The sequence below is a fragment of the Paraburkholderia ginsengisoli NBRC 100965 genome (genome assembly GCF_000739735.1).
In the GTDB taxonomy this organism is placed as follows: Bacteria; Pseudomonadota; Gammaproteobacteria; order Burkholderiales; family Burkholderiaceae; genus Paraburkholderia; species Paraburkholderia ginsengisoli.
Map to the genome: position 1 here is coordinate 1 of NZ_BBJF01000014.1, position 56,027 is coordinate 56,027.

A 56,027-nucleotide genomic window follows, 5' to 3' on the forward strand; every position below is an offset into this window, starting at 1 on the left:
GCACGGTTGAGATCAGTGTTGTGCCAGATACAGCACAACCCGCCTCTGGTGAGCCTCACCAGAAACTACTTCTTCCCGATTGGCTGTGGCGCACATCCTTGCGACGCAGCAACCCCTTATGCCTGATGACCATAGCGAGTCGGTACCACCCCTTCCCATCCCGAACAGGACCGTGAAACGACTCCACGCCGATGATAGTGCGGATTGCCCGTGTGAAAGTAGGTAATCGTCAGGCTCCCCTGCAGCAACCAGAAACCCCACCCCGAAAAGGTGGGGTTTCTGCGTTTACACGCGCAGGAATGCGGCCACGAGCCGCGGACGCTGATACCCAACGCTCTCCGCATCGGCACTTCAGCGCCTGCCGGTCCGCAACGCGTCCGCGTAACCCGTCAGCTCCAGATAACCCCGTCCCACCTCAGCCCCTTCGCGATTCACCCGCACCGCACCTTCCCAGTACACCGCCCCCGTTGACTACCGCGAATCCCACTCGCGCAGCACCCGGCGATGAACATTTCTACTCTCAGCCAGCGCCGCCGCATCAAACACAGCCGACGGCGCTCATCATCAATCCAAATCAGCGCGTGGCAATATCCCCGCCGCCGCTTCCACCAACCGGCACCTCAGCGTCATCATCGGCGGTACCCGCTCGTGCGACTTCAGCGAGCAACGCCTCATCGCGTGCAATCACCTTCGGCAGATGCGTGCGCAGAAACTCGACCCAGGTCCGCGTCTTGGCATCGATGAACTTGCGCGATGGATACAGCGCATAAACGTTCGTCTTCTGTAGCGTATATTCCGGCAATACGCGCACTAACGTGCCGTCTCGCAACCCGGAAATGGCCGCGTAAAGCGGCACCATGCCGATGCCCATTCCTTCGCGAATCGCCACGATCAACGATTCCGCGATGTTCACGTGCACAGGGCCGTTCACTTCCATCGTCTCACTGCCATTCGGGCCGTCGAGCACCCATTCGTGCGGCGGAAAAGCCGGCGTATGCAGGATCAGACATTCGTGATGCGCCAGATCGGCTGGCTTTTGAGGCGCGCTATGCGTGCGCACATAGGCGGGCGACGCACACAGGATGCTGAAAGTCGTCCCCAGCGGCAGCGATACGAGATCTGAATTTGGCAGAGTCGACGCGCTGATCACGGCGACATCGGCGCTACCTTCGAAGAGATCCGGCATGCGTTGCGACAAGTTCAGCTCGACAGTCACTTCCGGATAAAGCGCGCGATAACGCGAAATAGCCGGCAAAACATAGTGCTGACCGATGCTAGCAAAGCTATGCATCCGCAAAGCGCCGGTCGGGCATTCATGAGCGCAACTGGCTTCTTCTTCCGCAGTGTCGATATCGGCAAGTATTTGTTGCGAACGCTTCAGATAGCGCTCACCGGCGGTGGTCAGCGCAAGCCGTCTCGTCGAGCGATTCAGCAGGCGCGTGCGCAGGTGCGCTTCGAGTTCGGAGACGGCGCGGGACATGGCGCCCGTCGTCGAATTGAGCGACTGCGCGGCGCCGGTAAAGCTACCGGCTTCAACCACGCGCACGAACACCCGCATATTTTGTAACGTATCCATCGATCCTTCTATTTCACGGCAGAAGCCGTATTGTCCGCCTGTCGCGAACCTGCATTGTTGTTCGTTCTGGAAGGGACGTTCCGTGCCGCTCCCCTTAATGCACCCATAGCATGCTCCTAAAATCGGCGCCTTGCCTGCCGGTGCACACAGCACAGTCTTCGCCGGCGCTTTTTTCAGCGACCAACGTTGCGCATTGCCTCCAGATGAAACGCCAACATGCGATCAAACCGGCGACGGACTCCTTCCGCTCGTTGAGCATCATGTGGCAAGCGCTCAGCCGGCAGACTAGTCGGCATACGAGCCAACCGACCCTCAGCGCCGCCGTACGCGACTGGGCTAACAGTGGCGGCCTGATCTGGCTGCATCTGTTGAAAACCGTGATAGCGGGTCTGCTGACGCTGGGCATTGCGATGCTGCTCGATCTGCCGCAGCCGCGCATCGCGATGACCACGGTGTTCGTGCTGATGCAACCGTTCAGCGGGATGGTGCTCGCCAAAAGCTTCTACCGGATACTCGGGACGGCGGTGGGCACGGTCGCCGCCATCGTGCTCGGCGCGTTGTTCGTCCAGCAGCCCGAGTTGTACATGCTCGGTATGATCGTCTGGGTGAGCGCGTGCATTGCCGCTGCAGTCCGGTATCGACATTTCAGATGGTACGGGTTCGTGCTGGCCGGTTACACCGCCGCGCTGATCGGCATCCCGAACGTCACCGCGCCAGACGGTCTGTTTCTCGCGGCGCTCACGCGCGCGGCGGAAGTCGCGGTTGGCATTGTCTGCTCGAGCGCGGTGAGTGCGCTGATCATGCCGCAACGCGCGAGCCTCGCACTGCGGCACGCATTGCAGATTCGGTATGCGAATTTTACTGCCTTCGCTGCGCAGGTGTTAGGCCGCGGCATCGAACGAGGTCAGTTTGAGCGGCGCTTCGCGGACCTCGTCGACGAAATCGTGGGCTTCGAAGCGACGCGCACGTTCGCCGCCTTCGAAGATCCCGCGATGCGTTCGCGCAGTCAGCATCTCGGCCGTCTGAACGGCGAATTCATGGATGCGTGCGCGCGTCTGCACGCGTTGCATCAACTGCTCAAACGCCTGCGTGCAAATGGATCGGTGTCGACGCTCGCCGCTATCAAGCCATACCTCGACGAGCTGGCCGCGCTATTGACGTCGCAACCTGAAGCGGTGCTCGACGCGCCGCAAATCGCGGCCCGGTTGCGTCTTTTTCAGGCGAACTTGCCCCGACGCGTACGCGAAACGAGGCGGCCACTGGAACCTGTCCTCGCTGAATCGCTCGCGGACTTCGATACCGCAGCGGAACTGCTATACCGCTTCGTCGACGAGTGGCTTCGCTACTCGGAGACCTACGCGTCGCTATCACGGCGTAAAACAGCAAGCCCGCAGCGCGACGCCAGCCGCTATATAAGCCGCACCAACAGCTTCGTCGTCGCGTTTGCGTTCGTGCGTTCCGCGGTGGTGATGGCGATCGTCGGGTGGTTCTGGATTGCAACCGACTGGCCCAGCGGCGGCCTTGCGGTAATCGGCGCGGCACTGGTGTGCGCGCTGACCTCGACCGCGCCAAACGCGACGAAGATGGCCGTGCAGATGGCGGTCGGCGCCGTGTTCGCGACGATGACCGGCTACCTGTTCACGTGCTACGTCTATCCGAACATCGACGGCTTCCCGTTGCTTTGCACGATGCTCGCACCGGTGCTCGCGTTCGGCGCGTTCATCGCGACGCGCAAGCATGCAGCCGGATACGGGATCGGCTTCTCCGTGTTCTTCTGCCTGCTCGCGGGACCGGACAATGTCGTCACCTACGCACCGGATCTGCTGATCAACAACGGCATCGCGCTCACCGCGTCGATGCTGCTCGCGGCGCTTGTCTTCGCGGTGGTTTTCCCAGCCGACATGCCCTGGCTCATCGAGCGAATCATGGGCGACTTGCGCGCGCAAGCGGTGTCCGCATGCAAGGACGAGTTGCCCGGACTCAGCCAGCGCTTCCAATCGATCACGCACGACCTGACCTCGCAATTGCGCATGCTGTTGACGCGACGCTCACGCCGTCGCCGGGACGCATTGCGCTGGATGCTCGCGACACTCGAGGCCGGCCGCGCCGTGATCGATCTGCGCAACGAAACGGCGCGCGCGACGTATGCGAATGCGCTGCATCCGCGTTGGGGGAGCGCGATCGAGCGTACCTGCGATGACCTCGCGCAACTCTTCGAGCGGCCCGGCACGCGCGCGCTCGAACGCGCGCTGACGTCCGTGCGCTCGGCCACCTGGATCGCCCAGGACCTGCTGCAAACGGTGCACGCGGATCGCGACAGACGCCACGATCTGCAGCGCATCCTGAGCTGCCTGCACTTCATCCGCACCGCGTTGCTCGACAAGGACGCGCCGTTCAACGCGCGTTGAACGCGGTGTCCAAGCTACCCGTGTGCGCGCGAATTCTCGCGATCCTTCCATCGGATGGAAGGATCAGTTCCGGCCAGCCCCGTTTATCCGCGCAGGTGGCGGTCATATAGTTTCATCACTGCCACGCAGTCACCGTAAGCCCTGGAGAACGAAATGAAAGTGTTGAAGATGGTCCTGATTGCCTGCTCTTTGTCCGCTGCCGTCGCTCATGCGCAAACGGCACCGGCCGCGCCGGAGCAACAGGTTGCCCAAGCGAATGCGACGCGCGCCGACAACGGCGCCGCACAGGAGCGCCGCGCGGCGCCGAAGGCCAAGGTCGAAGAGTGCGTCGGTCCTGTGAGCTTCTGCAACATTTATTTCGGCAGCTGAACAGCGCTGCGCGCAACACCTGAAATGAAGCAAGACCTGTCGCGAGCATTGCGCACGCGATGAAACGCCTGGCCGCGACGTTGCCCCTCAAGGCGCTGGCGCGGCGGGTGTGACATTCCGGCTACTGAACGAAGCACACCGCAGACGTGCGCCCCGGTAGACTGGACCGATGACTATGGAGAGACTTAGTTTCATGTACGAAGACCGGATTCGTTGTGCCGCGCTGCGCGGAAAAATCACCTCGGCCGCCGAAGCGGCGCTTCTGATCCAGGACGGCATGCGCGTCGGCGCCAGCGGCTTCACGCGCGCGGGCGATGCGAAGGCCGTCCCTGTTGCACTGGCCGAGCGCGCACGCGCGGAAGGCAAGCCCCTGCGCATCACGTTGATGACCGGCGCGTCGCTCGGCCATGACGTGGACCGCATGCTCACCGAGGCGCACGTGCTCGCGCGCCGTCTGCCGTTCCAGGTGGACAAGACCTTGCGCGACGCGATCAATCGCGGCGAAGTCATGTTCGTCGATCAGCATCTGTCCGAAACCGTCGAGATGCTGCGCGCAAATCAGCTCGGCAAACTCGACATCGCCATCATCGAAGCCGCCGCGATCACCGAGACCGGCGGCATTGTGCCGACCACCTCGGTCGGCAATTCGGCGAGCTTTGCGATCCTCGCGGACAAGGTGATCGTCGAAATCAATCTGGCGCAGCCGCTCGCGCTCGAAGGGTTGCACGACATCTGGATTCCGGGCCGCAGACCGAACCGCGAGCCGCTGCCGATCGTGCGCGCGCAAGATCGCGTCGGCACGCCGGCCATCGAAATTCCGCTCGAAAAAATCGCGGCAATCGTGATCACGAATATGGCCGACAGTTCGTCGACGGTGCTCCCGGCGGACCACGAGACCGAGTTGATCGCCGGGCATCTGATCGAATTCTTCCAGCACGAAGTGTCGCGCGGACGCATGCCTGCGCGGTTGCCGCCGTTGCAGGCCGGCATCGGCACGATTGCGAACGCGGTGCTGGCGGGCTTCGCCGATTCGCCTTTCGACGCCTTCGAAATTTACTCGGAGGTGCTGCAGGACTCGACCTTCGATCTGATGGACGCCGGCAAGGTGACGTTCGCCTCGGGTGCGTCGATCACGTTGTCGGCCGCGCGTCAGGCGCAGGTGTTCGGCGAACTCGAACGCTACCGCGACCGGCTCGTGCTGCGTCCGCAGGAAGTCAGCAACCATCCGGAAGTGATTCGCCGGCTCGGTTTGATCGCGTTGAATACCGCGCTCGAACTGGACATCTACGGCAACGTGAATTCGACGCACGTGGGCGGCACGCACATGATGAACGGCATCGGCGGCTCGGGCGATTTTGCGCGCAACGCGTCGTGCGCGATCTTCGCCACCAAGTCGATCGCGAAGGACGGTCGCATTTCGAGCGTCGTGCCGATGGTGCCGCATTGCGATCACAACGAGCACGACGTCGACGTGGTCGTGACGGAGCAGGGACTTGCCGATCTGCGAGGGCTGGCGCCGCGCGAGCGCGCGACGTTGATCATCGAGAACTGCACGCACCCGCTGTATCGCGATCAGCTGCGCGACTACTATCGGGACGCATTGCGGGGAGGAGGGCAGACGCCGCATCGGTTGGACCAGGCGTTCGCCTGGCATATGCGGCTGCGTGATACCGGCTCGATGCTGCCGGCCACTGGAAGCAGTGGCTTAAGCCAGCGTGGCGTCAGGCGGCGGTTGCCCCTGACGCCTTCGCTTCGACATCAGGTGCTGCGCTCAGCTACCTCGTCGGACCAGCCGGATAAGAAACAGAAGAATGACTGCGCCGATCACAGCGGTGATGATCGAGCCGATCCAGCCGCCACCCAGCGAGATGTGCAGCACGCCGGCGAGCCAGCCGCCGATGAACGCACCGACAATCCCGACGATAATATCGACGATCAGGCCGAAGCCGCCGCCTTTGACCAGCACGCCTGCCAGCCAGCCCGCGATCGCGCCGATGATGAGCCATGCAATGATGCCGTGTTCCATATTCGAGACTCCATAGTTGAGTGAAAGAAATTCACGGTGCTAGAGCTTAGTCGAAGGTTATGGGGCAGTCCATGTTGAGGACACGGAATTAACATTATCTGAATCTATTGCCAGCTAAGTGTAGACGATGCGCGCGGGCCCTGGGGGACTGACGCAATCCGACGCGGCACCGCACGCCGGCATCACCCCCGCATCACTCCGGCGTCGGCTCCGCTTCGCGCGCGGTCCAGCTGACGCTCGACACGCTCTTCTCCATGCTCAGGCGGCTGGCCATCTGTTCGAGCTTCGATTGATCCTTCGGATGCAGCTTGAGTGTCGCCGTCACACGAATACGTCCAGGATCGTTCTCGACGTCCTCGCTCGTCAGGCTCTGAAACGACAGCGGCGTCGAATACATCGAGTTGGAGATGGCGGTGCGAATGTGGATCTCGTCGGCCTCGCGGCAGACGATCGTCAGCACGTACTCGCGGATCAGATCGGCATTTGAAACCGGCGCCGCGTTGATCGTCCGGCTCACTTCGCGCAGCACCGTATTGGTCAGCAACACGACGGCGGTGCCGGCGAGCGCCGGGCCGTAATGACCCGCGCCGCACAATACGCCCACCGCCGCCGAGCACCATAGCGTGGCCGCGGTGTTGATCCCCTGAATGGAGCCTTTGTCGCGCATGATCACGCCGCCGCCGAGAAAGCCGACGCCAGACACCACGTACGCGGCGATCTGCGTGACGCCGGCCGTGCCGGTGCCGGTCAGCACGCCGAGCGTGACGAACAGGCACGCGCCGCTCGCGACCAGCGTGATGGTGCGCAGGCCCGCATTGCGCTGACGCACCTGCCGTTCGAGGCCGATGGCAACGCCGCAGGCGAAAGCGGCAAGCAGCCGCCAGATGAATTCGAATGTCATCGTTCAGTAAGATTGGGGCGCGAGTGTTCGCGCAGTGTGAACCCGGCGCGTGACAACGGCGCGTCGTCCGTATGGACGCGCGCGAGTCACGCATGACGACGTACGCGAACGAGGGCTCGCGATGCGTCAAGGCGTGGAGCCGTGGCATGGCAACGCGCCATGCGGGGCTTCACTGGCAATAGGTGGAATAGGTGGCGAAGGTGGTGAACGACGTGCGCCATCCGGCCCGAAGGCAAGACGGCGACAGCAGGAAGGCTGACGCGGAAATCTTGCCGATCAGGCGATCGGGCGAAGCGAAGCTCGACGGGGACGACTGCTACTGTCCAAGATCGTGATTCCGGTTAAAAGAAGTGGGCGAATTTTAGGCGGCTGTGCAAAGGCAAGTCAAACCGGGATCGAACGACGCGCCGAATGCATGGTCACGTTATTTCGGAAATTTCCGATCACTCGATAGACCAATCCTCGTTCAAATACGGACTCCGAAACTTGACGGTCTTCATCCCGGAAAACACACTGACTGAATACTTCGGAACGTGTCGTGCTGTTTGCGGGGTTCAAATCACGTTCGCGCTTTGTGCTTCGTTCGTGTCTGCCTCGCGCTTCGCGGGTGTTTCGCTCCCGCGCGGTTCATATGTGCTGACGCGTTGCGTCACGCGCCATTCATCAGCACGACATCGCCGCTCTTCCGCCGTTCAGCCCAATTGAGGAATGTATGAAAATCACAGCTTCCGGCATCATTGTCGGCGCATGGTTGGCGGTCGCTCCGCTCGTTGCGTTCGCCGCAGTTCTGCCCGCGCCGTTCGAAGGCAGCAGCACGTTGCAGGCAGATGGCATCGTCAAATCGATCGACCCGACGAGGCAATCCCTGACCGTACTCGACGCGCACGGCGGTCAAGGCTCGATCACGGTCCCGGATGTGCGCAATCTCGCGCAAATCAGGCTGGGCAGCAAGGTCCATCTTCGCATGGTCCGCAACGCCGTGGTTCGAGTGACGCATGGCGTGGAGGGAGCAGGCAAACTGGCTTCGGCGGCGTCGCGCGACACGGCGCAGAACGTGACCGCCGAGGTCACGGCGGTCGATCGCGCCACCGGCGTACTGGAGCTGAAGGGCGCGACCGGCTCGGTGTTCCATATTCAGGGCCGCGAGCCGGCGGCGGTCGCCAGCGTGACGCCTGGCATGCAGGTGTCGGTGACGTACTCGCCGCAGGTCAGCATGTCCGTGGCGCCCGCGCAGTAACGTGCAACCCGGTAACGGACGCACGGTCGGCTTAGTTCGGCTCGCTCGCGACGAGCCGCACGCGTGTGATTTCGGAGGGCGCGCCGAGGCGTTTCGGCGGTCCCCAGTAACCGGTGCCCCGGCTCGTGTACACCCACAAGCCGTTCAGGCGCGCCAGACCGGCGGTGAACGGTTGCTGAAACCGCACGAAGAAATTCCACGGGAAGAATTGGCCGCCGTGCGTGTGGCCGGATAACTGCAGCGTGAAGCCCGCCGCGGCAGCCGCGGGGGCGGAGCGCGGCTGATGGGCGAGCAGCACCTTGATCAACACGTCGCCGGGTGCGCCCGCGAGTGCAGCAGCGGGATCACTGCGATGCAACGGGTCGTGATGACCGGCGGAATAATCGGTCACGCCGGCAATCACCGCGCGTGCGCCGTCGTGATCGACAATCACGTGCTCGTTAAGCAGCACGTTCAATCCGAGGCGGCGGAACTCGGCGATCCACGCGTTCGCGCCGGCGTAGTACTCGTGGTTGCCCGTCACGAGAAATGCGCCGTGACGCGCGCTGAGCCGTGACAGCGGCTGCGTGTGCCGGGTCAACTGCGGCACGGTGCCGTCCACCACGTCGCCGGTCACCGCAATCAGATCCGGCTTCAGCCGGTTCACCGCGTCGACGATCGCATCCACGTAGCGGCCTTTGATCGTCGGGCCAACGTGGATGTCGCTGATCTGCACGATCGTGAAGCCGTCGAGCGCGGGCGGCAGGTCGTCGATCGGCACCTCGATGGTCACCACCTTCGCACGGCGCCGCGCATTGAACAGACCCACAAGCGTCGAGAGCAGCGCGAGCAACGGCACCGCCGCCGCCGAGCCGGTCCGCCATGAGCCGATCGCAAGCGTGTGCGGCCGGATCGCATCGACGGTCAGCAGCGACACAAGCATGAGATCGCGCGCGAACGTCAGCACCAGCAGCGACGAGAAGAAGCCCATCGCCAGCAGCCCGATCCACGCGAGCCGGTCGCCGAGCGGCTGCCGCTTGATACTGCGCGCCATCATCCCCAGCGGAATCACGAAGATCGACAGCATGAGCCACAGCCCGCTCAACCAGCGGCCGGCGGTATTGATCGGCATGTCCGGAATCAGACGCAAGCCAACGTAGATATGCAGCAGGATGCCAATCAGGATGATGCGAACAAGGAACGATGAGCGGCGCATAAAGAGGATCAGGGCGGGAAGGGGCCCGCACGCAGCGCAAGCGCGGCGGCGGATCGTCGGCGGCAACTTTGCCGTTCGCGACGGCGGGCGACTCATTCTACCGGCATGTGTCGGCGCTTGCCGAAGCCGTAAATTAGTAAGCCCACGCGCTCCATCCTGATGTGCGAAGGCGCCGCCGGCGTCGTGCAATGCAGCATTCCGCGCGACTGACGCAAGCGCGCCGATGCGCGCTGCACAGCCTAATTAAATGGTCTTTGAATTGTGTTCGCGCGTGCACTATGCTCAAAGCAACCGGCTCGTTTTGCGGTCGCATTGGGGTCGCAGCGGTTCGGTAGCGATGGGTTTTGTCGCCGGCCGAAGGCGAAGGGGGAGACACATCATGAAGCTGCTCAGATCAGACCATCCATTGCGCCACACGCATCATGCGCATCATGTCGGACACGAGGGCAGTCATGTGATGCTGCCGCTCGTGGTCATTTCGCTAATGGCGCTCGGCCTCTACTTCGGCGTGCGCAACATCGATTTTTCCGAGCTCGGCAAGAGCGCGCTATTCGGCGTGGTGATGCTGTGCGTCGCGCTGGGCATCGCGGGACTATTCGGCGTCGTCGGTGCATGGCTGCGTTCGAGTACGAATGACGACGACGCCAACGAGGGCTTTTGCTTCATTGGCGCGTTGATCGGCACGGTGGTGTTTTACGTCGCGCTGCTCACCTGAACGCACGATCGGAAGGAACGCGCCGGCGCGCGACGCGCCGCGCGTTCATCGGCGAATCAGACAATCCGCGCGGCTTCGTCGAACGAGAAGCGCGGGCTGCGCGCGAACAGTTTCGACGCGTCGCCGTAGCCGAGATTGATCAGGAAGTTCGCCTTCACGGACGTGCCGGCGAAGAACGCTGCGTCGACTTTGGCGGCGTCGAAGCCCGACATCGGACCCGTGTCCAGACCGAGCGCGCGGGCGGCGAGAATCAGATAGCCGCCTTGCAGCGTCGAATTGCGAAATGCCGTATCCGCGATCAGCTTGTCATTGCCGGCGAACCAGCTGCGCGCGTCCGCATGCGGAAACAGCTTCGGCAGGTGCTCGTAAAACGCCATGTCCATCCCGACGATCACCGTGACCGGCGCGGCCATCGTCTTGTCGAGATTGCCCGCCGACAACGCCGGGCGCAGCTTCTCCTTACCCTCCGCCGTCTTGACGAAGACGAAACGGCCCGGGCTCGAATTGGCCGAGGTCGGGCCGAGCAGCGTCAGTTCGATGAGTTGTTCGAGCACGGCATCGTCGACGGGTTTCGGCTGCCAGCCGTTATGCGTGCGCGCTTCGCGAAAGAGCTGGTCGAGCGCCTGATCGGAGAGAGTCATGATGAGGATCCGTTGAACGTGAAGAGTGGATAGCGCGTGAGCGATTGGCATGACAGCGCAACGCGCGGGTGTGAGCGTCGGCGTCGTTGCCGCCATAATAGCCAGGGTTCACCCGCGCATGTTTTGTCCGCGCGATCGCATACAGGTACCAGGTAACAGCATGACCGATCTTTTTGACGACCTGCCGACGCCCGACGTCGACTGGTATCCCGACTGGCTGGCGCCCGCGAAGGCCGCGCAGATTTTGACGCAACTGATCGACGAAGTGCAGTGGCGTCAGGACACGATAGGCACGCCCGGCGGCCGCGTCGCGCTGCCGCGTCTGACCGCGTGGCAAGGCGAGCCGGATGCGGTGTACGTCTATTCGGGCATTCGCAACGTGCCGCAACCGTGGACACCGGCCGTCGCGCAATTGAAGGCCGCCGCCGAGGCGGTCTGCGGTGCGCGTTTCAACAGCGTGCTGCTCAACCGCTATCGCAGCGGCACCGACAGCATGGGCTGGCATGCGGACCGCGAGCCGGAACTGGGCGCGCAACCGGTGATCGCGTCGGTGAGCCTCGGCGTCGCGCGCACTTTCGATTTGCGCCACAACAAGAGCGGCGTCGTGCAGTCTTTTTCGTTGAAGGGCGGCAGCCTGCTGGTGATGAAGGGCAACACGCAGGCCGAGTGGCGGCATCGGGTGCCGAAGGAGCCGCGCGTCGCCGGTGAGCGTGTCAATCTGACGTTCCGCTGGGTCACGCCGCGAGCGGCCGCGCGCTAGTCCGGTCCGCCATTCGCCGAGTCATTGCGGCACACGAGGTCGGCGAACGTCGATCGCGCCCGTTATACCAAAATTGATATCGCTGGCGCGAATCATATGATTGGACGGTTAACGCGCGGCACAGTACGCTACATCACGATCCACGCACCGTGAGGGCCGCGAGGGCTGGGCAGGTTCGCTGGGTCGTCTACACAACAACATCAGGAGACAGTCATGGCGAATACACGACGTGCCGCATGTCGTGCGTTGGGCGCGCTCGCACTTTCCGCAGGCATCGGCGCGCTGACGCTGGCCGCGCCCAGGGCATACGCGCAGGACAAACAGATTACGCTCGGTTTCGCGCAAGTCGGCGCGGAAAGCGCATGGCGAACCGCCAACACCGAGTCGGTCAAGTCCGCCGCCGCGGACGCGAAGATCAAGCTCAAATTCTCCGATGCCCAGCAGAAGCAGGAAAACCAGATCAAGGCGATCCGCTCGTACATCGCGCAGAAAGTCGATGTGATCGCGTTTTCGCCGGTCGTCGAATCCGGCTGGGAACCCGTGCTGCGTGAAGCCAAGGCCGCGAAGATTCCGGTGATTCTCACTGACCGCAACATCGACGTGAAAGACACGTCGCTCTACGTGACGATGATCGGCTCCGACTTCCTGGAAGAAGGGCGTCGTGGCGGCCACTGGCTCGAAGATCACTATAAAGGCAGCCAGGGTCCGGTGAACATCGCCGAACTGCAGGGAACGGTTGGCTCCGCGCCCGCCAATGACCGGCATGGCGGTCTGCTGGAAGTCATCAAGAACGATCCCAAATTCAAGATCATCGCTTCGCAAAGCGGCGACTTTACGCTGGCCGGCGGCAAGCAGGTCATGGAAGCGTTCATCAAGACTTACGGAAATAAAATTAATGTAGTTTATGCGCATAACGACGACATGGCCCTCGGCGCAATCCAGGCGATGGAAGAAGCCGGCATGCATCCGGGCAAAGACGTGATCGTCGTGTCGTTCGATGCGACCAAGGGCGGCTTCCAGGCGATGGCGGCGGGCAAGATGAACGTCGATGTGGAATGCAGTCCGCTGCTCGGGCCGCAACTGATGTCGGCGGTGAAGGACGTCGTGGCCGGCAAGCCGCTGCCCAAGCGCATTCTCACGGAAGAGACCGTCTTCCCGATGAGCGTCGCCGCGCAGACTCTGCCGACGCGCAAGTACTGAAGCGAAGTACTCAGTCATCCTGATGAAATGCGCCGCGTGGCGGCGCAGAGGAGACGAGCAGTACGGATAGATCGAACAGGTTTCTCCAGTGGTGCCTGACCGCCCGGGCTGCTTCGGCAGCGGGCGGTCTCTTTTCACAGGGATGCCGCTGGAGCCTGCCGAACCACGCATAGACGATCGAGCGAGGTCCATGACTCATCCCGCTTCCGAACCGAATCAGCCGGCCCTCGACACCGCCGGCGTTCACGGCGCGAAGAGCGCCACGGATGCCGCGCTTGCGCCTGAACCCATTCTGGCCACCGCTGGCGTCAGCAAGACCTTCCCCGGCGTGAAGGCGCTGCAAGGCGTCGATTTTCGTCTTTTTCCCGGCGAGGTTCACACGCTGATGGGGCAGAACGGCGCCGGCAAATCCACCTTGATCAACGTGCTGACCGGCGTGGTTGCGCCGGATGCCGGCACGATCCGCCTCGGCGGCGAAGTGGTGGCGTTCGCGTCGCCGCAGGAGGCCGAAGCGGCCGGCGTGCGCACGCTGTATCAGGAAGTGAATCTGTGCCCGAACCTGTCGGTGGCCGAGAACATTTTCGCGGGGCGGCAGCCGCGCCGCTTCGGCGCGATCGACTGGCCCGACATCAAGCGCCGCGCGCAGGCCGCGCTGGCGCGCCTCGACGTGTCGCTCGACGTCACGCGCTCGCTCGACGCGTATCCGATCGCCGTGCAGCAGATGGTGGCGATCGCACGCGCGCTATCCGTCGACGCGCGCGTGCTGATTCTCGACGAACCGACTTCGAGTCTCGACGACAGCGAAGTCGCGCAGCTTTTCAAAATACTTCGGCATCTTAAACAATCGGGTATCGCGATTCTGTTCGTCACGCATTTCATCGAACAGACTTACGCGATCTCCGACCGTATCACGGTGATGCGCAATGGCGAGCGCGAAGGCGAATACCTCGCGCGCGATCTGTCGGCGGATCAACTGGTGTCGAAGATGGTGGGTCACGAGCGCATGAGCGCCCGTTTGCGCGAAGCCGCGCATGAAGCGCAGGCGGCGCAGGAGTCCGACGAGCCCGCGCAAGCACCGCAAGGCGCGCAGCCGTTCATCGAACTGCGCGGCGTCGGGCGGCGCGGCACGCTGCAGCCGATCGACCTCGACGTCCAGCCCGGCCAGATCCTGGGTCTGGCCGGCCTGCTCGGCTCGGGCCGCACGGAAACCGCGCGCCTGCTGTTCGGCGCGGACCGCGCGGACAGCGGCACGATCCTCGTCAATGGAAAGGCGGTGCGGCTGCGCTCGCCGCGCGACGCGGTGCGCCACGGCATCGGCTATTGCGCGGAAGATCGCAAGAAAGAGGGCATCGTCGCCGAACTGTCGATCCGCGAAAACATTCTGCTGGCGCTGCAGGCGCGGCGCGGCTGGTGGCGCAAGATCAGCCGGCAGCGCGCGCGCGAGCTGGCCGATCTGTGGATCGAGCGGCTCGGCATCAAGGCGTCGGACGCCGAACAGCCGATCGGTCTGCTATCCGGCGGCAACCAGCAGAAAGCGCTGCTCGCGCGCTGGCTCGCCACCGACCCCAAGCTGCTGATCCTCGACGAACCCACGCGCGGCATCGACGTCGCCGCGAAGTTCGACATCATGGATCGCCTGCTGGCGCTGTGCGCGAACGGTCTGAGCATCCTGTTCATTTCGTCGGAGATCAGCGAGGTGCTGCGCGTGAGCCATCGCGTCGCGGTGCTGCGCGACCGCCGCAAGATCGCCGAAGTCGCGGGCAAGGCGTCGACCGAGGACAACATCTATCGACTCATCGCGGGGAGCGGCGAATGAAGCTATCGAACTGGTTCGTGCGCGACGGCGTCGAGCGGCCGTTGATCTGGCCGTGCGTCACGCTCGCGTTGCTGTGCGGACTGAACCTGTGGGTCAATCCGCATTTCCTGTCGCTGCGCATGCTCGACGGCCATCTGTTCGGCGCGCCGATCGACGTGCTCAATCGCGCCGCGCCGCTGGTGCTCGTCGCGATCGGCATGACGCTGGTGATCGCGACGCGCGGCATCGACATCTCGGTCGGTGCAGTGGTGGCGATCGCGGGCGCCGCCGCGGCGACGATCCTCGCGACGCAGCCGGTGCCGGGCGCGGGGCTGGTCGCGCAGGCGCTGATCGCGGCGTTGATCGTCGGCGTGCTGAGCGGCATGTGGAACGGCGTGCTGGTGTCCTTTGTCGGTATGCAGCCGATCATCGCGACGTTGATCCTGATGGTCGCCGGCCGAGGTATCGCGCAGTTGCTCACGGCCGGGCAGATCATTCCGATCGGCGCGCCCGGCTATCTGTTCGTCGGCGGCGGCTACTGGCTCGGCCTGCCGTGCTCGGTGTGGATCGCGACGGTGGTCGTGCTGGCAACCGCCGCGCTCGTCGAAGGCACGGCGCTCGGGCTCTTCATTCGCGCGATCGGCGTCAATCCGGTTGCCACGCGACTCGTCGGCTTGCGCTCCAAGGCGCTCGTGTTCGCGGTGTATGGCTTCTCGGGTTTGACCGCGTCGATGGCGGGCATTCTGATCAGCTCGAACGTGCGCAGCGCCGACGGCAACAACGCCGGCCTGCTGCTCGAACTCGACGCGATTCTCGCGGTGACGCTCGGCGGCACGTCGCTGCTCGGCGGCCGCTTCAGCTTCGCGGGCACGGTGCTGGGCGCGTTGATCATCCAGACGCTGACCTACACCACGTATTCGATCGGCGTCCCGCCCGAGGCGACGCTCGTCGTCAAGGCGGCCGTGGTGCTTGCGGTCAGCGTGATCCAGTCGCCGGCGGCGCGCTCGCTGGCGATGTCGTTCGGCGCATCGGTCTTCAAGCAACGCGGGGTGGCACGATGAGACGACTCTTCGAAGCACTGGCTCGCGTGGTCGATCCGCGCACCCTGCCGATCGCCGTCACGATCCTGCTGTTCTGCGCGCTGTTCGGTTTCGGCTCGGTGATGTACACCGGTTTCTTCTCGTGGCAGGTGCTGCTCGACTTGCTGGTCGACAACGCGTTCCTGCTGATCGTTGCGATCGGCATGACGTTCGTGATCGTGTCGGGCGGGATCGATCTGTCGGTGGGCTCGGTCGTCGCGCTGACGACCATCGTCGAGGCGGTGCTGTCCGAGCACATGCACTGGCCGGTGTGGATCATTATCCCGACCGTGCTGGTGATGGGCACGGTGTTTGGCGCGGTGCAGGGCGCGCTGATTCACTTCTTCCGTTTGCAGGCGTTCATCGTGACGCTGGCCGGCATGTTCTTCGCGCGCGGCCTGTGTTTTCTGATCACGACGCAATCGATCACGATCACCGATCCGACGTTCCAGAAGATCTCGGCGTTCCGCCTCGATATCGGCGTCGGCTCGGTCACGGCGAACGTGCTGATCGCGCTGGTGACGCTCGTCGCCGCGATCTTCGTCGCGCACTTCACGCGCTTCGGCCGCAATGCGTATGCGGTGGGCGGCAATCCGCGTTCCGCGCTGTTGATGGGGCTGCCGGTCGCGCATACGCGCATTGGTGTGTATGCGTTGAGCGGCTTCTGCTCCGCGCTCGGCGGCGCGGTGTTCACGTTCTATGTGCTATCGGGCTACGGCTTGCAGGGCCAGGGGATGGAACTCGATGCAATCGCGGCGACGGTGATCGGCGGGACGCTGTTGACAGGCGGTGTCGGCTATGTGATCGGCTCACTATTCGGCGTCGGCATTCTCGGCACGATCCAGACGCTGATTACATTCGACGGCACGCTGAGTTCGTGGTGGACCCGTATCGTGATCGGTGCGTTGCTGTGCGCGTTCTGTCTGCTGCAACGGTTGATCGAGCGGCATGCGAAGTCGGTGCGGCGGCCGGGTGGTACTGGCGCGGTGGCGACGGCGGGACGTGGACATGCGCATGATGAGAAGTCGGCGACGGCTGCGGATTCGCAGGTGTTGGGGCGCGCGCCGGAGCAGGCTTGAAGTGCTGAGTGGTTTGTGCGTTTGCGGTGCGCGCGGTGAGGGTCGTCGGTCGATATGGCGATGTATTGAGTGGGTTCAGTGGCGGCAGCGTGCTGAAGGCGGCGGGCCTAACCGTTATGCCGCCGTCAGTCGATCGCAAGACGCCGATGCGCCGTCGCCACAAGCCTCTCAAACGGGAACGTGCTGGCGGCGAGCGCGCTGGTGTCCGGAAAGTTCTCACGAGCGATATCGGTCAACACCTGCCCCGGCGGCGCTTCGATCAACACGCGTGCGCCCATCTCCTGCATTGCCGTCAGCGCATCGAACCAACGCACGGTGTAGCGCATGTTGGTCGCGAGATCGTCGCGGATAGCGTCCGCCGTATACAACGGCCGGCCGCCGCGATTGCCAATGTAAGTGCTGCGCGGCGCATGAAAGGGCACTTCGCGCGCGTAGGCCAGTAGTTCATCCGATGCCTGCGCGAGCAATTCACAATGCGACGGCACGCTCACCGCAAGTCGCGTAGCCTTGCGCGCGCCCGCCGCCGACGCACGCGCGATGAATGCATCCAGCGCGTCATCAGCACCCGCCATCACGATCTGGCGCGGCGCATTCACATTGCCGATATAGACGCGCTGCCGCTCCTCGTCCGCATGCTGCGCGGCGAGCGTTTCCAATTGATGCTCGGTCAGCCCCGACACCGCCGCAAGGCCATATCCCGCCGGATACGCCGCTTCCATCAACTCGGCCCGGCGCCGCACCATCTTCAACGCGTCGGCGAATGGCAACGCGCCGCAACTCACCGCCGCCGCATAAGCGCCGACCGACAAGCCCGCGCTGATTTCCGGCGTCAACTGTTCATCAGCCAACGCGCGTGTGACAGCCACGCCCGCGATCGTCAAGCCGACCTGCACGGCGACGGTCGAGTGCAGCGCATCCGGCGTGTCGAGTGTCAGCGCATCGACGCCGAGCACGTGTGACGCTTCGTCGAGCGTGTCACGCACCGCGCGATGCTGCGGCAGACGATGCAGAAAGCCATCGGTCTGCGCGCCCTGGCCGGGAAATAGCAGCGCGAGCATCAGGTGTCGTCGTTGTGATCGATGCGAGCGGTATCCCGCTCCCACGGGTCGGCGATCAATTGCGGGCCGCGAGCATTGCGCGCCATCACGCGCGCTTTGTCCGCAGCCCATTCGGCGAGCGCAACGCCGCCCGCAGGCGTTTCGAGTTGCGCATCGACACGAATGCCGATGCGTTGCGCGAGCGCTCGCAGCTGATCGAGCAACGCAAGCGCGCAGTCTCGCGCGAGCGGTTCGGGCGTCCGGATCAGCAGATCGAGATCGCTCGACTCATTCACGGTCGGCACGCGTGCAGCGAGTTCAAAGCCCGTGCTGCCCGTCGGGCCCCAGACGAATCCAGCGAGCGGACCGGCCGTGTCGCCTTGCAAAGCGTGCAGGGCGACGAAAGCCGATAACGCATCGCGCCCGGCCGGTGGCGCGGTTCGCACCAACGTCTCGGGCGGCACGGCGGCCACGATATCTTCTGCATGAACCCACGTGCCGTAGCGCTGCGCCCGCCCCGCACCGCGCACGCCGATCGCCACGAAGTCCTCCGCAGCCAGCGCGCGTCTGACGACCGCATACGGCGTGCGCTCGACAGCCGCACGGACCCATGCCGGTTCGTCATCGAAAGCGGGCAGGCGTCGCAAACGCAGCAAGTCGTGCGGACGCCATCGCGCATCGCATGACAGCGCATGCGTCGTGTCGAACGGCGGCGCCGCGCGGACCCGCATCACACCGCATCCCACTGTTCGGCGAGCCGCCGGCGCACCTTGATCGACGCCGCGCGGTTCTTCTGCGCCGCCGCCGATTCCAGCCGATGCGCGAGCGTGCGCTCCCCGGTACGCGCACTGCGAATCTGCTCGCACAACACCTGACGCACACGCTCGATCTGCGCCGCGTCCGGCGCATCGGCATCGACGCCGTCGATCAACTGGTCGAGCAGCCCGAGCTTCGCGAACGACGCCATCGAATACGACATCGGCACGATGGTTTCGCCGAGCGCGTCGAGTGCTTCGACCGTGCGGCGCGTGACGCGCGCGGCGGCTTCCTTGCCCATCGCGTGGACCATCGTGCCGGGCGCGTCGAGCGCGACGATGCGGTTCGCCTGATAGCCGTGCGCCAGGAACGCCCCCGACATCGCCGGCCCGACGATCAGCGCGATCACCGGATGACCCGCGTCGCGCGCCGACGCATACGCATCGACGGCGGCCGCGCACGCGAGGTGAATGCCGAGCATTTCCTCGCGATAGCCATAGGCCTGACTTTTCACATCGACGATCGCGACGATCGGACGACGCGCGCCGCTCGCGTCGTCCTGCGCGATGACTTCGCGCACGGCGCGCGCGAGCCGCCAGCCCTGTTCGAGGCCGACCACGTTGTCGGTCGCGCGCGGGAAGCGGTTGGCGGGATCGGGCACGACCGTGATGAAGCGCGCGGTCTCGCCGCCGAGCAGCGCGTCGCCGCTCCATACAGGCGCCTCGCCGGAAGCTTCGCCGGCGAGCGCGTGGAACCAGCGCGCGCCGCGACTCAGTTGGGTATCGCTCATGCCTGCTCCTTGTGCCCGGCGTTCTGGAAAGGGCGGTTGTACACGTCGCGCATACTCTCCGGCGTCACGCTGGCGGGATCGATCTGCGCGAGCCGCTGCAGAAACACGTCGACCTGTTCGCTGCGATGCGCGGCCGGCACGCCTTGCGCGAACGCGGCACGCACGGCGGCGCGCAGCGCGCCGGCATCGTCGTCGATCAACTGATCGGCAAGCACGGTCGCCGCGCGTTGTTCACCGCCGATCAGTTGCCACACGCGGCGGCGGTCGCTCGCATCGAGTTCGTCGATGCCCGCTTCCTGCTCGATCACTTCGGGGCCGTTCATGCCGAGCCGTCCCTGTTTCGTCACGATCAGATACGAGCACAGCGCGGCCGCGAGCGACATGCCGCCGAAGCAGCCGACCATGCCCGCGATCACGCCGACCACCGGCACATGCCGACGCAACGCGACGATCGCCGCCTGCATCTCCGCGATCACCGCGAGTCCGAGGTTGGCTTCCTGCAACCGCACGCCGCCGGTTTCGAACAGTACGACAGGGCGCACCAGCTTGCCGCGTTCGCAGTCGCGCAGCGCCATCTCGAGCGCCGCGGCAATCTTGCTGCCCGACACTTCGCCGATACTGCCGCCCTGGAACGCGGACTCGATCGCGGCGATCACAGCGGGTTCGCCGTCGATGGTGCCGCGCGCGATCACGCAGCCGTCATCGGCCTGGCAGACGACACCTTGCAGCGGTAGCCACGGCGACTCGATCCGATCGAAGGGCCCAAGCAGTTCGCGGAAGCTCCCAGGGTCCAGCAGCGAGCGGGCGCGTTCGCGCGCGGGCAGTTCGATGAAACTGTCGCGCAGCAGCGGCGGGGAATGGGCGCCGGCGGTTGTGGTGGCGTTCATGCGTCGTCTCCCTCTTCGGCGGCTTCGACCGCTTCGGCGAGCCGCAACGCGACCACGCCGGGCGTCGCGCCGAAGTCGTTGATTTCGATTTGCGCGGCGCCGTCGTAGCGCGTGAAGAAGCGGTCCAGCACGCTCTTCCAGATGTGGCCGTAGCCGTCGACGCTGGTGCGCACGACCACGTGCGCGGCGAGCGAGGCGGCGGGATCGGAGGGCGACAGCAGCACTTCAAGATCGCCCGAGCCCACTACGCCGACATGCGCGCGGGTCGTGACGGCGCGTTGCGCCGGATAGTCGAAGGTCAGATGTTCCATGGGTCTGGGCTCCGGCCGGCGTCGTGGTGCGCCAGCATGTCGAGGAAGAGGGTGGCGGCGAGCAGGTCGGCTGCGCCGCCGGGCGATGCGTTGAGCGACAGCAATGCGTGTTCGAGCGCGGCCAAAGCGGCGCGGCCCGCTGGCGTCGAACTGCCGCCGGCTTGCAGCACGCGGCGCGCGCCATGTTGCCCAGCGTGCAAACCGGCGAGGCCCGCGCGATGCAACAGGCAGGTGTCGTCGAGCGAGGCCATGATCGCGAGCAACGCGTCGACGCGCGCGGCGTTTTCGTCGACCCCTCCAGCGCGCGCGGCGAGCAGTGCGGGCAGGCCGACGTCGACGACGTGCGGGAAGCCGTCTTGCGCTTCGCGTCGCGCGCCGCCGACCTGATAGCGCTGCCGTGCGCGTTCGCCGTGACTGTCGGACGGCGCGGCGAAACGGTCGGGGAAGCAGGCGATCTGCGCGGCGCGTGTGCAGATGTGCAAGGCAGCTGGATGTGTAGTAATGCCAGGTATCGATGGAGCCGCAGTTGAGACAGCGGACGCATCCACCGCCGCCCCCGCTACCAGCAAGCCAACAATCCAGATAGCGCCGCGATGCGCGTTGCTGCCGCTGGTCGCGCACAGCATGTCCTGCTCGCCGACGCGGCCGATCTGCGCGAGTTCGGTGCGCAGTAACGCGGACGGTTCGCCCCGGCGGCGCGCCGCGCGTGCGAGCGCCAAGAAGGTCGGTTCGAGCGCCTGCGCGGAACGCAGCATCGTCGCGAGATCGAGGTCGCGATGCGCGCCGCTGCCGCGCCGGTCGACCAGCGCGGGCTTGGGCGTGAGCCGCGCTTCTTCGATCAGCGCGGTGACGGCGTAATGGGCCAGTTGCGCGTCGGTGGGCGAGGTGGTGCCGCGCGCGCCGACACTCACCGTTTGCGCAGCCCCCCGTGCCAAACGCTTCAACACTGCAGCGGTCGCCATCGTCACCAGCTCCTGAAGCGCGCCGGCGGCGCATACAGACCGCCCGACCACGTCACCAGATCGTCGATGCTGCGCGCGGCCAGCAGCGAGCGCTTCGCTTCGCCGCGCCGGATGCCGAGGTCCTCCGGATACGCAACGATGCCGCGCCGGCGCAACTCGGCCGTCTTCTCCGGCTTCGCGCGCAAGCCGATCGGCGTGACGCCGGCCACGGCGGCCACGGCCGCGCGCCGCTCGTCGACGCCCTCGGCCTTGTGCAGATGCGCAATGCCTTCCTCGGTGACGACATGGCTGACGTCATCGCCGTAAATCATCACGGGCGCGATCGGCATGCCGTTTTTTGCGCCGACCGCGACGGCGTCGAGTTCATCGACGAAGGTCGGCTCGCCGCCTTTCTTGTACGTCTCGGCCAGTTGCACGACCAGCTTCTGACCGCGCGACACCGGCCCCTGGTCCTTCAGCAACTTGAGCCACGCTTCGCTCGAATGACGCCGTCCGCGCGGATCGTGGCCCATGTTCGGCGCGCCGCCGAAACCGGCGAGTCGCCCGCGCGTGACGGTCGACGAATTCGCGTCGGCGTCGATCTGCAACGTGGAGCCGATGAACAGGTCGACGCCGTATTGCCCGGCGAGTTGGCACAGCACGCGGTTCGAGCGCAGGCTGCCGTCGTTGCCGGTGAAGAACACGTCGGGGCGCGCTTCGATGTACGCCTCCATGCCGACCTCGCTGCCGAAGCAATGGATGCTGTCGACCCAGCCCGATTCGATCGCGGGAATCATCGTGGGATGCGGATTGAGCGTCCAGTTGCGGCAGATCTTGCCCTTCAGGCCGAGCGACTCGCCGTAAGTGGGCAGCAGCAATTCGATCGCCGCGGTGTCGAAGCCGATGCCGTGATTGAGCGACGTCACCCCGTACGGCTCGTAGATGCCGCGAATCACCATCATCGCGGTGAGCACCTGCAGGTCGCCGATGTGACGCGGATCGCGCGTGAACAGCGGCTCGACCGCGAACGGCCGGTCCGCCTGCACGATCACGTCGACCCACGAGCCGGGAATGTCGACGCGCGGCAACTCGTCGACGATCTCGTTGACCTGCACGATCACGATGCCGTGCCGGAACGCGGCGGCCTCGGCGATGGTGGGCGTGTCCTCGGTATTCGGGCCGGTGTACAGGTTGCCGTGACGATCGGCTTTTTCCGCGCACAGCAGCGCGACGTGTGGCGTCAGATCGACGAACATGCGCGCATACAGTTCGACGTACGTATAGATCGCGCCGATTTCGAGCTGGCCGTCTTCGAGCAGTTGCGCGACCCGCAAGCTCTGCGGCCCGGCAAACGAAAAGTCGACCTTGTGCGCAATGCCGCGCTCGAACAGCGTCAGATGTTCAGGACGACTGATGCTCGAAATCAGCAGATGCACGTCGTGCAGTTTTTGCGGATCGACCTTGGCGAAAGAGCGGGACAGAAAGTCGGCCTGCTTCTGGTTGTCGCCTTCGAGCGCGACGCGGTCGCCGGGCTGGATCAATGTTTCGAGCGCATCGACGATGCGATGGGTCGGCAGGATGCCGTCTTCGAGCCACGGCGCGATGGCCGCGAGGCGACGGTTCTTCTCGTCGCGGCGCGTGGTCCATGAGCGGGCGGGGGCTGGTGACGGGGCGGCTTCGGCGGGGCGGTTCATCGGCTCGGTCAACTCCCGGTGGTGGTGCGCGGGCGTCTGCCGCGCGGCTTCGGTTGATGCGCAAGCGCAGCTTCCGCCTGCGCGCGTTCGGTCAAGAAACGATGCAGCAATTCGCCGGTGCCGAGCAGATGCGCGACGACTTGCGACTGAGCCGCGGCGATGTCGCCGCGCTGAACGGCGTCGAGCAGCGCGGCGTGCTCATTGTCGGACTCGCCCTTGTACAGCGGCAAGCCGAACTTCAGGCGCAGATAGCGTTCGCCGCGCCGATGCAGCATGCCGATCATGTCCGCGAGCTGCGGACGCGCGGCGGGCGCATACAGGCTCATGTGAAACGCGACATTGCGCGCGACGTACAGCGACGGGTCCGGCTCGCGTTCGGCGGCGCGGCACAGGTCCGCGGCTTCGCGCAGCGTCGCGGCGCTGTGATTGGGAATTGCGAGGCCGATCGCGAGGCTCTCCAGCGCGGAGCGGATTTCGTAGATCTCGCGCGCTTCATCCGCCGACAACGGCGCGACCGTCACGCCTTTATGCACCGCGGCTCTCGCCCAGCCCTCGCTCTCGATCTGGCGCAGCGCCTCGCGCACCGGAATCGCGCTGACCGAGAAGTGCCGCGCGATCGCGTCCTGACGCAGCGGCGCGCCGGGCGCCAGCGTGCCGTCGACAATCGCCGCGCGCAGCGCCTCCGCGATCACACGCGAGGTGCTCTCGCGCGGTGCCGCCGCGGGCAAAAACGGATTGCGCGCCGGGGCGTCCAGGGGAAAACCATCTGTTGCGTCGCTCATAGTATCAAATATTATATATAAAAAGACGCGCTTTACACGCGGACAAACCCGGAAAGTTTTCGCCGGGCCGACCGCGCGGGCCGCTCCTTCGTTGTAGGAGGGCGGCCCGAATCCGTCCACCCGCGCGCGCATCCATCCCGTCGTTTCCGATTGTCCCGTTACGTACGCCCATCGCAGGGCCGGAGGAGCATGATGAATTCACTGACCGACCGTACGCCGGTCGCGCGGCGCCGCACGCCGCTCAATCGTTCGCAGATCGTAGGTTTCTGGGGTGCATGGGCCGGCTGGACGCTCGACGGGATGGACTCGTTCATCTACGCGCTGGTGTTGACGCCGGCGCTGACCGAACTGCTGCCGCGCTCCGGCATTGCCGCGACGCCGGCGAACGTCGGGCTTGCCGGATCGATCCTGTTTGCGCTGTTCCTCGTCGGCTGGGGGCTGTCGTTCATCTGGGGGCCGCTCGCCGACCGCTTCGGGCGGACCAAGGTGCTGGCCGCCACCATCTTCACGTTTGCGATCTTCACGGGGCTCGCCGCGACTTCGACCAATGTGTGGCAGCTCGGCATCTATCGCTTCATCGCGGGCGTCGGCATCGGCGGCGAGTGGGCGTTGGCGGGCACTTATGTGGCCGAAGCGTGGCCGGAGGATCGTCGCAAGATGGGCGCGGGCTATCTGCAAACCGGCTACTACGCCGGCTTCTTCCTCGCCGCTGCGCTCAACTACACGATCGGCGTGCATTTCGGCTGGCGCGCGATGTTCCTCACCGGCGCGGTGCCGGTGGTGGTCGCGATTCTGATCCTGCTGCGCGTGAAGGAGCCGGAGAAATGGCAGAAGGCCGAAGCGAATACGGTGCGGACCAAGCCGCTGCGCGAAATCCTCGGGCCGACCTATCGGCGGCGGACCTGGGTCGCGTGCATCCTGTTGACGATCGCGATCATCGGCTTGTGGGCGGGCGCGGTGTATGAGCCGTCCGCCGTGATTCAACTGGCGACTCGCGCCGGCATGGCGAAGGCCGATTCGATCAGGATGGCGTCCGTGGCCACGGGGCTGCTGTCCATCGCGACGATACTCGGCTGTCTCGCGTTGCCGCCGCTCGCCGAGCGCATCGGCCGCAAGAAGACGCTGGCGATTTACTTCGCGGGCATGGCGGTGTCGATCGTCGGCAGTTTCGGGTGGGCGTTCTATCTGCCGAACGGACTCGCGCCGTTCATCGCGTGGCTCGTCGTGCTGGGTTTCTTCGGCGGTAATTTCGCGTTGTTCAGCCTGTGGCTGCCGGAGCAGTTCGAGACCCGCGTGCGAGCCACGGCGTTCGCGTTCTGCACGTCGTTCGGGCGGTTCGTCGGCGCGGGCGTCAACTTTCTGCTCGGCGCGGCGGTGCTGCATATGCATACGCTCGGCGTGCCGGTCGCGTTGACGTCGCTCGCGTTCGTGGTCGGTCTGTTCGTGATTCCGTTCGCGCCGGAGACGAAGGGGGAGGTGTTGCCGCAGTGAGGTTGGCCGTTTGGACGAGTGGCGCGCGCGGTCGCGAGCGGGCATTCTTTTCACCTGTTGGACGACGCATTTCTCCGCTGTTTGTGGTTTGCTGATTTGTACAGCGATATGTACAATGATCGCCGGGGTCGAACGCGTTTTCACGTTCGGACATGCACGGTTTCTACCGTGCTCGCCGTGCTGTCCCCGGCCGTGTGGAGAACCCGCCCGGCGAGGGAATCGTCTCTAACTTTTGACAGGAGCGACTGGAGGGCAACCTCTCAGATCGAGATAGCGAATGAACGTCCTTACTTACAGCGAGGCGCGTGCCGGCTTTAAGCAAGCGATGGACGACGTCTGCCGGGATCACACGCCTATGCTCATCACGAGGCAGAGCGGCGAAAACGTGGTCATGGTGTCTCTCGACGATTTCAATGCAATGCAGGAAACCTTGTATTTATTGAGTTCGTCGAAGAATGCTCAGCGGCTCGCCAGATCCATCGCGCAATTGAACGCCGGCAGTGCGACCGCGCGCAAACTGCTGACCGATGAACCGACAAAAAAGCCGCAACGAGGAGGCCGCACAGGCTGACAGTGTTTTTATGTTCACTGACGACGCGTGGGACGATTATCTGTATTGGCAGGAGACCGACCGGAAGGTCCTGCGCAAGATCAATACATTACTGGAAGAGTGCCGGCGCGACCCTTATCGGGGGACCGGAAAACCAGAGGCATTGATTGGCAGCTTGAGCGGCTTGTGGTCGCGCCGTATCACGCTCGCCGATCGGCTGGTCTATCTGCCGAGAGACGGCAAGATCTACGTGATTGCCTGCCGCTTTCACTACGACCGCTGAAAAAAAGCGGGCTACAGTTCCTGTTTCGCGCAGTCGCGAATCAGGCCCACGCCGGCATACGCGAGGGCGAGGGCGGGCGCCCTCACTCCGCATGCCGCCGCGCCCGCCTGCCCGCGTGCAGCAACGACAGCAACGGCCAGCCGAGATTGACCCCCAAACTCGCCATCACGATCAACCCCATGCCCGCGAGTTGCGGCAGCGCCAATGCCCGGCCATACACCACCGCATCCACCACGATCGCGGTAAGCGGGTAGACGAACAGCAGCACCGCGATCACCGGCGTGCTCAGCTTCGGCAGCGCGCCATAGATCAACACGTACGACAGCCCCGTATGCAGCACACCCATGCCGACCAGCCAAAACCATTGCATCGGGCCGATATGGACGGCGGTGAGTGGCGCGATGAACGGCAGGCACACCACACCCACCGCGCACTGCGCGAGCGTCAGCAGATGCGGCCGCAGGTTGCCGAGCCCTTTGGCAATCAACGTGACGCTCGCATAGAGCAGCGATCCCACCAGCGCTTCGCCGATCCCGATCAGATAGCTCGTATGTCCGTGAAAATTGTTCGTCGCCGCGACGCCCGACGCGAGCACGAGTCCGACGAACGCGGTCGCGATCCAGCCGAGCCGGTCCATGCCGAGGCGCTCGTTGAAGAGCGCCGCGCCGATCAGCACGACCCAGAACGGCTGCACATGAAACACCACTGTCGCCACCGCAATGCTGGTGCGATGAATCGCGTCGAAGAAACCGACCCACTGCGTGACCATCAGCACGCCCGAGAGCACCGCGAGCGCGACCGTGCGGCGCGTGAAATGCGCTCGCGTGAAGAAGCCCTTCCACGCGCAATACGCGGCGAGCGACAGGAAGCCGAACAGGCAGCGAAAGAAAACCAGCGTTAGCGCGCCGAGCCGCGCCTCCTCCACGAAGACGCCCAGCGTGCCCATCAGAAGCCCGCCGCTGGCAAGCGTGATCGCGCCTTGTTGACGTTGGGTGAGGGACATGCGAAGCGGCTCCGTGACGGGATGTCCCAAGTATTGCGCGGCTTGCGGGGCGCTCACAAACGAATTAAATTGAGCAATTCCATCAGCCGGATTGATAAATCATGCACCCCGAATTCGACGTCGATCTGTTGCGCAGCTTCGTCGCCGTGGTGGAGACGGGCAGCTTCACGAAGGCGGCGACCACGGTGCATCGGTCGCAGGCGGCCGTCAGCATGCAGATCAAGCGGCTCGAAACCATGCTCGGCACCACGCTGTTCGCGCGCAATACGCGCAATCTGTCGCTCACGCGGCCCGGCAACACGCTGCTCGAGTACGCACGGCGCGTGCTGGCGCTGCACGAGGAGGCGTGGTCGGCGATCGTGCGGCCCGAGGTGACCGGGCGCGTGGTGCTCGGCGCTCCGGACGATTACGTGTCGTCGCTGCTGTCGCCAGTGTTGCGGCGCTTTTCGAATCTGTATCCGCATGTGGAGATCGAGATCGTCTGCGCGCAAAGCACGTCGCTCGCGCCGATGCTCGCCGACAACAAGATCGATCTCGCGTTCGTCACGCGCGACCGCAAACTGCGCGGCGAATTCGTGCGCAGCGAGCCGATGGTGTGGGTGGGGGCGTCGGTGGATACGCCGGTGCTGGCGGCGTCGCCGCTGCCGGTGGGACTGTACGAGCCCGGTTGCGTCGCGCGCCAGCATACGCTGGCCGCGCTGGACGGCGCGCGGATTCGCTATCGGGCGGCGTTCAGCAGCGCGAGTCTGATGGGATTGGTGGCGACCGTGGATGCCGGGCTGTCGGTGATCGCGCTCACGCGTTGCAGCGTGCCGGCGCGCCTCGCGATTCTCGGCGAAGCGCAAGGCCTGCCGAAGATCGCACCGCTGGAAATCGTGGTGGCGCGCAGCGCCAAATCGGATCGGCCGACCTGCGATTATCTGGCCGCGCAGATGGTGCAGGATCTGTCGTTGCGGGCGCCAGGGCGGGGAGCGGCGGGGTAGGGGCCGCGCCATCTCCTGATTTCATCCCCGCGGATAAGCCGTCACTTTCCCATCCACCGTCACCCGCACCTGTTCTCCGGGCCGCGGACACAGATAACCAGGCACGCGCGCCCGCACCATCGTCCGCGAAGCAGACTGCAATTGCAGCGCGACGCCGGCGTCCTGCCCCTGAAAGATCACGTCGGTGACGACAGCCTCATACGCGCTCCCATCGGCGATCGTTTCATCGGGGCGCAGCACGCGGATCTGTTCGGGCCGCAGCATCACATCGACCGCGCCGGCACCCATCGGCGCAGCCAGCGCCAGCTCGCCGAGTTCGCAGCGCACGCGCTCGTGCTCGGCCGTTCCGGGCAACAGCACCGCCTCGCCGACGAACGACGCCAGCGCGCACGTCACCGGCCGCTGATACAGCGTCTGCGGCGTCGCGGTCTGGATCAGCCGCCCGTTCCACAGCACCGCCACTTCATGCCCCAGCGACAACGCTTCGGACTGATCGTGCGTGACCAGCACGGCGGTCGCGCCGGCGGCGGCCAGTGCGCTCGCCACCGCCTGGCGGGTTTCGAGCCGCAGCGCGGCATCGAGCGACGAGAACGGCTCGTCGAGCATCACGAGCGTCGGCGCCGGTGCCAGCGCGCGAGCCAGCGCAACGCGCTGCTGTTGACCGCCCGACAACTGCTGCGGCGCACGCGCGCCGAATTCCGCCGGCAAGCCGACCAGCTCCAGCAGTTCGGCCACTCGATGCCGCGCGCGACGTTGCGTGCGCGGCAAGCCGAACACGATGTTGTCGGCGACGGACAGATGCGGAAACAGCGCGCCCTCCTGCGGTACGTAGCCGATGCGCCGCTGCTCCGATGGCACGTGCAGGTTGTCGTCGGCGACACGGCGGCCGTCGATCTCGACGCTGCCGCCGTCGGCGCGCTCAAATCCGCACAGCAGACGCAGCAGCGTAGTCTTGCCGCTGCCCGACGGCCCAAGCAGCGCGAGCAGCGTGCCGCGCTCGACGGAGAGGTCGATGCCGTGCAGCACCGGCTGGCCGCCGAACGATTTCCGCAGTCCGCGGATACGAAGTTCGCTCATGAAAATCCGAAGGTGAAAGCGCGTGAAAGCAGGGCGGTTGTCTGTGGCATAGGTGGCATCAACAGCATCAACAGCACCTCAGCCGGCTCAACGTTCGCCGAGCAGCGCCGATCTGCCGAGCAGCGCGAACAGCAGTCCCGACGCGAGCAGCGATATCCCGGTAAGCAGTGCCGCGTACGGTGCGGCGGCCGCGAACGCCATCGTCGACGTGTCGGCCCACACCTGGGTGGCGAGCGTTTGCGTGTCGAGCGGCGAGAGCAGCAGCGTCGCGTTCAGCTCGGTGACGACCGAGATGAACACCATCGCCGCCGCCGCGCCGAGCCCCGGCCCCGCGAGCGGCAGCATCACGCGAAGCAGCGTCTGCCACCAGTTGAGACCGAGCGCGCGCGCGGTCTCCTCGAGGCGCGGCTGCGCCTGCATGAATGCGGCGCGCACGCTCACCAGCGCGATCGGCATGAACAGCATCGCATATGCGACCACCAGCAGCGTCGCGCTTTGATAGAGCGGTTGCAGCACGCGCACCGCGAGCGACACGATCGCCAGCGCGATCACCAGACCCGGCACGCCCTGCGCGAGGAACACCGTGCGCTCGAACAGCGTCGCGAAGCGGCCCGGATAACGCACCAGCAGGAATGCGAGCGGCACCACCAGCAACGTGGTCAGCAACGCGGCGGCGAAGCCGAAACCGAGCGACGACACCGTCGCGTTGAACAGCAGTTCGGGCGACACGTCGGCCGGCGTGACGGCGGCCGCGCCAGGTTGGGTAAGCCAGTAACCGATCATGCCGAGCGGTACGCCGAGGGTCGTGACGCCAAGCAGTGCGAAGCCCGCGACGACGATCCAGCGCCACGCGCCCAGTTCATAGCGCAACACCGCGCGCCGCGTGCCGCGATCGACGCGTTCATAGCGCGCCACGCCACGCACGCGAAACTCGAACGCGAGCACGATCAGGCAGATCACGATCAGCACGCACGCGAGCAGCGAAGCGCCGCCGCCGTCGAAACTGGTGCGGAAGTCCGCGTAGATCTGCGTGGTGAACGTGCGAAAGCGCAGCAGGGTGAATGCGCCGAACTCGGACAGCACGCCGAGCGCGACCAGCAACATGCCGCCGAGCAACGCCGGGCGCAATTGCGGCAGCACCACGCGCACGAAACTGCTCCAGCGGTTGCAGCCGAGCGCGCGCGCGCTTTCTTCGAGCGCCGGGTCCATGCCGCGCAAGGCGGCTGCGACCGGCAAATAGACCAGCGGAAAATACGCGCAGCTCAACACCAGCAACGCACCGTTGAAGTCCTGCAAATCCTCGCTGAGCGAGACCCACGCATAACTCGAAATGAAGGCCGGCATCGCGAGTGGCGCCGCGCTGAGCACGGCCCACACGCGACGTCCCGGCAAATGCGTGCGTTCGACGAACCATGCGGCGGCCGTGCCGATCACCGCGCACACGAGCGTCGTCGCCACCGTGATCAGCAGTGTGTTGACGAGCAGTTCGCCGACCAGCGGCCGGAAGACCAGCCCGAGCGCGTCGACCGCGCCGAAGCTCGCGGCGCGCCAGAACGTCAACGCGATAGGTAGCAGCACCAGCAAAGCGCAAAGCGACGCCGCCGCGAACAAACCGCGCGGCGCGCGCATACGCGCGCGCGCCGGGGCGGGGGAGACAGCCGGTTGAGCGGCTGACAGGGCTTCGCTCATTTACAGCAGGCCGGCATGGCGCAGCAGCTTGCCGGCCTGGCTATCGTCGCCGAGCTGCTGGATCGTCAGCGGCGGCGGGCTCAATTCGGCGAACGGCTTGAGAATCGGGTCCGGTGCGACGCCCGCATGCAGCGGATACTCGAACATCACGTGACTGTTCGCCATCAATTGTTGCGCGCGTTCGCTGACCAGATACGCGAGAAACTTCTGCGCGTCGCCTGCGTTGTGCGCGGACTTCAGCACCGCCGCGCCCGACACGTTCACCAGCGCGCCGGCGTCGCCGTCGCCGAAGTGATGGATCGCGCTGCGGGTCTTCGCGTCGCCGAGTTCGGCATGCAGACGCGTCCAGTAGTAGTTGTTGATCAGGCCGGTCGCGACGCCGCCGCGATTCACCGCGGCCACCACGCCTTCGTCGTCGTCGAAGATCTGCGCATTGGCTTTCAGGCCTTTGAGCCATTGCACGGTTTGCTCTTCGCCCTTCAACGCGAGCACCGCGCTCACGAGCGGCAGGAAGTCGCCGTCGCTCGGCGCGATGCCGACCCTGCCTTTCCACTCCGGCTTCGCGAGATCGAACAGCGATTGCGGCAGTTGCGACGGTTGCACCTTGGCCGTGTTGTACGCGAGCACGTTTTCACGCGCGGTCACGGCGACCCACACGCCGCCCGGCGAGTTGAAGCGCGTGGGCACGGTGGCGAGCGTGGCGCTGTCCACCTTGGCGAGCAGGCCTTTTTCTTCGAGCAGCATCAGTTCGGGCGAGTTCTCGGTGAAGTACACGTCGGCGGGCGACGCCGCGCCTTCCGCGACGATCTGCGCGGCCATTGCCGGGCCTTCGCCGTTGCGGATCCTCACCGACACGCCCGACTGCTTCTCGAAGTCTTTCGCGAGCAGATTGACGACCTGCTCGTGTTGCGCGTTGTACAGCGTGATCGACGCAGCGTGCGCCGCCGACGGCACAGTCGCGAAAGCGGTCAACGTGAGCGCGGCGACGCTGCCGAGCAGGCGCAGGCGGGTGCCAAACCAGGAGTAAGCCATGTTCCAGAAGTCCCGTTGTGATGAGGTTGGTTGATCGTGTTGTGCGTGCTTCGGGTGTTGCAGCGATGCGTTTGTGTTCGCTGAGTCGGCGCGTCGGCGTGCTTACGACTCGAACAGCCCCGCGCCGATATACGAGCCCGGCTTCGCCCCTGGCGGCACCGCGAAGATCGCGCTGCCGACGTGGGTCGTGAACTGGTTCATCATGTCGAACTTCGCGAGCCGCTCGTTGATCGGAATGAAGCCGGTGCGCGGGTCGCTCTGATGCGCGACGAAGATGAGCCCCGCGTCGTACTCGGTTTCCTGGCGCCACGGCGGCCAGCGCTCGATGTAGAAGTTCGTGCCGTCGTTGTACGAGTACGAGCGGCGCAGAATCTGCGCGCCGCTGTTGCTCGCCTGATTCGACAGACGCACGTGCGAGTTCTCCGGAATCAGCGGATTGCCGTCCTTGTCCTCTTCCTTCAGGTCGACGGGATCGAACTCGTTCTTCCTGCCGATCGGCGCGCCGCTGTACTTGTGCCGCCCGAGCACCTGTTCCTGGAAGCCCAGTTCCATGTTGTCCCAGTGTTCGAGCGTGATGCGGATGCGCCGCACGACGGTGTAGGTGCCGCCTTCCATCCATGGCGCGTCGGCGCTCGCGCGGGCCCAGACGAATTCGTTCATCAACTGCGGCTTCGCGGTCGACGGATTGTTGGTGCCGTCCTTGAAGCCCATCAGATTGCGCGGCGTCTGTCCGCGCGGACCCGACAGGAAACCGGCCTGGCCCCAGCGCATGGTCGCGTTGCCGTACGCGAGCCGCGTCAGTTGCCGCACCGCATGAAACGCGACCTGCTGATCGTTCGCGCACGCCTGGATGAAGAGGTCGCCGCCGGTTTTCTCGGGGATCAGCTGATCGCCGTTAAAGCGCGGCAAATCGACGAGCGCGGCAGGGCGGCGCGCGGCGAGGCCGTAGCGATCCTTGCCGTCCTTCGTGAAGAGGCCGGGGCCGAAGCCGAAGGTGATCGTCAGGCCGTTGGGGCCGAGGCCGAGCACGTCGCCGGAATCGGGCGCGGACTTGCTGTCGCCGGCTTCGCCCGTCGGCAGCGCGGCGGCCGTGCCGCCTTGTGCGAGACGCGCGGCCGCGTCGGTCCACGCGCGCAGCAGCGCGATGACGTCGTCGCGCTTGTCGGTCGTCAGATCGAGCGCGGCGACATACGCGTGACTCTGCTGCGGCGTGACGATGCCGCTCTGATGCACGCCGAAGAACGGCTCGACGGCCAGTTGCGGATCGGCGCCGTGTGTTTGAGCCTGGGCCTGGGCTTTGGCGAGCGCGGCCTGCGGCGCGAGCGCCGCGCCGAGGCTCGCGCCGGCCGCCATCGCGGCGCCGCCCGCTTTCAGAAAGCCGCGCCGTGACGGGCGCGGCGGTCGATCGTTTGCCATGATTGCTTCACCTTCTTTATCGCGTTAGACCGTGCCGCTCACTTCGCGAGCACCAATGTGTTCACATCGTCCTGCACGTAGTAGAAGCCATCGCCTTCGGGCGTCAGCGCGAGGCCGAACAGGTCGCCGTTGCCCGGCGGCGATTGCGCCTTGTCGGTGTCGATCCAGCGCGCGTAGATCTGCTTGCCGGTCGCCGGATCGATTTCGACAATCTGGCCGTTCAGCGCATTGGTCACCAGCAGGTGGCCGTTGGGCGCGGTCACCATCGCGAGCGGACGATGCAGCAGGCCGTCGGCGGTGAGCTGGCGGCCCACGCCGGCGCTCGTGTCGCGCGTCATCGGGTCGTCGATTTCGGTGATGCGGTTGCCGATCGCGTCGGACACGTACAGCAGCTTCTGATCGTTCGACAGCGCGAGGCCGGTCGGGCCGACGAGGAACACGCCCTTGTCGGCTTGCGCGCCGAAGCCGCTGCCCACCACGGTTTCCTTCTTCACGACGGGCGGCTTGCCGGCCGGCACGTCGAGGTCCAGACGCAGCACGGTGGCCTGCTTGAATACCGGCGGCGTGCCTTCCGCACCGCCGACGCCGAAGCCCGCATTGCTCACGAACAGCGTCGCGCTGGTGCCGTTGTCGACGACGGCCATGTTGCCCCACGGGTCGTTGATGTTCGGGCTCGTGATGGTCGACGCGACCTTGCCTTGCGGATCGAGCACGATCAGGCAGCCGGCGCCCTTGGTGCCGGTCGTGCCGTCGTTGCTCGGCGTGCTGCCGACGATCACATAGCCCGACTTGAGCATCGTCATCGCGGTCGACAGGCCGATGCCGCCGGGGCATTCCTTCAGATCGCGCGGCACCGTCGCGAACACCGACATCTGTTTGGTGTCCGGACGATAGTTGATGATCGTGCTGCCGGTGCCCTGCAGATTGGTCGAGTTGTTGAAGTTGCCGACCAGCACGTCGCCCTGTTTGATAGTGCCCGCCGTGACCGGCGCGACCACCACCGCGTAGGGGTTCTGGTCGCCGTTGTCGGGCACGGTGTTGATCAGCGTGGTGTGGTGCTTGATGGTTTCGAGGAAACCTTGCGGCTCGGCGTGCGCGCCGGCTGCGGTCGCGAAGGCGACAGCACCGGCCGCGGCGCCGATCAGTGCCCGCGCGGTGCGCGGCGAAAACTTGCGCATGGGATGGTTCACGATTGAGCCTCCGTGTCTGCGCACAAAGCGGTGGTTGCGGTCATGATCGAAAGCATGGGTGTTGGTTTGTCGAGCGTAGGGTTGGGCGCGAACCGCATCAGAAATTGATGTTGGTCCGCACGCCGATGACGAACGTGTTGCGCAGCGGCTGCGTCGGGTCGTTCGGATTCTGGCCGGCGCCGGCGTTGAACGTGTATTGCGCGTCGGCTTGCAACTGCCACCAGCCGTTGACCTGATACTGATAGGTCGCTTCGAGCGTGGTTTCGCTGGTGCGCACGCCGTACGGGCCATTGGTGAACGCGCGGAAATCCTGATCGAGTCCGTTCACGTGATTGCCGACCTTGATGTAGGTGAGCGCGAGGCCGACGCTGTCGTCGTCGCGGCCGGCGAACGGTGCTTTCAGCACGACGCCCAGGTTCGCCGCGATGCTCACCAGGTTGCGGTCGCCGGGGCCGCCCATCAAGCGCGCGAACACGCCGAGGCTGCGTGGCTCGTCAGGATTAGGACGCCATATCATCTGATCGGCGACCGCGTAGATGCTGTAGTTGCCGCGATGATTCGCGGGCACGCCCGTCGAAGCCGGACTCGCCAGCGACACACCGTTGTTGTCGTAGCGCTGGTCCGCGAAGCTGTTGTTGTTGTACCAGACGCCAAGCTTGTAGGTGCCCGGCAAGCCGTTGTTGCCCATGCCGACCATTTCGCCGTCGGCCGGCTGATTGATCGCGTACTGCAACTCACCGATCCACAACGTGCCGTTGTGCAGATTGAAGTTGGTGCCGCTCAGGTTGTCCGGGTTGTTGCCGAGCGGGTCGCCGGAAAACACGCCCGCCAGCGCCGTCAACGAAGGCGTGATCTGGCCGCGTACGCGCACGCCCAAACCCGCGAGCGGATACGCCGGGCCGCCCGACGGCATGTTGTACGAAGGCAGCGCGGGCCAGCCGAACATCGTGTTCAGGAACAGCGCCGAGTACGCGCTCGTGATGAACTCCTGATCGATACTCTGCTGACCGATCTTCACGTCGAGCCGCTTGTTCAGGAACGACTGCTGATACCACAACTCCCACAGCCGGGTGGTGTCGTCGGCCTCGATGCCGCTAGCCGTGTTCAGCGTGCCGAGCTTGTTGGCGCTCAAATTCGCGCCGTGAATCTGCAGCGCGCTGACGTTGAACAGGCCGCCCGGCAAGCCGAACGCTTTTTGCGTATCCATCTGCACGGTGGCGGTTGTCAGACCGTCGTAGTCCGCGCCGCGCGCAAGACCGCCGCGCAGATTCGCGAGCACTTCGCTGGTCTCGGTGAGTTGGAACGTCACGCCGTACTTGCCGAGCCAGGGCCGCAGGCCGCCGATGTCGCCGAGCATCTGCTCGCGGTTCCAGAAGCCGGTCCACTGGCTGGTCGGGGTCGCCTTGATGTTCAGGTCGGCTTCGGGGGCTTCGGGGGTGGCGTCCGGATTCGCTTCGGCCATGGCTGTGCCGGCCGTCAGCGATGCCCAGGCGAACGCGGTGCAAAGCGCCGCATGTCGCATCGCGGGCAAGCGCGTACGATGGGTCGGACCGAAACGCGTAGCGCGCTTGCGCGGTGGATGGTGAGCGGCAGGGCCGTCGAAGTGGGCGAGCTTCATCGAAATCCTTATTAATGTTTTATCGACTGATCTATTCATCGGGGAGCCGCGTTCCGCAGACCCGCGATTTGCCGTAACAGCCCGCGACGCCGTGCAGCAGATGAGCAGAATCGTACGCACGCGATTTGTGACAGTCAATTTAAATGAGAACGATTCTCATCAATATTACTGACATGTAATTTGCGCGTTACGGACTGCTAGGAATCGGCATGTACCTGTAATTTGGACCGAATGAAAATGTAATCTGAACGTAGGGTTGTAGTCGAACCGAACGCGTGCGGAGGTCCGCTGTCGAAAGCGCAGACTCAACCCTGGAAGGCAAAGTAAGGAGATGGATATGAAAAAACGCATTCTCTTGATGTCGATGCTGGCAAGCGCCGGTTTGCTATTGAGCGGTGTCGCAAGCGCGCAACTGAATCTGAAGCAGTTCGGCATCGGCGGCGGCGACAGCTCGGCGGGCGCTGCGCCGGCGGCTTCGTCGGGTGGCATGTCTCAGTTGTTGCAAACGTATGTGGGCGCGAACCAGCAGGTGCTGAGCGGCCAATCGAGCCTCGCGTCGGCGATGGGCATGAGCAGCGCGGCAGGGCAGGCGCAGCAGGCAGCGGGTCTCCTGAGCGGCGGCACGCCGTCGGTGAGCCAGTTGACCCAGGTAGGCAGCACGCAGCAGTCTCTCTCGCAAAAATTGACGGACGCGTTCGCGAGCCATGCGAGCGGCGGCGCGTCGGCCACGCCGGTCAACAAGGAGGCGTTTACGGAAGGCCTGTCGTCCCTCGGCAAGGGAGTGAGCCAGTATTCGAGCCTGCAGTCGGGGCTCGGTAGCATCGGTCAGATGAGCCCGTCCTCGCTGTTGCAGTCGGGGCTGAATCCGCAGACGGCGCAGAGCGCGTCGTACATCGCGCAATCGGCGCCGGGCCAACTGCAGTCGCTGATGTCGACGCTGAGTTCGGCGGTGCAATTCGCGTCGAGCCACGGCATCACCGTGCCGTCGATCGCAAGCTCCGCATTGAAGGGCGTCCAGTAAAGCGGTGGGCGGCCTGTGCTTCGGGCGCCGCTTCCACGACAGGACGGCGCCTGAAGCGGCTACGGAAAACGGTCATGTCCGGCGGGTCGGGGCGACGGGAAAAGCGGCTATGATCGTGTCCCGGACCGCCGGACGGCGCGTTGAGCCCCCAGCACGACGCCAAGGTGTGGAGGTCCGTCAGCGTCCAGCCCCAAACCCTATCGCGATCATGCCGATGTCCTACACCGTCAATCTGGAAAACTACTTCGCCCGCATCGGCTACGAAGGCCCGCGAGCGGCAACGCTGGAAGTCCTGCAGGCGATTCACCGGCTGCATCCCGCGGCGATCCCGTTCGAGAACCTGAACCCGCTCACGCGGCGGCCGGTCAAGCTCGACCTCGAATCGGTCGAGAGCAAGCTCGTCACCGCGCGGCGCGGCGGTTACTGCTTCGAGCAGAACGCGCTATTCGCCAACGTGCTGATGCAACTGGGTTTCAGCGTCACGCCGCTGCTCGGACGCGTGCTATGGGGCCGCGAGTCCGATGCCGTGCCGCCTCGCACGCACATGGTGCTGCGCGTCGACATCGGTGCGGATGCGTGGATCGCCGACGTCGGCTTCGGCAGCGTGACGCTGACCGCGCCGCTGCGTTTGACCCCCGGCCTCGCGCAGTCCACGCCGCTGGGCACGTTCCGCCTCGCCGACGCCTCGCGCGATGCGCTCTTTCTCGAAGTGCAGGCTCACGACGAAAGCTGGGCGCGCGTCTATCGCTTTGATCTGCAGCCGGTCGAGTGGATCGATTACGAAACGTCGAACTGGTACACGTCGACGTCGCCGGATTCGATTTTCGCGAGCAACCTGATCGTGTGCCGCGTGCTGCCGCAGGCACGTCTCACACTCTTCAACGATCAACTGAACGAACGCGCCGGGAACGGACAGATCGTCGGCGAGCGGCAACTCGCGAGCGCCGGTGAACTCGCCGCGTGTCTGCACGAGCGTTTTGGTCTGGATACCGGCGACATCGATATTGCCGAGGTGTTCGAGCGCGTGCGCACAGCGGCGCAAAGCGCGTAACGCATCGAACGTCGCGCGTCACAAGCAATCTGCACCGCACGGGAGTGCCGCGATGATCACGCGCCTGATCCTGCAAACGGTTATCTGGCTGACGGCCATGGGCGCGCTGCTGTTCGGCGCGGCGGGCAGCCTGGCGTGGCCGGCCGCGTGGTGGTACCTGATCGAACTGGGCGGCTTGAGTCTGTGGCTCGGGCTGTGGCTCGCGCGTCATGATCCCGGTCTGCTCGCCGAACGTCTCGCGCCGTTCGTGCAGGCGCAGCAAAGCCGCTGGGACCGTCTCTTCATGATGGGCGTCGCGCTGGCGTGGTGCGGCTGGTTGATCGTGATGGGACTCGACGCGATGCGCTTCCGCTGGTCCGCGCCGTTTCCGGTCTGGCTGGTCAGCTTCGGTTCGCTGTGCGTGTTCCTGTGCCTCTTTCTATGCTGCTTCGTGTTCCAGGCGAACAGCTATGCGGCACCGGTCGTGAAGATCCAGACGAGCCGTGGCCACAAGGTGATCGACACCGGTCCCTACGCGCATGTCCGCCATCCGATGTATGGCGCCGCGTTGTTGCTGCTCGCCGGCACGCCGTTGCTGCTCGGGTCCTGGTGGGGACTCGCATTCGTGCCCGTGATGGTGATCGGCATCGGCTGGCGCGCGGTGCGGGAGGAGCGTGTGCTTGCCGATCAACTCGACGGTTATACGGCGTACATGGCGCGGGTGCGCTATCGGTTCGTGCCGTTCGTCTGGTAGCGCGCGTTCGTTTTCTCGCTCGACACGGTGCGGACATGGCGGGTCGCGCGACGCATGGCGACCATCACATCATCTCGGGCCCGTAGCGGCATTGGCAGCCCTCAAGCATGTCTGCGCCGTTGCCGAACCGGGTAACATTGGGGCTCGGCGGGCTGGCCACGGCGCACAACCGCGTCGTACCCGCGTACCACCCACGAGGTCGGAGTGAATACAACTACAAATGCGCAAACCGCGCAGAACACATCAATTACATCGGCCGCACCGACGGCCAGCCACCCCGACCGCCAGCACGAAACTCCGGCGAGGGCACTGCCTGCCTACGAGCAGATCAAGCGCTACGTCCTCAAGCGCATCGGCGAAGGCGCCTGGAAACCGGGCGGACTGATCCCATCCGAAATGGAGTTGGTCAAGGAGTTCGGCGTGGCGCGCATGACGGTGTCGCGCGCGTTGCGCGAACTCACCGCCGAGCGCGTGCTGACGCGCGTGCAAGGCTCGGGCACGTTCGTCGCGCCGCAGCGATATGAATCGACGGTGCTGGAAATCCGCAATATCGCCGACGAAATCGCCGATCGCGGTCATCGTCATTCGGCGCACGTGCTGATGCTCGAACCGAGCGACGACCCGCACGCGCTCGACGCGCTCGGACTCGCGAGCGCCCCTGCGTTTCATTCGTGCATCGTGCACAGCGAGGAAGGCGAGCCGATCCAGTACGAGGACCGCTACGTCAATCCGAAAGTGTTCCCCGAGTATCTGCAACAGGACTTCACGATCGAAACGCCGAATCACTACATGGTGCGGCTCGCGCCGATCCAGCGCGCGGAGTTTCGCATCTACGCGCAGAAGCCCGACGCCCATGTGCGGCGGCATCTCGCGATGGACATCGGCGAGCCGTGCTTGCAGTTGTGGCGTCGCACGTGGGTCGGCGACGACGTGGCCACTTCGGTGCGCCTTTGGCATCCGGCGTCGCGCTTCCATCTGGCGGGGAGCGTGTAGCGCGTTTGATCGCCAGGCACACGCACACACTCCGCGCGCGCCGCGTCATCAGCCCTGGCGCTGTGACGTATCCGGCGAAAATCGGCAACCCAGCCGATAACGCGAGCCCGGATGCACGAAGCGCGCGAACGTCACCGCCACGCCGCTGGTCCACGTGCGGCGCATCAGCGTGAGGCACGGCTCTTCCGCGCGAATTTCCAGTAACTCGGCTTCGGCGGGCGTCGGCAGCGCCGCATCGACGACATGCTCGACGTCGTGCGCGGGCACGATCTCGAGCAGATACTCCGACGGCCTCACCGCCGAGAAATCCTGCTGCAGAAAGTCCGGCGCGACGGCCGGATTCACGTAGCGGTCTTCGAGCTGCACCGGCAACCCGTTCTCCCGATGCACGCAGGTCACATGAAACACCGACGCGCCGTGCGCGAGCCCCAACGCATTCGACACGTTCACCGGCGCCGTCTCGCGTTGCGACAGCACCGTATCGCACCGGTATTCATGACCGCGCGAGCGGATCTCGTCGCCGATATGCGCGATCATCAGCAGCGTCGATTGAGGCTTGCTTTGTGCGACGAAGGTGCCGACGCCCGACACGCGCGTGACGAACCCTGCGTCGGCCAGCTCACGCAGCGCGCGATTGACCGTCATGCGCGACACGCCGAGCGTCGCGACGAGATCAAGTTCCGACGGCAGTCGGTCGCCCGCCTGGCGTGCGCCCGACTCGATGATCTGGCGAATGTGGTGCTTGACCTGTTCGTAGCGCGCGGCCGGCGCCTCGTCGGCCGCGCGCGCGATTTTCGGCGCGGCGACTGGCGGCTTGTCGTGAGCCTTGCTGCGAAGCGTGGAGGTCATTGGCGGCGCTCGCTAACGGTGGCGTGAGACGGGCGGGGGCACATGCACGTGCGGAAAGCGGCGCGTGTTCATAGCGGCGGCGCGTCGTCGGCCTCGCGCGTCCAGAACGCGTTGCGGTCGAAGTAGTTTTGCAGGAACTGCCGCAAACGCGGCTGCCCGGCATCGTGAAACACGTCGCGCGGGTTGCCCTGCACCGCGATACGCCCCTGGTCGATGAACATCACCTTGTCCGCGACCTGCGCGGCAAAACCCATTTCATGCGTGACCACGGCCATCGTCATGCCATCGCGCGCGAGTTGCTTCATCACCTGCAACACCTCGCCGACGAGTTCGGGATCGAGCGCCGAGGTCGGCTCGTCGAACAGCATGATGTGCGGCTCCATCGCGAGCGCCCGCGCAATCGCGACCCGTTGCTGCTGACCGCCCGAGAGTTTCGCCGGATACGCGTCGCCCTTGTGCGCAAGGCCCACGGTGTCGAGCATCGCGTTGGCGCGGCGGCGCGCTTCATCGCGCGACAGATGCCGCACGCGCAGCAGCGCTTCCATCACGTTGCCGAGGGCGCTCATGTGCGGCCACAGATTAAACTGCTGAAACACCATGCCGACGTTGCGCCGCACGCGATTGATCTCGCCCGGCGACGCCCGCACCCGTTTGCCGTTGCGCTCGCTATAGCCGAGCAGTTCGCCTTCGATGCGCACGTCGCCCTGATCGTACGTTTCGAGCGCGGCGAGGCAGCGCAGCAGCGTGCTCTTGCCCGAGCCCGACGGCCCGATGATGCAGACCACTTCGGAGCGCGCGATCTGCAGATCGACGCCGCGCAGCACTTCGACGTCGCCGAAGCGTTTGCGCAGATCGCGCACTTCGATCAGCGGTGCGCCGGGCGGCGTCGATACGGCGGCGCCAGCGGTTGACGCGGAGGAGGGCATGTCGGCGATGGCGTTCATAAGAGCTCCGGTTTCATGCGATGAAGCGTGCGATGCGGGCTTCGGCCCACATGCCCGCGCGCGAAGTCAGCTCGACCAGCGCGAGGTAGCACACGCACAGCACCAGCAGCGTTTCGACGAAAGCGAAAGTGGCCGAGCCGATGCCGGTCAGCACGAACGTCAGCTCGGGCACGGTGACGATGGACAGCACCGCGGTCTCCTTGCTGAGCACGATGATCAGGTTGGTCAGCGCGGGCACGATCAGCACCAGCATTTGCGGCACCTGGATGCGCAGCACCGCTTGCCAGCGCGTGAGGCCGAGACATGACGCGGCTTCGAGATGGCCGGTGGGAATCGACTGGAAGCCGGAGCGGAACGCTTCGGCGAAATACGCGCTGCCATAAAGGCCGAGGCCGAGCACGCCGGCCGTCATCGGTTCGAGCGTGAGACCGACCGAGGGCCCGCCGTAGTACAGCAGAAAGAGTTGCACGAGAAACGGCGTGCCGCGAAACAGTTCGATATAGATGCGCAGGAGGCCGCGCACCCAGCGTCCGCAGAACAATTGCAGCACGGCGATCAGGAAGCCGATCACGAGGCCGATCGCGACGCCCGCGGCCCATGTGCCGAGCGTCGTCGCGAGTCCGGCGGCGATCGGCTGCAGGTTGTGCGTGATGACGGTGGGGTCGAGGGTTTGCATGGCGTGGGCCGCGTGAGATGGCGTCGTCTCGGAGATCAGGCGTGCTGCAACCGGTACTCGGCAGTGTGTGCGACAAGCGCGAGCGTGCCGCAGATCACGAAGTAGATCAGCCCGGCCGCGAGATAGGCTTCCAGCGGCCGATACGTGCTCGCGGCGATGTTCTGCGCGGTGCGCGTCAACTCGGCGACGCCGACCACCGAGATCAACGACGAAGCCTTGATCAGCAGCACCATTTCATTGACGAGCGACGGCAGCGTCAAACGGAACGCTTGCGGTACGAGGATACGCCGCAGCATGTCGAACGGAGAAAGGCCGAGCATGCGCGCCGCTTCGAGATGTCCCGGCGGAACGCTGAGAAAACCGCCGCGCAGAATCTCGGCGATATACGAAGCGGAACAGAGCGAGACCGCGCTGAGTGCGGCGACGATCGGCGACACGTTGATCCCCGCGAACGGCAGCAGGTAGTACACGAGCAGCAACTGCACCAGCATCGGCACGCCGCGAAAGAAGAACACGTAGGCGCCACCGAGCATGCGCACCGCGCGCTTCGGCGAAAGTCGCGCCGCGCACACGCCGATCGCGACGAAGAAGCCGATCACGAGCCCCGTCAGCGAAATGCCGATGGTGGCGAGCGCCGCGTGCAGCAGCAGCGGCAAGCCCTGAACGAAGACGGTCGTGCTGAACATGGACGGCGCTCGCTGGAAACTCGCTGGAACGAAGGAGGGCGATGCGGGTCGCGGCGGTTCGCGAAGGCTCGCATCGCTTGCGTCAAAACATTTGCATCGACGCGTTAAGCCGGGCCGAGGCGCGAAGCGATCAGTAGTTCGGCGCGGGCATCGTGGTCGGCGCGTCCATCGCGACGCCGAACCATTTCTTCTGCAACGCCGCGAGGCGTCCATCGTTGTGCATCTTGACGAGCGCGGCGTTGAACGCGTCGGCGAGTGGCTTGCTGTCCGCGTCCTTGCGCAACGCGTAAGCGAAGTACACCTTGGCGCCGAACGGCGGCTGCACCACGGCGAAAGTGTCCGGACGCTGCTTCGCGACATACGCGATGTTGGTCATCGAGTTCGCGACCGCCGCGATGCGGCCGGCGGCGAGATCGGCGTAAGCCTGATTGTTGTCGACGTATTCGCGGATTTCCGGCGGCTTCGGCAACGTGGCGACGTAGGCCTTCAACTGGTCCAGTTGCGCCGAGCCCTTGCCCGCGCCGACCGTCTTGCCCGCGATATCCGCCGACTGTTTGAGCGACGTGTCTTTCGCGCGTTTGAGCAGCGCGTCGGTGGCGTCCGCGACCGGCAGCGTGTATGTGTAGCGCTCCATGCGCGCCTTCGTGACCGTTAGCGGTCCGCCCACCATGTCGAACTTGCCCGCTTCGAGACCCGGCAGCACGCTCGGCCAGGGAAGGTCGATGAAGCGTACTTTCACGCCCATTTCCTTGCCGACCTCGGCGAACAGGTCCTTGTTGAAGCCCGCCTGCTGACCGTTTTCGAGGAAGTCGAACGGCGCGAACTGCATCTCGGTGCCGACTACCAGTTCACCCGCTTTCCTGACTTTGGCGAGTTGATCTTCCGCGTGCGCGGCGACACTGGCCGCGCACAACGCCACCATGACCAGACGACACTTCCAGCCTGCAAGGATGCTCATGGGATTCTCCGGTTGGCAAAGCGGTGGCGCGCGAACGCGGTGCGTTCGACGGGTTCGGCGCGGGTCATGCGAGGCAGTATATACCGCGTTTTTTCGCGCGAAACAAATAAACCTGCGGGTAGAGAAAAGCCCTTATATGAAGGGCTCAAATGCAGCTTGCCGGTGTCCTTTTGGCGGTATATACAACGGCAATGCAAACGCTGCGCGAACGCCGTTGCATGTGCTTGCCGCCGTGCTGCGTCCGCGTGTTTCGTCAGTCGATACAACCGTCCTTCTGGGAGCAACGCGATGCCCGTGACCCGCATTCCGATCATCGATTTCGCCGGCGTGCGTGCGGGCGACCCGCAGGCATTGCAGCGCGCCGCGGCGGAAATTCGTGAAGCGTGTACGACGATCGGCTTCTTCTACATCGTCAATCATGGCGTGCCGCAAGCCTCGATCGACGCCGCCGCCGACGCGGCCCGCAGGTTCTTCGCGTTCGCCCCGGAGATCAAGCGGCGCGCGGCGGTCAATCATCGGCATCGCGGCTTCAATGCGCTCGGCGACGCCACCATGTACCAGGCGAAGCGGCCGGACTACAAGGAGTTCTTCAGTATCGGTCTCGAACTGCCGGAAGACGATCCCGATGTGCTTGCGGGTCAGGCGCTGCGTGGGCCGAACAACTGGCCGGACTTCATGCCGGAGCTGCGTCCCGCGCTGTACGGTTACTACGAGGCGGTCGGCGCGTGCGGCGCCGATCTGCTGCGCGCGGTGGCGGTGAGTCTCGGCGTCGACGCAAATTTTTTCGCGCCGCGTTATACCAAGCGGATGCAGCGCACCCAGATGGTCTACTATCCGCCGCAGCCGCCTCAATTGGATGAAGATCAGTTCGGCGTCGCGCCGCATACCGACTATGGCTGCATCACGTTGCTGTGGCAGGACCAGGTGGGCGGCCTGCAGGTGCGCGAGATCGCCAACGACACGTGGGTGGAGGCGCCGCCGGTCGAAGGCAGCTTCGTCGTGAACGTCGGCGATCTGCTCGCGCGCTGGACCAACGACCGCTTTCGCTCCACGCTGCATCGCGTGATCAATGCATCGGGCCGCGAGCGCTATTCGATCGCGACGTTCTATGATCCGACCTACGGCGCAACGGTCGATCCGCGCGAGCTGGGCGCGAGCGACGCCGAGGTGCGATATCAGCCGGTTGCCGCCGGCGACTACATCCTCGGACGTATCAACGATTCGATGGGTTATCGAAAGAAACACGCTGAAGGCACGCAAGGAACCACTGCATGACAGATCACGGCAACACCCATGACGCAACGCACGAAGCCACACGCGGCGCGGCGCCGCTGGCGTCGACACTCGACGCATTGCGCGCCGCGCTGGGCGACGATTCGGTGCGCATCGGCGACCAGATCGGCGAACGTGCGCTAACCGACTGGACGCGCCACGAGCCGACGCGGCCTGCTGCGCTGCTATTGCCGCGCAGCACCGAAGAGGTGTCGCGTGCGCTGGCGATCTGCCACGCCGCGCATCAACCGGTGGTGCCGCAAGGCGGCATGACCGGCCTCGCGGGCGGCGCGATTGCGCGCGCCACGGATATCGCGTTGTCGCTCGAACGGTTGACGGGGGTCGAAGAGGTCGATGCCGCGTCGGCCACGCTGACGGTACTTGCCGGCACCACGTTGCAAGCTGCGCAGGAGGCCGCCGCCGAAGCCGGCTTCGAACTCGCGCTCGATCTCGGTGCGCGCGGCTCGTGCCAGATCGGCGGCAATCTCGCGACCAACGCGGGCGGCAATCGCGTGATCCAGTCGGGCACCGCGCGCGACCAGGTGCTCGGTCTCGAAGTCGTGCTCGCCAACGGCGACGTGCTGAACTCGCTCGGCAAGATGGTGAAGAACAACACCGGCTATGACCTGAAGCACTGGTTCATCGGCTCCGAGGGCACGCTCGGCGTCATCACGCGCGCGGTGTTGCGCCTGCATCCGCAGCGCAAGGCGCGTCATACGGCGCTCGTCGCGCTCGACGGCTACGACGCCGCCGTGAATCTGCTGCGCCGTTTGTCGACGCGCTTTGGCAACGACATCGGCGCGTTCGAGATCATGTGGCCGGACTTCTACGACTTCGGCGTGAAGCTGACCGGCACGCGTTCGCCATTCGCCGAAACGCATCCGCTCTATGCGTTGATCGAGCATGCGAGCTTCGATGCGAGCGACGACGGTGAGCGCTTCTCTGCCGTGCTGACCGATGCACTCGATGGCGGTGCGATTCGCGACGCGGTGATCGCACAATCGGTGGCCGACGTACGCGCGCTCTGGGCAATCCGTGAGTGCACCGCGGAGTTTCCGGTGCGACTCGACGCGATCAACTTCGACGTGAGCTTGCCGATCGGCGAGATCGGCGCGTTCGTCGACCGTTGCCGCGCAGCGCTCGATGAACGCTGGCCCGGCAACGCGTCGTATTTCTTCGGGCATATCGGCGATTCGAATCTGCACGTGACCGTCGACGGAAATTCGATCGCCGGCGTCGATCATCACGCGGTCTACGCGTTCGTCTATGAGATGCTCGGGCCGTTGCACGGCTCGGTGTCGGCGGAACACGGGATCGGTTTGCTCAAGCGCGAATTTCTGCCGATCTCGCGCTCGCGGGCGGAGTTGGCCGCGATGGTCGCGATCAGGCGTGCGCTGGATCCGCACGGCATTCTGAATCCGGGCAAGCTGTTCTGAGCAAGAGCGGGGCGCCTATCGACGAGCGCGCCCACGGGCGTGGCCGCGGCGCGTGTTGGGCTCAGCGAAGGCGAGCCCCGCATGCGCCGCTCAAAGCTTCAATGCGTGGCGACGGAATCGAGCCCGGTCGAACGGACGGTGGCCTGCACACCCGGCGACGCGAGATAGTCGAGCAACGCCTTGGCTTCCTGCGGATGCTGCGCGCCGACCGGAATGCCGGCGGCGAAGCGCGTGACCGATTGCACCGACTCCGGAATCTTGCCGACGAACGCGGCGCCTTGCACCGGCAGCAACTCGCTGACCTGCTGGAAGCCCACTTCGTAATCGCCATTGGCGACGACCGACGCAACCGGAATCTTCGGCACCATCTTCGCCTTGGCTTTCACCTGGTCTTCGATGGCGAGCCGTTTGAACAGCTCGCGTTCGATATAGACGCCGCTCGCGCTATCCGAGTACGCGATCGATTTCGCGTGCAGCAAGGTCTCTTTCAACGCGTCGACCGAGCCGATGTCGGGCTTCGGCGCACCGTCGCGCACGACCATGCCGATGCGCGAATCCGCGAGTTCGACGCGCGAACTGGGGATCACTTTGCCTTGCTTGATCAGATCGTCGAGCGCATAGCCGACCATGATGACGACGTCCGCGGGTTCGCCGCGTTCGAGTCGATTGGGAATGGCTTCAGGGGCTTTGCCCATCGACGGGCCGAGGATGGTGTCGAGCGTATTGCCGGTCGAGCTTGCGAATTGCGGGCCGAGCAGTTTGTAGGCGGCGGTGAAGCCGCCGGAACTCATGACGCGAAGCTCTGCCGCCTGCACGTCGGAGGCGGCGACGGTGCTGGCGAGCAGACCGGCGGTCAACATGGACAGAAAGAAGGTTTTCATCGGGATCGGCGTGTAGTGCGAAAAAGGTGAAAGCGGAATGAAACGCGGGTGCGCGGTTTGCGATGGCTTTCGCCGCGCAGGATGAACCATACCCGAACGGCCGACGCACGAGAACCCGTGCGTGACGAGCACGCTACGCGCGTGAGCCGAGAGGGCAGGGACAAGCACGGGCGATGCGGCGAACGGCGCGCAACGCGTGTGCGTCGCGCGCGATCTCCGTCAATGAGCGTCGAGGTACCGCGCGATCACCGGATACACATCCACCGACGCGTTCTTACCGAAGATGCAATCGATGTGTCCATAGCCTGGAATCAGATGCCGTTCGTAGGGCTGCTCGGGGAACTCGCTGGCGAGCATGTCGAAAGTGAGTTCGGTGCTTTTCGGCAGATAGGTTTCGTTTCTATCGCCGTGGATGAAGCCGATCGGCAGGCGCAATCCCTCCAGTCCCTTCATGCCGTCCGCTCCGGTTAGGTAGACATCGTTGCCTTCGGCGTCGACGACCTTGCCCTTGCGCACCATCGTCGCGAGATGCTTGAAGACCTCGACGTCATGCACACCGAGCAATTCCTGCAGATTCGCGTGCAGCGTCTCGTTGAGCTTTTCATGCTCGTAAAGCAGGCCATACAGGAAGGTCGCGCGATGACAGATCGGGTTGCCGCAGCCCTCGTCGTGATCGATCGGGTAAAGCCGTAGCGCTTCGTCGAGCAGGTTCGCCGGCCACGAGTCGTCCTGCGTGTACGCGGTCAGATCGCGCACGTTCAGATGCTGCATGATGTCGGGGATGTGCAGGCCGGCCTTGATCCGTTGCAACGTGCCCGGCACCGGATGCGTCGACACCTGCGAGATCACCGCCGAGCGCACCCCTTCGAGTCCGGACAGCAACGACATGCTCAACGCGAGACCGCCAAGGCAATGGCCGACCGCCTGAATCTGCTGCGCGCCGGTCAGCTCGCGAATCTTCGCGACGGCGACGGGGATGTCCTCGCGCGCCACTTTATCGACGTTGGTCGGCACCAGCACGCTCGGCATCTCGATGCTCACGCGCAGATCGACGAGCCAGACGTCATAGCCGGCCGCGCACAGATACTCGACCATGTTGGTCGCGATCAGATCGGTCGAAAAGATGCGGCTCGATACACCGGAGCCGTGAATCAACAGCACCGGGCGCGTGGTTGTGCGCGCGGGGTCGACATAACGCGTGAGCCTAAGCGTCGTGCCGTCCGGCGTATCGAAGAAGAAGGTTTGCGGCGCTGGCGCGCGCAGCGCGCGCTTCAGACGCGGCGTCGCGTTCGGGTCGAAGAATTGCAGCGGCGCGGCCACGCCGCCGTATTCGGTAAACAGCACGCCCGCGAAGAACTTGCCGAACTTCAGTGTCCATTCGAGGCGCGTCTTCAGGTCGGGCGTATTGGTGACTTCGAGCGTGCGTTGCTGCTTGAGGAAGTTCTCCGGCGTGATGATCAGCGTAGCCTTGCCGATTACGGGCGCATCGACTGGCGGCGTGTCGCGGAGCTCGGCAAAGAGCGTGTTGGTCTGCTCCCACAGATTGACCGCCGAAGTGCGCGTGATGATCTTCTGTCCGCTGAGATAGTACGTTTTTCCTTCGACGGCGTTCAGCGTCATCCGGTAGTTCATGTCGCGCTCGTCGACGTCCGAAGCGTCGACGACGAACAGGTTGAACGTGCCGTCGGTAATCGTCATCGGCTGCGCGGACAGTGCGGCGCAGGTGAGCGTGCCGGCAGTGCGCGCGAGATGATTGGGATTGCCAAGCATGTCGGCGAGATCGTCCGATTCGACGGTTAGCGTGAATTCGATCGAGCTGGTCGCGGCGTCCCCCGCAACGGGTTGACCGGCGGGCGTGTACGTGCCGACCATCGTTTCGGTGAAACGCAGGCCGATCTTTCCGGCAGGCGGCGTCGCGGCGTTGCCCTTCGCGGCATAGTCGATCGACCAGCCGTGCGCGGCCGCGAGCAGCGCGCAATTGCGCTCGGCGAGCGCGGAAATGGTCAGCAGCGGATTCACGCCGAGCGACATCGGCATCACCGCGCCGTCCATCACGTACAGACCGTCGTGCACCGCGCTGCCCGCCGCGCCGCTGAACACGCGGCCCTGATGATCGACCACGCCGCGCTCGGCGTCCTCGCCCATCCCGCAGCCGCCGAGCGGATGCACGGTGACGGTCCGGTTGCCGACGATCTCGGTGGAAATCGGATTGCGCAGGTACTTGCCGCCGAGCGGCACGGTCGCCTGCTTCAGCGCGTCTTCGATCGTTTGAAAGATCGGCTGCCGCCCCGCGTTCTCCCACGCGATGCGCGCGCGGCCCTTGTCGTCGACGCTGATCTGGCCGCTTTCGTCGTCATGCGCCATCACCAGATAGCTTTGCGTATGGTTGAGCGCGCCGTGATAAGGACCGCGCAGCACGCTCTCGATCACGCGCGCGTCGTAGGCGAGCTTCTGATGCAGCGAGCGCGGTCCCCCCACATCCACACCTTCGAGCGGCGCGGCCGCGCCCAGCAGGCCGACGAGCCCGACCCCCACCGCCCCCGCGAGCGAGCCTTCTTCGATCACGTAGCCGTCTTTCACGTTCGCGGTGTTGCGGTTGTCGATCAGACCGGTGATGGTCGGCCCGACTGGCGGAATCTCGCCCTCGTCGTGCGAGCCCCAACCGACTCCGTTGATCGGGTCGTCCGTGTTGTACGCGAAAGCGAGCACGTCGCCGTTGCCGGTGAAGTGCCGGCCGAGCATGTCCGACGTGCCGAGTCCTTCTTTGCGCGAGCGCAGCAGCAGCGCCGTCGAGCCGATCGTGCCGGCCGCCACGATGACGATATCGGCGCTCACGAACAGATCGGGCGCGCCATAGCTTTCACGGCCGAGCTGTACCAGCTGGAAGCTCACTTTCCACTGCGGTCCGCCGTTCTCGCGCGTCACCGAATGCACCGCCGCACCCGTGAAAATCTGCGCGCCATGCGCGACCGCATCGGGCAGATAGTTCATGTGCGTCGAGTTCTTCGCGTCGTAGTTGCAACCCGAGTTGCAATCGCCGCAACCCACGCAGGCCTTCTGATAGACACCCGCTTCGTTGACGCCCGCTTTGAAGGTCACGGTGATCGGCGGGCGTCGGAAGCGGTCGGCCATGCGGAGCGCCTGCGCCGATTTTTCGAGCGCCTGCAATTTCGGCAGCGGGGGATAGTCGGACGGCACCGCGAGAGGTTGCAGCATCGCGCTGGCTCGCTGGTAGCCCTCGTCGCGTCCCGTCGTGTCGGTGCGCAACGCGGCCGGCCAGCGCGGGTCGTCCCATAGGCGCGGGTCGGCTTCGAGCGCGACGTTCGCGTTGATCAGCGAAGTGCCGCCCAGACCGCAACCGACCACCGCGTTCACGTCGTCGTTCACGTGCACTTCGAGCAGCGCGAGCGGCGAGCCGATGTGCGCGATGGCGGTGTTGTACTGGATCTGCTCCGCGCCCTGGATCGGCGTGCGCGGAAACTCGCCCGCCATGAATTCGCGCCCGCGTTCGAGCACGCAGACGCTGCGGCCGGCGCGCGCCATGCGGCTCGCGGCAATCGCACCGCCGTAACCGGAGCCCACCACGACCACGTCGTAATGACCTTTCAGCGCCGTCGGCGCGCTCGATAAGCGGTTCATCAGGACCACCTCGTAGGGAATCGAATGCGGGGAAGGAGATGCTGGACTTCGGAAGGAAGACGGTGCGCGGCCGCGGCTTTTTTATCGTAGGCGGTGCGCGGTCACAAACAAAGCGTGCCGTGCCGCGTGCGCGATACACGGACACGATGCGGCGCGAGGCGCGCGGCGTGTCGGCAACGCTGCTCCACGGGCAGGTTGTGGCAGGTCGTTTTAGGCGGCCGCTTCATTCATTTCGCTGTCGCTCGATTCGGCGGCGAGCAGGTTCAGCACGAGCAGAATGACCGCGCGATTGTCGATGTCGATTGCGATGCCGAGCACGCCGGTGAGCCAGCGTCCGATCTTCGTATTGCAAAAATCCTCGGCGCAGGCCGTCTTTTTCATGGTGACGCCGAGTTTGACGGCGCGATAGTGATACGAGGGCACCCGATGCTGAGCCGCGACCGCCGACAGCCCGCCTTTGCCTTCCGAGCACCAGCCGAGGCTGCCGGCCAGCACGATGCGCTCGGGCTCGTCGAGGCCTTCGATGAACTCGCGCGCCGCGAGCCGCACGCGCTGTTCATCGAGGCCGTATTGCAGCAGCACGCTTTCGACCGGGTCTTCGAGCGCCTGGGCGTGCAGATCGATTTCCTGCGCCATGCCTTCGGTTTCCATCGACACGTTGCGTTGATGGCCCGCGCTGCGCAGGCAGTCGATCAGATAGCGGCGGAAGTACGCGCACACCGCGTAGCTGTTGGATGGCGCGCTATCGGCGCACGCATGGGTTTCGGTGTGGCCTGGCGCGAGGCGCAGCACTTTCGCGTAGATGAACTGCGCGACCAGCTCTTCCTTGTCCTCGCCGAGCGCCTGCAATTCGAGCGGGTGATAGGTGCGCAGCGCCCGCTTGACCAGTTCGACCATCGACACCATTTCGTCCGCGGACAGGCGGGTGCGCCGGCGCCACAGATCGGGCAGGATCGCATCGTCGAGATTGCGGACGAACTCGTAGCTCGGAACGGCGCCCATGAAAACCTCCGTGAGGGGTAAGGCAATGAGCGCGGTGAGCCGGGCTGCGAGCCGGCGAATCGATGGTGGAGCTTTGAAGCCGCGCTGGAACGTGAGTTCAGTATGGTTGGCGGCCATCGCCTCGCCTATATGGATTAAGTGGTAGCTGATGGGTAAACTGCCGGGTAAACCTTCTGACGAGAAAAGCGACATTCGTCTGAGGAGAGGGCGCCGCCAGTATCGGAACGCCGCCCCGCATCTTCGCTTCGTCGTTGCCGGGACCGTTGCACGATCCCGCCGCGCCCTTTGCGGTTCCGCGGCGCATCCCGCCCGGCCCGCATCGCTGCGGTCGCCCGCGTCGCCCGGCCGGCGCGCCACCTCACCGAAGTTGCCGTGCCCGACAAGGAGACCGCGCAATGCGGGCCGACCCGATCCAGCGTGCCATCGACGAAGACCTGGTGCGCGTGCTGTATGCGCAAGATCCGATCGCTTTCTTTTCGCACTGGTTTTCGATTGCGGTGCTGGTGGCGATCTACTGGCCGCGCATACCGTCGCCGCCGCTGTTCATCGCGTGTTTCGGGTTTTACGCGGCGGCCAATTGCGGCGGCCTCGCGCTGTGGATTTTCAATCGCCGCTATCCGCACCTGCTGTCGCCGCGCGATTGGGTCTATCTGCATGCGTTGCGCGGCGTGCTGCTGTACAGCGCGCCCGGCATTGCGGTGTGGTTTGCGTTCCAGGTTCCACAAAGCGATCTGCCGCTGCTGCATACCGTGATGCTCGTCACGCTCGCGGCCGGCGTGTTCATGTCGAATGGTTTCGACCTCCTGAACTTTTCGACCGCGATTCCGTTTCTACTGTTTCCGTCGATCATTCTTCACTTCGGCTCGCATACGTTCGACCGCACGATACTCGCGATCGTCCTCGCGTTTTTCTTCTGTGCGATCAACGTGTACGCGATGAGCTATCGCAAGCTGTTTCGCCAGGTCGTGCAGGCGCGCGTCGATCAGCAGTACCTGGCGGAATCGCTGGCCGCGCAGAAGCAAGTCGCCGAAGAGGCGAGCCTCGCGAAGACACGTTTTTTCGCGGCCGCCAGCCACGATCTGCGCCAGCCGTTGCATGCGATCGGCCTGCTGGCGGCGTCGCTCAACGACACCGCGGCGACGCCCGCGCAGCACGCGAAGACCGCCGAGCACATCGTCTACAACGTCGAGGCGTTGAACCAGCTGTTCAACCAGGTGCTCGATCTCGCGCGACTCGAAAGCGGCGTGACCCAGGTGATCCGGCTGCACTTCCGGCTCTCCGAACTGTTCGAGCGGGTCGGCAGCCAGTACCGTCCGCAGGCCGCCGCGAAAGGGCTCGCACTGCGCATCGCGCCGACCGCGATGGTCGTCCACGACGATCCGGTGCTGCTCGAACGCGTGCTGAGCAATCTGCTGTCGAACGCCGTGCGGTACACCGAGGAAGGCGCGATCTGGCTCGGCTTTCGTCGCGCCGGACGGCAGGCGGGCGGCTATATCGAAGTGCGCGATTCGGGCATCGGCATTCCGGCCGACGAGCACGAGCGCATCTTCGAAGAGTTCTATCAGGTCGCCAATCCGCAACGCGACGCGCGCCAGGGTCACGGCCTCGGATTGCCGACCGTGAAGCGGCTCGTTGAGATGCTCGGCGGCGAACTGCAACTTCATTCGGCCCCGGGGCGCGGGTCGGTGTTCCGCTTTCCGGTGCAGGCGGGCGACGCGGGCGGGATCGTCGCGAGCCTGAACGAAGCGGTGGCGGGCGGTCCGTCGGCCCAGGGTCGGCGCGTGCTGTGCATCGACGACGATCCGTCGATTCTCGAAGGCCTCGCGAGTCTGCTGGGCCGCTGGGGTTGCAGCGTGCAGTGCGCGCGCGACGAGGCCGAGGCGCTCGCGGCGCTTGCCGGCGGTTTCATGCCGGACGCGGTGTTGTGCGATTACCAGCTGGCGCATCACCGGACCGGCGCACAGGCGCTGACGGCGGTGCGCGGCGTGCTCGCGCGCGCGGGGCACGATAACGTGGTGACGCTGCTGATTACCGGCGACATGGCGTCGGCGGAATTGGCGGCGCTGGCGTTGCAGGGGATTCCGGTGCTGCATAAGCCGGTGACGCCCGCACGCTTGCGGCGCACGCTGGAAATGCTGTGGCAGCAGGCGGAACTGGACAAGGGGCGAGCGGGAACGTCGCCGGCGTTGCGCGAGGGCGGGGCGGCGGATGACGCGGGTAGCGGTGAGAGAAGTGGCGCGAGCAGCGATGCGGATAGTGGCACGCCGCATGGCACGGCCGGGAACGCCGCGAGTGCGACGCCGCGCGCGGTTGATGCCAGTTCGCCGACGCGGTCGCAAAGCGAATCGCACAAATAGCGGCGGCGCGGGCGAAAGGCAGGCCGTCGCCGCTACCTGCCGCAAGCGCTGGTGCGGATGACGTTGAGAAGGCCGCCACCGCCCTACAATGTCTTCCCCGCCTCCAGCCATCCGTTGATCACCGCGATCGCCGTCGACCGGTTATGCACGCCGAGCGCCCGGAAGATCACCGATAGATGCACCTTGACCGTCCCTTCCGCGACGCCGAGCTCGCGCGCGATCATCTTGTTGGTCCAGCCGCGATGCACGAGCCGCATGATGTCCTGCTGACGCGGCGACAGATTTTCTAGCAGATGCTGCTGATGCGGCTGCAATGCGGGCAACTGCGTGATCGGTTCCGTGAGCGTGGCGCCGCTCTGAGCGGCGCCCGTTTGCGCGGCGGAGAGCGCGGCCGCGCCCTGAATGGATGAACCCGCGCCTGCCGCTGCGCCGCCCGCCGACGCGCCTTGCGCATCGCGCGAGCCGAGCAGACTGAGCGCCTCCATCGGCACATAAGCGCCGCCGGACAGCACGAGTTCGATCGCCTTGAGCATCACGCTGGCGGGCTGCCGCTTCGGCACGAAGCCGAGCGCGCCGGCGGCCAGCACCGCGCGCATCTCGTCGGGCGATTCCTCCGCGGACAGCACCACCACCGGCAGCGCCGGATTGGCCTTCAGCAGCACTTCCAGCGACGATGCGCCGGTCATCCCCGGCATATGCAGATCGACGATCGCGAGATCGTGATCGGCGTCGGGCCGCGCGGCGGTGGCGAGGGTTTCCCAGCTATCGGCTTCGTCGAACTGGGCGTCGGGATCGAGACCGCGCAGCATCCCCTTCACGCCTTGCCGGATCAGTTCATGGTCGTCGGCCACAAGAAACTTCATGATGTCTCCGCGAGTCGGGCCTGCCCGTTGTGGACTACCGCCGTGGTGGGGTCTCGTTTGACTTCTGTCCTCGTGAACCGCAGCATGGCCGGCTACCCCGCGTTTTCTGCGTCGATTCGTGGCGCGGCACGCGTTGCGGCCGGCCGCGCGGGTGA

The 56,027-nt window shown here is 65.1% G+C and carries 49 protein-coding genes, 1 rRNA gene and 2 pseudogenes; 22 read left to right on the top strand and 30 right to left on the bottom strand.

Annotated features, from left to right (window positions below; translation table 11 throughout):
- Positions 1-121: 121 nt before the first annotated feature.
- Positions 122-235 (top strand): 5S ribosomal RNA (rrf, locus tag BGI01S_RS20800).
- A 116-nt stretch (positions 236-351) separates the two neighbouring features.
- Here rrf and BGI01S_RS29740 read toward each other — a convergent pair.
- Together BGI01S_RS29740 and BGI01S_RS20805 are read right to left on the bottom strand one after the other, a co-directional pair.
- Positions 352-471 (bottom strand): annotated as a pseudogene (locus BGI01S_RS29740) (lipocalin family protein); the annotation flags it as partial.
- Between the two features lie 103 nt (positions 472-574).
- Positions 575-1,576, bottom strand: a complete 1,002-nt coding sequence (locus BGI01S_RS20805) for a LysR family transcriptional regulator (RefSeq protein WP_042327908.1) — start codon at positions 1,574-1,576, stop codon at positions 575-577.
- Between the two features lie 260 nt (positions 1,577-1,836).
- Here BGI01S_RS20805 and BGI01S_RS20810 point away from each other — a divergent pair, with 260 nt between their 5' ends.
- The 3 genes and pseudogenes from BGI01S_RS20810 to BGI01S_RS20820 form a co-directional block, all read left to right on the top strand.
- Positions 1,837-3,984, top strand: a complete 2,148-nt coding sequence (locus BGI01S_RS20810) for an FUSC family protein (protein ID WP_408638638.1) — start codon at positions 1,837-1,839, stop codon at positions 3,982-3,984.
- A 153-nt stretch (positions 3,985-4,137) separates the two neighbouring features.
- Entirely contained in the window at positions 4,138-4,353 is a 216-nt protein-coding gene (locus BGI01S_RS20815) for a hypothetical protein (protein WP_042327910.1), read from the top strand.
- Between the two features lie 175 nt (positions 4,354-4,528).
- Positions 4,529-6,043, top strand: a pseudogene (locus tag BGI01S_RS20820) (acetyl-CoA hydrolase/transferase family protein); the annotation flags it as partial.
- A gap of 81 nt (positions 6,044-6,124) precedes the next feature.
- Here BGI01S_RS20820 and BGI01S_RS29745 read toward each other — a convergent pair.
- Both BGI01S_RS29745 and BGI01S_RS20825 read right to left on the bottom strand, forming a co-directional pair.
- Positions 6,125-6,379 (bottom strand): GlsB/YeaQ/YmgE family stress response membrane protein, encoded by a 255-nt coding sequence (locus BGI01S_RS29745; protein ID WP_084585457.1) that lies wholly within the window; start codon positions 6,377-6,379, stop codon positions 6,125-6,127.
- 193 nt (positions 6,380-6,572) lie between these two features.
- Complete coding sequence (locus BGI01S_RS20825) at positions 6,573-7,280, bottom strand: MgtC/SapB family protein (RefSeq protein WP_042327911.1); 708 nt, start codon at positions 7,278-7,280, stop codon at positions 6,573-6,575.
- 712 nt (positions 7,281-7,992) lie between these two features.
- Between BGI01S_RS20825 and BGI01S_RS20830 the strand changes: the two genes are divergently transcribed.
- A complete protein-coding gene (locus BGI01S_RS20830; RefSeq protein WP_042327912.1) occupies positions 7,993-8,517 on the top strand; it encodes a hypothetical protein in 525 nt (174 codons plus the stop codon).
- Between the two features lie 31 nt (positions 8,518-8,548).
- Here the strand turns inward: BGI01S_RS20830 and BGI01S_RS20835 are convergent, their stop codons facing one another.
- A complete protein-coding gene (locus BGI01S_RS20835) occupies positions 8,549-9,712 on the bottom strand; it encodes a metallophosphoesterase (protein ID WP_042327913.1) in 1,164 nt (387 codons plus the stop codon).
- 379 nt (positions 9,713-10,091) lie between these two features.
- Between BGI01S_RS20835 and BGI01S_RS20840 the strand changes: the two genes are divergently transcribed.
- Positions 10,092-10,427 (top strand): hypothetical protein, encoded by a 336-nt coding sequence (locus tag BGI01S_RS20840; RefSeq protein ID WP_042327914.1) that lies wholly within the window; start codon positions 10,092-10,094, stop codon positions 10,425-10,427.
- 56 nt (positions 10,428-10,483) lie between these two features.
- On the opposite strand, the gene BGI01S_RS20845 is transcribed toward BGI01S_RS20840, so the two are convergent.
- The gene (locus BGI01S_RS20845; protein WP_042327915.1) at positions 10,484-11,068 is read right to left on the bottom strand and encodes a malonic semialdehyde reductase; all 585 of its coding nucleotides are present in this window, start codon (positions 11,066-11,068) and stop codon (positions 10,484-10,486) included.
- Between the two features lie 160 nt (positions 11,069-11,228).
- Here BGI01S_RS20845 and BGI01S_RS20850 point away from each other — a divergent pair, with 160 nt between their 5' ends.
- From BGI01S_RS20850 to yjfF, 5 genes are all read left to right on the top strand, one after another.
- Positions 11,229-11,828, top strand: a complete 600-nt coding sequence (locus BGI01S_RS20850; protein WP_042327916.1) for an alpha-ketoglutarate-dependent dioxygenase AlkB family protein — start codon at positions 11,229-11,231, stop codon at positions 11,826-11,828.
- A gap of 213 nt (positions 11,829-12,041) precedes the next feature.
- Entirely contained in the window at positions 12,042-13,028 is a 987-nt protein-coding gene (locus tag BGI01S_RS20855) for an ABC transporter substrate-binding protein (protein ID WP_042327917.1), read from the top strand.
- A 190-nt stretch (positions 13,029-13,218) separates the two neighbouring features.
- Positions 13,219-14,844, top strand: coding sequence for a sugar ABC transporter ATP-binding protein (locus BGI01S_RS20860; RefSeq protein ID WP_042327918.1), 1,626 nt, complete (start codon positions 13,219-13,221; stop codon positions 14,842-14,844).
- Positions 14,841-15,884, top strand: a complete 1,044-nt coding sequence (locus BGI01S_RS20865) for an ABC transporter permease (protein WP_042327919.1) — start codon at positions 14,841-14,843, stop codon at positions 15,882-15,884. The genes BGI01S_RS20860 and BGI01S_RS20865 overlap by 4 nt, the downstream gene beginning before the upstream one ends.
- The gene (gene yjfF / locus BGI01S_RS20870; protein ID WP_042327920.1) at positions 15,881-16,981 is read left to right on the top strand and encodes a galactofuranose ABC transporter, permease protein YjfF; all 1,101 of its coding nucleotides are present in this window, start codon (positions 15,881-15,883) and stop codon (positions 16,979-16,981) included. Before BGI01S_RS20865 ends, yjfF begins: the two co-directional genes overlap by 4 nt.
- Positions 16,982-17,106: 125 nt before the next feature.
- Here the strand turns inward: yjfF and mdcH are convergent, their stop codons facing one another.
- Genes mdcH through BGI01S_RS20910 form a run of 8 tightly spaced genes read right to left on the bottom strand, consistent with a single transcriptional unit; the run spans position 17,107 to position 24,179 of the window.
- On the bottom strand, positions 17,107-18,039 hold the full coding sequence (gene mdcH / locus BGI01S_RS20875) for a malonate decarboxylase subunit epsilon (protein ID WP_042327921.1): 933 nt from the start codon (positions 18,037-18,039) through the stop codon (positions 17,107-17,109).
- Complete coding sequence (locus BGI01S_RS20880) at positions 18,039-18,749, bottom strand: malonate decarboxylase holo-ACP synthase (RefSeq protein ID WP_042327922.1); 711 nt, start codon at positions 18,747-18,749, stop codon at positions 18,039-18,041. Before BGI01S_RS20880 ends, mdcH begins: the two co-directional genes overlap by 1 nt.
- Positions 18,749-19,564 (bottom strand): biotin-independent malonate decarboxylase subunit gamma, encoded by an 816-nt coding sequence (gene mdcE / locus BGI01S_RS20885; protein ID WP_042327924.1) that lies wholly within the window; start codon positions 19,562-19,564, stop codon positions 18,749-18,751. The genes BGI01S_RS20880 and mdcE overlap by 1 nt, the downstream gene beginning before the upstream one ends.
- Complete coding sequence (locus BGI01S_RS20890; protein WP_042327925.1) at positions 19,561-20,451, bottom strand: biotin-independent malonate decarboxylase subunit beta; 891 nt, start codon at positions 20,449-20,451, stop codon at positions 19,561-19,563. Before BGI01S_RS20890 ends, mdcE begins: the two co-directional genes overlap by 4 nt.
- Positions 20,448-20,762, bottom strand: coding sequence for a malonate decarboxylase subunit delta (locus BGI01S_RS20895; RefSeq protein WP_042327927.1), 315 nt, complete (start codon positions 20,760-20,762; stop codon positions 20,448-20,450). Before BGI01S_RS20895 ends, BGI01S_RS20890 begins: the two co-directional genes overlap by 4 nt.
- Complete coding sequence (locus BGI01S_RS20900) at positions 20,750-21,724, bottom strand: triphosphoribosyl-dephospho-CoA synthase (RefSeq protein ID WP_042327928.1); 975 nt, start codon at positions 21,722-21,724, stop codon at positions 20,750-20,752. Before BGI01S_RS20900 ends, BGI01S_RS20895 begins: the two co-directional genes overlap by 13 nt.
- Positions 21,725-21,726: 2 nt before the next feature.
- Positions 21,727-23,397, bottom strand: a complete 1,671-nt coding sequence (mdcA, locus tag BGI01S_RS20905; RefSeq protein ID WP_042327929.1) for a malonate decarboxylase subunit alpha — start codon at positions 23,395-23,397, stop codon at positions 21,727-21,729.
- Positions 23,398-23,405: 8 nt separating this feature from the next.
- Positions 23,406-24,179 (bottom strand): GntR family transcriptional regulator, encoded by a 774-nt coding sequence (locus BGI01S_RS20910; RefSeq protein ID WP_042327930.1) that lies wholly within the window; start codon positions 24,177-24,179, stop codon positions 23,406-23,408.
- A gap of 192 nt (positions 24,180-24,371) precedes the next feature.
- Here BGI01S_RS20910 and BGI01S_RS20915 point away from each other — a divergent pair, with 192 nt between their 5' ends.
- From BGI01S_RS20915 to BGI01S_RS20925, 3 genes are all read left to right on the top strand, one after another.
- Positions 24,372-25,670, top strand: coding sequence for an MFS transporter (locus BGI01S_RS20915; RefSeq protein WP_174447427.1), 1,299 nt, complete (start codon positions 24,372-24,374; stop codon positions 25,668-25,670).
- A gap of 277 nt (positions 25,671-25,947) precedes the next feature.
- Entirely contained in the window at positions 25,948-26,241 is a 294-nt protein-coding gene (locus BGI01S_RS20920; protein WP_042327932.1) for a type II toxin-antitoxin system Phd/YefM family antitoxin, read from the top strand.
- A complete protein-coding gene (locus tag BGI01S_RS20925) occupies positions 26,198-26,503 on the top strand; it encodes a Txe/YoeB family addiction module toxin (protein ID WP_456299636.1) in 306 nt (101 codons plus the stop codon). The genes BGI01S_RS20920 and BGI01S_RS20925 overlap by 44 nt, the downstream gene beginning before the upstream one ends.
- Positions 26,504-26,585: 82 nt before the next feature.
- Here the strand turns inward: BGI01S_RS20925 and BGI01S_RS20930 are convergent, their stop codons facing one another.
- Positions 26,586-27,506: a DMT family transporter gene (locus BGI01S_RS20930; RefSeq protein WP_042327934.1), complete on the bottom strand. Its 921-nt coding sequence runs from the start codon at positions 27,504-27,506 to the stop codon at positions 26,586-26,588.
- Positions 27,507-27,607: 101 nt separating this feature from the next.
- Between BGI01S_RS20930 and BGI01S_RS20935 the strand changes: the two genes are divergently transcribed.
- Positions 27,608-28,489 carry a LysR family transcriptional regulator gene (locus BGI01S_RS20935; protein ID WP_042327935.1) on the top strand — a complete coding sequence of 294 codons (882 nt, stop codon included), beginning with the start codon at positions 27,608-27,610 and terminating at the stop codon, positions 28,487-28,489.
- Between the two features lie 21 nt (positions 28,490-28,510).
- On the opposite strand, the gene BGI01S_RS20940 is transcribed toward BGI01S_RS20935, so the two are convergent.
- The 6 genes from BGI01S_RS20940 to BGI01S_RS20965 form a co-directional block, all read right to left on the bottom strand.
- Positions 28,511-29,566 carry an ABC transporter ATP-binding protein gene (locus BGI01S_RS20940; RefSeq protein WP_042327936.1) on the bottom strand — a complete coding sequence of 352 codons (1,056 nt, stop codon included), beginning with the start codon at positions 29,564-29,566 and terminating at the stop codon, positions 28,511-28,513.
- 87 nt (positions 29,567-29,653) lie between these two features.
- On the bottom strand, positions 29,654-31,255 hold the full coding sequence (locus BGI01S_RS20945; RefSeq protein ID WP_042327937.1) for an ABC transporter permease: 1,602 nt from the start codon (positions 31,253-31,255) through the stop codon (positions 29,654-29,656).
- Positions 31,256-32,287: an iron ABC transporter substrate-binding protein gene (locus BGI01S_RS20950; RefSeq protein WP_042327938.1), complete on the bottom strand. Its 1,032-nt coding sequence runs from the start codon at positions 32,285-32,287 to the stop codon at positions 31,256-31,258.
- Between the two features lie 102 nt (positions 32,288-32,389).
- The gene (efeB, locus tag BGI01S_RS20955) at positions 32,390-33,703 is read right to left on the bottom strand and encodes an iron uptake transporter deferrochelatase/peroxidase subunit (protein WP_042327939.1); all 1,314 of its coding nucleotides are present in this window, start codon (positions 33,701-33,703) and stop codon (positions 32,390-32,392) included.
- A 38-nt stretch (positions 33,704-33,741) separates the two neighbouring features.
- Positions 33,742-34,881 carry an NHL repeat-containing protein gene (locus BGI01S_RS20960; RefSeq protein ID WP_042327940.1) on the bottom strand — a complete coding sequence of 380 codons (1,140 nt, stop codon included), beginning with the start codon at positions 34,879-34,881 and terminating at the stop codon, positions 33,742-33,744.
- Between the two features lie 109 nt (positions 34,882-34,990).
- On the bottom strand, positions 34,991-36,511 hold the full coding sequence (locus BGI01S_RS20965) for a carbohydrate porin (RefSeq protein ID WP_042327941.1): 1,521 nt from the start codon (positions 36,509-36,511) through the stop codon (positions 34,991-34,993).
- A gap of 337 nt (positions 36,512-36,848) precedes the next feature.
- Between BGI01S_RS20965 and BGI01S_RS20970 the strand changes: the two genes are divergently transcribed.
- The 4 genes from BGI01S_RS20970 to hutC (BGI01S_RS20985) all read left to right on the top strand — a co-directional run bounded on the left by BGI01S_RS20970 (position 36,849) and on the right by hutC (BGI01S_RS20985) (position 40,309).
- On the top strand, positions 36,849-37,532 hold the full coding sequence (locus BGI01S_RS20970) for a hypothetical protein (RefSeq protein ID WP_042327942.1): 684 nt from the start codon (positions 36,849-36,851) through the stop codon (positions 37,530-37,532).
- Positions 37,533-37,746: 214 nt separating this feature from the next.
- Positions 37,747-38,583, top strand: coding sequence for an arylamine N-acetyltransferase family protein (locus BGI01S_RS20975; RefSeq protein ID WP_042327943.1), 837 nt, complete (start codon positions 37,747-37,749; stop codon positions 38,581-38,583).
- 52 nt (positions 38,584-38,635) lie between these two features.
- The gene (locus BGI01S_RS20980) at positions 38,636-39,316 is read left to right on the top strand and encodes a methyltransferase family protein (RefSeq protein ID WP_042327944.1); all 681 of its coding nucleotides are present in this window, start codon (positions 38,636-38,638) and stop codon (positions 39,314-39,316) included.
- Between the two features lie 246 nt (positions 39,317-39,562).
- A complete protein-coding gene (gene hutC, locus BGI01S_RS20985) occupies positions 39,563-40,309 on the top strand; it encodes a histidine utilization repressor (protein ID WP_042328095.1) in 747 nt (248 codons plus the stop codon).
- Positions 40,310-40,357: 48 nt separating this feature from the next.
- Here hutC (BGI01S_RS20985) and hutC (BGI01S_RS20990) read toward each other — a convergent pair whose 3' ends face one another.
- The 5 genes from hutC (BGI01S_RS20990) to BGI01S_RS21010 form a co-directional block, all read right to left on the bottom strand.
- Positions 40,358-41,158, bottom strand: a complete 801-nt coding sequence (gene hutC / locus BGI01S_RS20990; RefSeq protein ID WP_042327945.1) for a histidine utilization repressor — start codon at positions 41,156-41,158, stop codon at positions 40,358-40,360.
- 68 nt (positions 41,159-41,226) lie between these two features.
- Positions 41,227-42,102, bottom strand: a complete 876-nt coding sequence (locus BGI01S_RS20995; protein ID WP_042327946.1) for an amino acid ABC transporter ATP-binding protein — start codon at positions 42,100-42,102, stop codon at positions 41,227-41,229.
- A gap of 13 nt (positions 42,103-42,115) precedes the next feature.
- Complete coding sequence (locus BGI01S_RS21000; RefSeq protein WP_042327947.1) at positions 42,116-42,778, bottom strand: amino acid ABC transporter permease; 663 nt, start codon at positions 42,776-42,778, stop codon at positions 42,116-42,118.
- Positions 42,779-42,813: 35 nt separating this feature from the next.
- On the bottom strand, positions 42,814-43,464 hold the full coding sequence (locus tag BGI01S_RS21005; protein ID WP_042327948.1) for an amino acid ABC transporter permease: 651 nt from the start codon (positions 43,462-43,464) through the stop codon (positions 42,814-42,816).
- A gap of 130 nt (positions 43,465-43,594) precedes the next feature.
- Positions 43,595-44,422, bottom strand: coding sequence for a transporter substrate-binding domain-containing protein (locus tag BGI01S_RS21010; protein WP_042327949.1), 828 nt, complete (start codon positions 44,420-44,422; stop codon positions 43,595-43,597).
- A gap of 288 nt (positions 44,423-44,710) precedes the next feature.
- Between BGI01S_RS21010 and BGI01S_RS21015 the strand changes: the two genes are divergently transcribed.
- Positions 44,711-45,697, top strand: coding sequence for an isopenicillin N synthase family dioxygenase (locus BGI01S_RS21015; protein WP_042327950.1), 987 nt, complete (start codon positions 44,711-44,713; stop codon positions 45,695-45,697).
- Positions 45,694-47,130, top strand: a complete 1,437-nt coding sequence (locus BGI01S_RS21020; RefSeq protein WP_042327951.1) for an FAD-binding oxidoreductase — start codon at positions 45,694-45,696, stop codon at positions 47,128-47,130. Before BGI01S_RS21015 ends, BGI01S_RS21020 begins: the two co-directional genes overlap by 4 nt.
- Positions 47,131-47,228: 98 nt before the next feature.
- On the opposite strand, the gene BGI01S_RS21025 is transcribed toward BGI01S_RS21020, so the two are convergent.
- From BGI01S_RS21025 to BGI01S_RS21035, 3 genes are all read right to left on the bottom strand, one after another.
- On the bottom strand, positions 47,229-48,011 hold the full coding sequence (locus BGI01S_RS21025; protein ID WP_042328096.1) for a substrate-binding domain-containing protein: 783 nt from the start codon (positions 48,009-48,011) through the stop codon (positions 47,229-47,231).
- A gap of 219 nt (positions 48,012-48,230) precedes the next feature.
- Positions 48,231-51,650, bottom strand: coding sequence for an alpha/beta fold hydrolase (locus BGI01S_RS21030; RefSeq protein ID WP_042327953.1), 3,420 nt, complete (start codon positions 51,648-51,650; stop codon positions 48,231-48,233).
- Between the two features lie 210 nt (positions 51,651-51,860).
- Positions 51,861-52,652 carry a hypothetical protein gene (locus BGI01S_RS21035; protein WP_042327954.1) on the bottom strand — a complete coding sequence of 264 codons (792 nt, stop codon included), beginning with the start codon at positions 52,650-52,652 and terminating at the stop codon, positions 51,861-51,863.
- 395 nt (positions 52,653-53,047) lie between these two features.
- On the opposite strand from BGI01S_RS21035, the gene BGI01S_RS21040 reads away from it, so the two are divergent.
- Entirely contained in the window at positions 53,048-55,009 is a 1,962-nt protein-coding gene (locus BGI01S_RS21040; RefSeq protein ID WP_042327955.1) for an ATP-binding response regulator, read from the top strand.
- Positions 55,010-55,092: 83 nt separating this feature from the next.
- Here BGI01S_RS21040 and BGI01S_RS21045 read toward each other — a convergent pair whose 3' ends face one another.
- The gene (locus tag BGI01S_RS21045) at positions 55,093-55,872 is read right to left on the bottom strand and encodes a response regulator transcription factor (protein ID WP_042327956.1); all 780 of its coding nucleotides are present in this window, start codon (positions 55,870-55,872) and stop codon (positions 55,093-55,095) included.
- Between the last annotated feature and the right edge of the window lie 155 nt (positions 55,873-56,027).

Excerpts from the sequence above, each read along its gene's own strand:
- BGI01S_RS21030 (WP_042327953.1), bottom strand. The coding sequence starts at position 51,650 with ATGAACCGCTTATCGAGCGCGCCGACGGCGCTGAAAGGTCATTACGAC.
- BGI01S_RS21000 (WP_042327947.1), bottom strand. The coding sequence starts at position 42,778 with ATGCAAACCCTCGACCCCACCGTCATCACGCACAACCTGCAGCCGATC.
- BGI01S_RS20995 (WP_042327946.1), bottom strand. The coding sequence starts at position 42,102 with ATGAACGCCATCGCCGACATGCCCTCCTCCGCGTCAACCGCTGGCGCC.
- BGI01S_RS20980 (WP_042327944.1), top strand. The coding sequence starts at position 38,636 with ATGATCACGCGCCTGATCCTGCAAACGGTTATCTGGCTGACGGCCATG.
- BGI01S_RS20925 (WP_456299636.1), top strand. The coding sequence starts at position 26,198 with ATGAACCGACAAAAAAGCCGCAACGAGGAGGCCGCACAGGCTGACAGT.
- BGI01S_RS20915 (WP_174447427.1), top strand. The coding sequence starts at position 24,372 with ATGAATTCACTGACCGACCGTACGCCGGTCGCGCGGCGCCGCACGCCG.
- BGI01S_RS20890 (WP_042327925.1), bottom strand. The coding sequence starts at position 20,451 with ATGAACGCCACCACAACCGCCGGCGCCCATTCCCCGCCGCTGCTGCGC.
- BGI01S_RS21040 (WP_042327955.1), top strand. The coding sequence starts at position 53,048 with ATGCGGGCCGACCCGATCCAGCGTGCCATCGACGAAGACCTGGTGCGC.
- BGI01S_RS20910 (WP_042327930.1), bottom strand. The coding sequence starts at position 24,179 with ATGAGCGACGCAACAGATGGTTTTCCCCTGGACGCCCCGGCGCGCAAT.
- BGI01S_RS20895 (WP_042327927.1), bottom strand. The coding sequence starts at position 20,762 with ATGGAACATCTGACCTTCGACTATCCGGCGCAACGCGCCGTCACGACC.
- BGI01S_RS20950 (WP_042327938.1), bottom strand. The coding sequence starts at position 32,287 with ATGGCTTACTCCTGGTTTGGCACCCGCCTGCGCCTGCTCGGCAGCGTC.
- BGI01S_RS21045 (WP_042327956.1), bottom strand. The coding sequence starts at position 55,872 with ATGAAGTTTCTTGTGGCCGACGACCATGAACTGATCCGGCAAGGCGTG.
- BGI01S_RS20940 (WP_042327936.1), bottom strand. The coding sequence starts at position 29,566 with ATGAGCGAACTTCGTATCCGCGGACTGCGGAAATCGTTCGGCGGCCAG.
- BGI01S_RS20960 (WP_042327940.1), bottom strand. The coding sequence starts at position 34,881 with ATGCGCAAGTTTTCGCCGCGCACCGCGCGGGCACTGATCGGCGCCGCG.
- BGI01S_RS20840 (WP_042327914.1), top strand. The coding sequence starts at position 10,092 with ATGAAGCTGCTCAGATCAGACCATCCATTGCGCCACACGCATCATGCG.
- BGI01S_RS20935 (WP_042327935.1), top strand. The coding sequence starts at position 27,608 with ATGCACCCCGAATTCGACGTCGATCTGTTGCGCAGCTTCGTCGCCGTG.
- BGI01S_RS20975 (WP_042327943.1), top strand. The coding sequence starts at position 37,747 with ATGTCCTACACCGTCAATCTGGAAAACTACTTCGCCCGCATCGGCTAC.
- BGI01S_RS20945 (WP_042327937.1), bottom strand. The coding sequence starts at position 31,255 with ATGAGCGAAGCCCTGTCAGCCGCTCAACCGGCTGTCTCCCCCGCCCCG.
- yjfF (WP_042327920.1), top strand. The coding sequence starts at position 15,881 with ATGAGACGACTCTTCGAAGCACTGGCTCGCGTGGTCGATCCGCGCACC.
- BGI01S_RS20810 (WP_408638638.1), top strand. The coding sequence starts at position 1,837 with ATGTGGCAAGCGCTCAGCCGGCAGACTAGTCGGCATACGAGCCAACCG.
- hutC (WP_042327945.1), bottom strand. The coding sequence starts at position 41,158 with ATGACCTCCACGCTTCGCAGCAAGGCTCACGACAAGCCGCCAGTCGCC.
- BGI01S_RS29745 (WP_084585457.1), bottom strand. The coding sequence starts at position 6,379 with ATGGAACACGGCATCATTGCATGGCTCATCATCGGCGCGATCGCGGGC.
- BGI01S_RS20850 (WP_042327916.1), top strand. The coding sequence starts at position 11,229 with ATGACCGATCTTTTTGACGACCTGCCGACGCCCGACGTCGACTGGTAT.
- BGI01S_RS21010 (WP_042327949.1), bottom strand. The coding sequence starts at position 44,422 with ATGAGCATCCTTGCAGGCTGGAAGTGTCGTCTGGTCATGGTGGCGTTG.
- BGI01S_RS20835 (WP_042327913.1), bottom strand. The coding sequence starts at position 9,712 with ATGCGCCGCTCATCGTTCCTTGTTCGCATCATCCTGATTGGCATCCTG.
- BGI01S_RS20845 (WP_042327915.1), bottom strand. The coding sequence starts at position 11,068 with ATGACTCTCTCCGATCAGGCGCTCGACCAGCTCTTTCGCGAAGCGCGC.
- BGI01S_RS21020 (WP_042327951.1), top strand. The coding sequence starts at position 45,694 with ATGACAGATCACGGCAACACCCATGACGCAACGCACGAAGCCACACGC.
- BGI01S_RS21015 (WP_042327950.1), top strand. The coding sequence starts at position 44,711 with ATGCCCGTGACCCGCATTCCGATCATCGATTTCGCCGGCGTGCGTGCG.
- mdcH (WP_042327921.1), bottom strand. The coding sequence starts at position 18,039 with ATGCTCGCGCTGCTATTTCCCGGCCAGGGCGCGCAGACCGATGGCTTT.
- BGI01S_RS20930 (WP_042327934.1), bottom strand. The coding sequence starts at position 27,506 with ATGTCCCTCACCCAACGTCAACAAGGCGCGATCACGCTTGCCAGCGGC.
- BGI01S_RS21025 (WP_042328096.1), bottom strand. The coding sequence starts at position 48,011 with ATGAAAACCTTCTTTCTGTCCATGTTGACCGCCGGTCTGCTCGCCAGC.
- BGI01S_RS20855 (WP_042327917.1), top strand. The coding sequence starts at position 12,042 with ATGGCGAATACACGACGTGCCGCATGTCGTGCGTTGGGCGCGCTCGCA.
- BGI01S_RS20805 (WP_042327908.1), bottom strand. The coding sequence starts at position 1,576 with ATGGATACGTTACAAAATATGCGGGTGTTCGTGCGCGTGGTTGAAGCC.
- BGI01S_RS20830 (WP_042327912.1), top strand. The coding sequence starts at position 7,993 with ATGAAAATCACAGCTTCCGGCATCATTGTCGGCGCATGGTTGGCGGTC.
- BGI01S_RS21005 (WP_042327948.1), bottom strand. The coding sequence starts at position 43,464 with ATGTTCAGCACGACCGTCTTCGTTCAGGGCTTGCCGCTGCTGCTGCAC.
- BGI01S_RS20880 (WP_042327922.1), bottom strand. The coding sequence starts at position 18,749 with ATGCGGGTCCGCGCGGCGCCGCCGTTCGACACGACGCATGCGCTGTCA.
- BGI01S_RS20825 (WP_042327911.1), bottom strand. The coding sequence starts at position 7,280 with ATGACATTCGAATTCATCTGGCGGCTGCTTGCCGCTTTCGCCTGCGGC.
- BGI01S_RS20865 (WP_042327919.1), top strand. The coding sequence starts at position 14,841 with ATGAAGCTATCGAACTGGTTCGTGCGCGACGGCGTCGAGCGGCCGTTG.
- BGI01S_RS20900 (WP_042327928.1), bottom strand. The coding sequence starts at position 21,724 with ATGGCGACCGCTGCAGTGTTGAAGCGTTTGGCACGGGGGGCTGCGCAA.
- BGI01S_RS20970 (WP_042327942.1), top strand. The coding sequence starts at position 36,849 with ATGAAAAAACGCATTCTCTTGATGTCGATGCTGGCAAGCGCCGGTTTG.
- mdcE (WP_042327924.1), bottom strand. The coding sequence starts at position 19,564 with ATGAGCGATACCCAACTGAGTCGCGGCGCGCGCTGGTTCCACGCGCTC.
- efeB (WP_042327939.1), bottom strand. The coding sequence starts at position 33,703 with ATGGCAAACGATCGACCGCCGCGCCCGTCACGGCGCGGCTTTCTGAAA.
- BGI01S_RS20920 (WP_042327932.1), top strand. The coding sequence starts at position 25,948 with ATGAACGTCCTTACTTACAGCGAGGCGCGTGCCGGCTTTAAGCAAGCG.
- BGI01S_RS20965 (WP_042327941.1), bottom strand. The coding sequence starts at position 36,511 with ATGAAGCTCGCCCACTTCGACGGCCCTGCCGCTCACCATCCACCGCGC.
- BGI01S_RS20860 (WP_042327918.1), top strand. The coding sequence starts at position 13,219 with ATGACTCATCCCGCTTCCGAACCGAATCAGCCGGCCCTCGACACCGCC.
- BGI01S_RS20815 (WP_042327910.1), top strand. The coding sequence starts at position 4,138 with ATGAAAGTGTTGAAGATGGTCCTGATTGCCTGCTCTTTGTCCGCTGCC.
- BGI01S_RS21035 (WP_042327954.1), bottom strand. The coding sequence starts at position 52,652 with ATGGGCGCCGTTCCGAGCTACGAGTTCGTCCGCAATCTCGACGATGCG.
- mdcA (WP_042327929.1), bottom strand. The coding sequence starts at position 23,397 with ATGAACCGCCCCGCCGAAGCCGCCCCGTCACCAGCCCCCGCCCGCTCA.